The sequence below is a fragment of the Nodosilinea sp. E11 genome, from assembly GCF_032813545.1.
Classification (GTDB): domain Bacteria; phylum Cyanobacteriota; class Cyanobacteriia; order Phormidesmidales; family Phormidesmidaceae; genus Nodosilinea.
The window spans coordinates 3,798,932-3,855,496 of sequence record NZ_CP136520.1 but is presented as its reverse complement, the minus strand read 5'-3'; the positions used below and the strand labels follow the sequence as shown (position 1 = coordinate 3,855,496).

Genomic DNA, 56,565 nt, shown 5'->3' with positions numbered 1-56,565 from the left:
CAGGCGGCCTTGACCCTGTTGTTGGCATCCGCCCTGAGCTTTTTCGTGATTCAGCTGGCACCGGGAAATTTTCTCGACCAATATCGTCAAAGTCCCCAGTTCTCACCCGAGACCCTGGCCCAGCTTGAGGCGCAGTTTGGGCTCGACCAACCGGTGTGGCGGCAGTACCTGAACTGGCTCTACCAAGCTCTGTTTCGGGGAAACTTCGGCCTGAGTTTTGCCTACCAGCGCCCGGTGGTCGACCTGCTATGGGAGCGAGTGCCCAACACGCTGCTCCTCTCCTTTGCCGCGATCGTCGTAACCTGGGTCATTGCGCTACCCATGGGTGTGATCGGAGCCGTCAATCAAAATCGCTTTCTCGACAAAGCCCTGCGGGTGATGAGCTACATGGGCCAGGGCATGCCTACCATTGTTACCGGCCTGTTGCTGCTGTTTTTTGCCCAGAGCGTTGCCCCGCTGTTCCCCATCGGCGGACGTACCAGCATCATCCACGATGACCTCAACTGGTTTGGCCGCATTCTCGATGTGGGCTGGCACCTAATTTTGCCAACCTTGGCCCTGAGCATTACTAGCTTTGCCGGGCTTCAGCGCATTACCCGAGGTCAGCTACTGGATGTGCTGCGGCAAAATTACATTCAAACCGCCCGTGCTAAAGGGCTGTCTGAGAATCGAGTGGTGTACATTCACGCCCTGAGAAACGCCGTCAACCCCCTCATTACTCTGCTGGGGTTTGAGTTTGCCAGCCTGCTGGGGGGCGCGTTTATCACCGAGACTTACTTCAACTGGCCTGGCCTAGGAAAGCTAATTCTTGAAGCGGTGCAGGCCCAAGACTTGTATCTGGTCATGGCCAGCCTGATGATGGGGGCGGTGATGCTAATTATTGGCAATTTGCTGGCCGATTTGGCCCTCAGTTTTGTCGATCCTCGCATTCGTCTATCTGATATGAACTAGCACCATGGTGTCTCAGCTCTACTATTTACTGCGATCTCGCGCCGACGGCAGCTACCTGGTAGCCCGCCCCCAAAGTCAGGGCAATCCTGACCAGCCGCCACCCACCGGGTTTCTGCTGGTGTTTACTGCCGATTACGATGCCCTTAGCTACCTCAATGCCCATGCCCCTGATCTGAGCGACAAGTTTGCCACCGAAACCATCACCGCCTCTAGTCTCAAACCCCTCATCAACCGCTGGGGTTTTCAGGGCTTGGGTATGGTCAATGACCCACGCCTGCCCCAGGTAGAGTTTTTTAACCGCAGCTAGTTGAGCATTTGAGTTCCACCACAATAGGTGACCCTAGCGCCTACGCAGGCCAGCCACAGGCTTAGGCTTGGGGGTGCCTTTAGGGGCGGCCACACCCGATCGCCATCAGTTCTGGCTAGAGCGAGTAAAGAGCCTGAAATAAATTCCCTGGCTCAGTTCTTTGATGGGAAAAGCTAGATAGGTCAGCGGGTTAATGGTGACAATGATATTGCGCACGTTGCGCTTAGCCAGTGCTACGACCGCCCAGGCGACCCAGTCAGCAGACATCACCCCAATTGGGTTGAGGTTGCTCTTAAACGGCCCCAAAATTACTTTGCGCACCACGCAGGGGGCATCCAGCCGCCGCAGGCTAACAATATCGCCCATCAGTCGCTTCGAGACCTCGTACAGCGGGCTAAAGGCCGGGCTGACCTCCGCCTCAGAAGTATTGACCCACACTTCTTTATTGGCCCGCTGAGGCGAAGTTTCTACCGTGCTAAAAAACACCTCCATCAGCCGGTAGCCGGAGAGAGCATTGGCGTCTAGGGAGATGTCAATGGCCGAGGCCGTGCGATCGCCGTGCACATTCAAGCCATGATTAATCACCAGAATGTCTACCTTTTTGAGGGCTTCGCGGAGGTCAGCCTCGGCTCCTGGCTGCCACTGCCAGCAGGGAACGCCGTCTTCAAAGGTGGCCTGGGAGGAGGTCGTTAGGGCGATCGGACGGGCCTTCTGACGGGTGAGTTCTTGCACCAGGGCTCGGCCCAGGGTGCCCGACGCACCTGTCACGGCTACGGTTTTACCCTTTAGCGAAACAGCTGTGCCCATGAGCTTGTCCAGTCCGGTAAAGTAGCCGGCAAAGTAGGCGTTGGTGTCGTCGAAATGGTGCCGCCAGTGGTAGGTGCGATTGACCCGCCAATTGCCAGGAATCGTGGTGAGTTCGCCAGGTTCGTGGGTGAGATCGGTAGCTAGCCACCAGCCTTGGGAACGAGCGATCGCCGCAGCCAAAAAACTTACGCTGTAAGCCACCCCCAGCCATAGACCATAGATGCCGGTAGCCAGGGCCAACCCCGCCAAGGCCGCAACCATGACGATGGCCTCTGGAGCATCATTATAAAGCTGAGCCTGGCGGTACAGGGTTGGGCTCACAGGGGTAAAGTCTTTTTTGTAAGCCCGGTGATGCCAGTTGTGCAGCCGCATTAGGGGCGTCCAGTAGTGGCTAACCACATGGTACACATCTCGTATAACCTCGGCGATCACAATGGCGATCGCACCCCACAACCCCTGCAAAACAAGCGTTTCAAGCGGCATACTATTCCTACACCAAGTCGAGCAACTCACATTCTGACACGACTTGATGCGGGGCGCAGGACTCTGGGTCATCCCGATCGCCTGAACAGAACGTGCAGAACTTTAAACCAACAGTAAGCCCAGAACCTGGGTTCTGGGCTTACTGTTTACGACTGGGATGATTTATCCGAACCCATCGCACTAAGCCGACGGCTGTTCGTCAGCGGTGACTGGTGGCCCCACGGGGCGAGATACTTCAATACCATTTTCTTCAAGGACTACCGTAGGCTCGCTGCCGCGCATGTCAATGCGTTTAACCAGCACCTGCCCGTTAGACACTCGCTGACCAGCCCTGACATATTGGCTGCCCGAGCCAGTTTGCACCACCGCAAAGTTTTCGCTGCCAATGGTCATTACCCCAGTCACCTGAACCGCTTGGGCCAGGGTGGGCTGAGGTAGCGCTGGTAGAGGGGCCAGTGGGGGTGGGGTACCGGCGGCGGGCTGCCCCGCCCCTGGAACCCCAGGGGTAGCTCCAGGAGAAGCTGCGCCGGGAGTACCGGGAGCCGTTGCCGTGGGTGGCAACCCGGTTCCACCAGGAGTAGTGGCCCCTGGGGCCACGCCAGGAGTGCCGGGGGCGACCGCCGTAGTCCCTGCTGCAGGAGCACCGGGGGTAGGGCTACCACCTGGGGGCGGGGGCGGAGCAATTATCTGAGGCGGCGGCGGAATGGGGACTGTAGCAAAGGGGTCGGTACGACCATCGCTAATTTGCTGTAGACGCTCGTTGGCATCGGTTGACTGAATCAGGTCGGCTCGGGCAATGGGGGATAGCTGAGGCGCAACGGGAACTAGAGGTTCGGCAAACTCTTGATCAGTGACTATCTGCTCGTCGGGAATCGGTACTGGCTCACCGGGCAATGCTTCCCCAGGCAGGGGCTCTACAACGGCCGCATCCATCTCTCCAGACCGCTGGGCCAGGAAGAGACCCATGAATGGAGTGGAGAGCAGCATCGTTCCTAGACCCCCTAGGCTCAGGATCAGGCTGTTACGAGCCCACTTTCGACCCCAAAATTTAATGCAGAAGACTAGCAGCGCAAAGGGAACCAATAGCGATAAAAGCCCCCATACAGGGCTAACCCGGAAGGCATCGACGATGCCAACAATGCTACCGGTGATAGCTAGCAAAAGGCCTAAGATAAACAGGACTAAAAATGCGATCGCCCCCATGCCCGAGTCTCCTTGCTTCCTGAGCCAATCTTCCTCAACGATAGCTCAATTCTGCCGAGGCAGAACGATCTAGGCCAGTTCGTCTTCACCAGAGGCCATGAGAGTCTTCAAGTGCTTGAGACCCTGCTTCACTCGGCGTGACACGGTAACGGCACTAATGCCCATACGTTCAGCGGTTTCTTTTTGGGTAAGGTCGTAGAGAAAGACAAACTCCAGCACTTCGCGGGTGCGCTGCTCTAACTGATGCAAAGACTGTTGAAGCCGGATTTGGTCTTCTTGAGCTAGCTGGAAACTCTTGTATTTTAAGTCGGGCAGCAAATCGCCCAGGCAAGTCGATTCTTCGTCTTGAACAGGGGCATCAAGACTGAGGAGCGATCGGTTGCGGTTGGCCAGCTTGACGTCTTGCCACTCGGCACAGGATATATCTAGAGCGGTAGCAATTTCGAGGTCGTTGGGCAGACGGCCCAACTCTAACTGGAGCTGGCGAATCACGCGGATCGACTGGCTCTGTAGCGCCTGCCACCGGCGCGGAATCCGCATGGAGGTGCTCTTGTCGCGGAGGTAGTGCTGAATCTCGCCGCGAATGTAGGGAATGGCGAAGGAGCTAAAGGCATAGCCCTTGCCCATGTCAAAGCGCTCAATGGCCCGAATTAGGCCGAGGCTACCGACCTGCATGAGGTCGTCAAAGGTTTCGGTAGACTGCTGTAGCCAACGATAAGCCTCGCGCCGCACCAGCCCGATATTGAGTTGTACTAGTTGATTCCGCAGGTCTAGATTGGGATGGCTCTGATACTGCCGCAGCAGCTCTAGGGTGTTGCCTTTGGCTTGAAATCGAGAGGTGGTAGCGACCATGGCGATGTCAGGAAACGTCAAATCCAGCGGGGCAAACCGATAACTATGCTTCCCAGAGGGGCAGCCAGGTCAGGCAGTTGCGATCGCAGTTCACAACAGCGGGGTAAACCCTACTGTTAAGGCCTGGTCGGTAGCTGTCAGACATAGGGCAACGCATAGAAGTAAAGGATCGTGTGCTCGTGATATCAGCCTAAGGTTGGAGGCAGAGAGTCACAATAGCGTATCTACGGAGACGCACCAACTCGTTTTACCAGTATAGAAGCAGACGATTCTGTTCTCGCGATGGCTGACACTAGGGCCGCCAAAGTAAGCTTAGAAGCGGTAAATCAAGTCAGATTTCTACATTTACTAAGCCAGGAAACCTTTGTTTCATAAGGGGTTTGGCCCAATTTACGCAACTACCATCGCTTTGTGAATTTTTGGCAAAGCCAGCCGATTTACACAGGACTAAATGGCTAAATCTAAGGTTTTGAGCGTGAAAATAACCAATATAACGGGGGTCAACCTTCAATATGCCTCAGTATTTTCCCTAGATGAAGGCTAGAAACGTTACACAAAATCTCAAGAATTGGACCCGGTCAAGATGCTTGGGGAGCCCATAGATGGATCGATTTTCTCACCCCCTGCTCATCTGGCCACCTGACAGCAATGGCAAGATCAAGCTGAGGCGGGCAATCGCTGGGATTGGGCTCTTCATGCCTTGCTTCTACAAACGCAATTAAATGGTAAACAAGCCGCATAACCAGTATGGTCTTCTTTCACACTCGCCCAGCCTGGCAACTCCCCGAGGGGAAAGCAACCCCAGAGCGGATCTTTTGGCAGCGACGGCGGTTTATGAAGTCGCTGATTGGCGCTGGAGTAGGGTTAGCGGCGGCCTCAGCGGGGGCATGCCAGCAGTCTCAAACTCTAGAGTCTGACCTAGAGCACACCTTAGGAAAACCACTCTCAGGGATAGCACGCAGTCCGGCTTTCGCCGATGCGGGTCGAGAGCCAACGGCCCAGCGGTATGCCAGTAGTTACAACAACTATTACGAGTTTGGCGGTAGCAAAGCTATCTGGGCTAACGCCCAGGCTCTGCCGACCGATCCCTGGACGCTGACCGTCACCGGCCTCGTGAAAAACCCGACCACCTACGATCTGGCTGATCTGACTCAGCGATTTACCCTCGAAGAACGCATTTATCGGTTTCGCTGCGTCGAAGCCTGGGCGATGGTGGTGCCTTGGATAGGCTTCCCCATGCGGGCCCTAATGGCGGCGGTAGAACCAACAGCAGCAGCGAAGTACGTGCGGTTTACCTCCTATTACGATCCGGCGGTTACCCCTGGCCCTAGTTTTGGTATGCCCCGCGATTTGCCCTGGCCCTACACAGAGGGTCTCACCGTTGAAGAAATGGCCAACGACCTAGCCTTTTTTGCCGTGGGGGTCTATGGCCGCACACTACCTAAGCAGCACGGTGCGCCTGTTCGCATGGTCGTGCCCTGGAAGTATGGGTTCAAGGGAGCCAAGGCTATTGTCAACATTGAGTTTGTAGCTGCGCAACCCGCCACCTACTGGAATACCCTGGCCCCTAAGGAGTATACCTTTGAGGCCAATGTTGACCCTGCTGTACCTCATCCTCGCTGGTCACAAGCAAAGGAACGACTAGTCGGTGAAAGCACGGCCCTATTTACCTGGGAGGAGCAGCCAACGGTGATTTACAACGGCTATGGGGAGTATGTAGCGGGTCTGTACGCCAGGTAAAAAAGGGGTGGGGAAATTAGGCCGCGATCGCGGCTTTGACGACCTCGGCATCTAGATCTTTGCCAATCACCACTAGACGGGTTTGGCGCAACTCGGCAGGCCGCCAGGGGCGGTCAAAGAACGCGTCGAACCGCTGACCAACGCCATGTACAACCAACCGCATCGCCTTGTCGGGCACGTTGACGAAACCCTTGATGCGATAGATTTCGTGGCTGGCGGCAAGCTGTTCTAACCGCTGCACGAGAGCTTTAGATTCAAAACCCTGATCAAGCACCACCGGAATAGCCACAATGTCGTCGTCATGGTCATGATCGTGCTCGTGGTCGTGGTGGCTAGGGCGGCAGTCTAGATCGTCTTCGACAGCGGCGTTAAAGCCAAGCAGCAGGTCAGGGCTGATGGCTTTGCCCTCGACACCCAATACTTTGACAGGCCGGGGGAGTTGAGTGGTCAACCATTGCTCAATACGGGTGCGATCGCCTTCACTGACCTTATCCACCTTGGTCAGCAGCACTAGGTCAGCGCAATTGAGCTGGTCCTCAAAGAGTTCTTCGAGAGGCGTTTCGTGGTCGAGGCTATCGTCGGCTTGGCGCTGGGCCTCTAGAGCAGGCAGATCGCCCACCAGATCGCCTGCGGCGAGCGCTTCGCAATCGACTAGCGTGATCACGCTGTCGACCGTGGCGGCAGTGCGAATCTCGGGCCAGCGGAAGGCCTGAACTAGAGGTTTGGGCAGAGCCAGGCCAGAGGTTTCAATCACAATGCAGTCAATCTGGTCGCGGCGCTCTATAAGCTGCTGCATGGTGGGCAAAAATTCTTCTTGCACGGTGCAGCAGAGGCAGCCGTTGGCGAGCTCCAAAATATTGATGGCAGGCGCGGCGGTATCCCCGTCTTCGTCGCACACTTGGCAGCTCCGCAGCAGGTCGCCATCAATGCCCACTTCGCCAAACTCATTGACGAGTACAGCAATGCGTCGCCCCTGGGGGTTTTGCAAAAGCTGACGAATCAGGGTAGTTTTGCCCGCCCCCAGAAAGCCAGTGATGATGGTAACTGGAATTTTATGCATAGCCTGCCAAAAGATCGCTGCCCCTCAACCTAGCACGAGGGCGAGAGGTAAACAGCGACAGTGTCAAGGCATGAATGAGCAATCAATTCTCCCGTGAGGAAAGAACGTCATGTTTGATGTGAAGCTGGCGTTGATTAAGTCCCATTGCAACGATCAAACGTCTTTGACAGTTAGGCGGCGATCGCCGCCTAAACTGAAACCATAGCGGCCCAACGTTGGCCTATACCAAGTTCAGCTCGGAATCTGTAGTTTTTCCACAGGCAGAACTCGACGTCTGGACTTGGATGAAGTTTACCTGTTGATCCAGATCCCAGGGCAACATCATCGTCAAGACCGCTGCCCTGTCCAATGGCATCGCCATGAAACCGTTACCATCGATCGACGCCAGCCAACTACTCGATTTCAGCACCGCAGCTATGGCTGTGCTCACCTATCTCCACGACCGTCTGGGGTTTGACCTGTGGATGGTGACCCGTACGGAAGGCAACGACTGGATCGTCCTACAGGCTAACGACCAAGGCTATGGAGTTAAAGCTGGTGACGTCTTTAGCTGGACCGATTCCTTTTGCTCCCGCATGATCGAAGGCGAAGGGCCGCGCATTGCTCCCTGCTCCGATGCTGTCGCCGCCTATGCCCAAGCGCCCATTGGGCAACAGGTTAAAATTGGGGCCTACGTCGGGGTACCTCTGGTCAACGAAGACGGCTCGCTATTCGGCACCCTCTGCGCCATAGACCCGGTTCCGCAGCCTGCTGTCATTCAGCACGAGCTACCCCTAATTGAGCTACTGGCGCAGCTGCTCAGCCGCATTCTTCACGCTGACATGAGAGCCGCCGAGCAAACTCGCTTGGCAGAGCACCTGCAAATCGAGGCCCTCACTGATGTGCTCACCGGGCTATACAACCGCCGTGGCTGGGATCAATTGCTTGATAAGGAAGAAGAGCGCTGCACCATCTATGGTTATCCCGCCTGTATCATCGTTGTGGATGTAGCAGGGCTCAGGGCTGCCAGCGAACCTGAGGGCCAGGCTGGGGCAGACCAGCTCTTGCAGCCAATCGTGGCGCTACTCAGGCAACTAACTCGCAAGCAAGATATTCTGGCTCGCATCAGCCGCAACGAATTTGCCATGCTCTGTGTAGATTGTGCCCTCGTCGAAGGAGAGCACATCAAACAGCGCCTAGAACAAGCTCTGGAGACCAGCCAGATTCAGGCCTCGGTTGGCATTGCCGGACGTCACCCGAGCCAGGGATTACGGTGGGCCTGGGCCAATGCAGATCGCGCCAGGTATACCGTTCAGCAGTCCTAGCCATCAAATTCTCTTTGAACCGCGTTCCCTTGAACCGGGCTTTGGAGGGGTAGAGTAAGCGGACGACAAACGGCCTCCCAAAAAAAAATCAGACTAGTTTGACAAGGATGTACCCTTTCCCTATACTGAGAAATGTCGAAAAAAACAGGCCCCCATCGTCTAGAGGCCTAGGACACCTCCCTTTCACGGAGGCGACGGGGATTCGAATTCCCCTGGGGGTATCGGTTACATTTCACTAAAACAAAAGCCTTGCAGGAGTCAAAACCTTGCAAGGCTTTTGTTTTAATAATCCTTTAAAAGGGTGTACCTTTTCCCTATACTGAGAAATGTCGAAAAAAACAGGCCCCCATCGTCTAGAGGCCTAGGACACCTCCCTTTCACGGAGGCGACGGGGATTCGAATTCCCCTGGGGGTATCGGTTACATTTCACTAAAACAAAAGCCCTGCAGGAGTCAAAACCTTGCAAGGCTTTTGTTTTAGTAACCGGTTAGACATCTGTATCAGACTGAATCCTGTTTGGTTACCCCCGGTTCGGCAGGGTACATGCCATGCGACCCTATAGCTTGGCCTTTTGGGACTCGGGGTTATGCAATTCAAATTTGGTATCAACCCTGATTGGCCTTAATCAACCTTAATTACCCTTTGTTTTTAGGCCAATTTTTAGGCATGGCTAGTTCGGCAAGCTGAGGCAGGTCAATGGAGGATGACAAGTCCGGGGACTGTCCAGTACTGTAGGGGTAGCGCTTGAGGGGTAGCGCTTGACGACCGTAATGAGCCTGTTTTAGGGGAACCCAATGGTTTTTATCGCCCTACTGGCAACCGCAGTTGGAATTTTCTCGGCCCTCGGATTAATCGTGGTTGGGCTAGTAGAAGCCCCCTGGCAACTGCTGTTGGTAGGGCTGCTAGCGGCGCTGTATGGCCTACAGCGGCAAATTTGGGCGCTCGAAGCCGCCAATCTGACCGATCGCCCCCTGCCACCCCTTGGAACAGATATCGCTATCACGACCCTAGAGACACCACAAAAGACAACAGGGTCAACACCACCAGCCGCCTCAGCTTTGGAGCCATCTTCTACGACCTCTTCTGACGCGCCCAGCAGCGCCGATGAACACGGCGACGAACTCACCTATCGAGGGATTCGCTATCGCTTAGCGAAGCCGACTACTAAGGCATCAGCTGATACGCCCAACCAGGTAGAGGGCATCTATCGAGGGCAGCGGTGGCAGCGCTAAGCAGTGGTTGCCTCTGTTATGACCCTCACCAACTCCTCTCTCTTCTATCTCTCCTGGGCTGGGGCAAAGATGCTCTCGTCATGGTCAAAGGCCTTAAACTCTAGGGCATTGCCGCTAGGGTCAACAATAAACAGCGTCGATTGCTCTCCTACCTGGCCCACAAAGCGCTGATAGGGTTCGATTAAAAACTTGACCTGGGCCTGGCGCAGACGATCGGCCAAAGTGTGCCACTCAGCAGGGGTCAGAATCACCCCCCAATGGCTAACCGGTACTCCACGACCATCGACTGCATTAGTGGGGACTGTGGACCGCAGCTCAGTCACCAGGTGGGCCGTAATTTGATGGCCAAATAGATTGAAATCAATCCAGGTGGGGGAGGTGCGCCCCACCGTACAGCCCAGCACCGTTTCATAGAAATGACGCGTGCTCGCTAGGTCGTACACTGGAAACGCCACATGAAAAGGGCGGAGCATAGTCATGTCCTCTGGGTTTACAACATTGGCTAAGGGCAAGAGTTCTGACCCCTGGGTGGATTCTAACCACCGTCTTTACGCACTCACCCACTGCACTCTTTACACCGGCAGCGAGGTGTTACACGACCACGCCCTGGTGATTGATGGTTCAGGCATTGTCGATGTGGTGCCCGAGATCCAGCTGACCACTGACCTGCCTCGGCTAGATGGGCAGGGCTGGGCAGCGGCCCCTGGGTTCATTGACCTACAGCTCAATGGCTGCGGTGGGGTCATGTTTAATGATGCCATTACCGCCGATACCCTGGACACGATGCATCGTACTAACCTCCAGAGTGGCACTACTAGCTTTTTGCCGACGCTGATTACAGCCCCCGATGAGGCCATGATCGAGGCGATCGCCCTCGTCACCGACTACCGCCGACACCATCCCCATCGGGTGCTGGGGTTGCATCTAGAAGGCCCCTACCTCAGCCCTAAGCGAGGCGGTATTCACAATCCAGCCTACATTCGCCCTGCAGACGCCGCCATGGTGCAGCGGATCGTGGCGGCGGGTCCAGACATCGTTAAGCTCATTACCCTAGCCCCAGAGGTGACGGCTGCCGAACAAATTCAGCAGCTAGCAGGGGCAGGCATTGTAGTATCTGCCGGGCACAGTGAGGCCAGTTTTGAAGCAGCTTTGGCCGGGTTTGACGCAGGCGTTAGCATGGTTACCCATCTCTTTAACGCTATGTCGCCCTGGCAAGGGCGCAGTCCAGGGCTAGTGGGAGCCGTTTTTAGCCGGGCCGATGTCTATGCGGGCATTATTGCCGATGGCCACCACGTCCACTACGGATCAGTTGGCCTGGCCCACCGCATCAAGCAAGATCGACTGTTTTTGGTGACCGATGCGACGCCTCCGGTGGGCACAACGCTAGAGTCGTTTATCATTGGCGGTCAGGAGGTGTTTTACCGCAATGGCAGGTGCGTGGCTGCCGACGGCACCCTGGGCGGAGCTGCCCTAACGTTGATTGAAGCGGTGGGCAACTGTGTGCGCCATGGGGGTATTTCTCTGGCAGAAGCCCTGCGGATGGCCACCTTATATCCCGCTCGGGCAGCTAGAATCGACCGTTATCTCGGCCAACTCGCCGCTGGCTACCAGGCAAACGTGACGCTCTTTGCCCCCCATAGCCTGACAATTAAGGGAGTGATCGACCAGGGAAGCCTGGCTTGGGTCAGTACAGCTTGATCGTCACGGCTTGATCGTTGGAGCAGATTGCTAGAGCCGGGGCCGAGGTAGCCCAGCAACTCGCTGTTGGAGCAGTTGAGCCGCCATCATTTGGCTGCGCAAGCTAATCCACAGACTGCATTGGTTATCGGCAACGGAAACTAGCGCCCCTGCCTGCTGTTCTGAAAATTTGCAGGCCAAGTGGTACAGCCGAGTGCGCTTGCCAGACTCCACCGTTAAGGCACGATAGTACAGCTCATTGTAGTGGTGAGTGCCATCTTGCAGAGCGCCATTAAACCAAAATTTAAACACCTGAATCTGACTTTCGAGCAGTACCTTGGGCAGCATGGAAGCTCTCTCTTGACCTATGTTTCAGCATACCCAGTTGGCCAATCAAAAGCTGATAGCGAGGTAGATTCAGCGATATCGCACTTTAGGTTGGACCTCTCATTGCACCGTTCTAGGAGATCTCTATTGGCAAATATGGCGGGCAAAAGCCGACTCGACCAGCGATCGCAAAATATCTATACTTAAGGGCTTCACCAGCAGTCCATCCAGCCCTGGCGTGTCTTCGCTATAGTCCCACTGGGGGCTAGCCGAGTCTGTCAGAGCCACAATAGTCATGTCAGGGGCCTGATCATGCTGACGGAGCTGGCTGACTAAGGGCTGCGACCAGTCTTGAAAGTTGTTGCCTACCAAAATTACTAAACTCGGAATCCCCTGGTTGACACGGCTAACAGCTTGCTCAGTAGACCTGGCTACAAATATGGGGTATTGAAGCCCAGTTTCCAAGGGATGAGCATCATTGCGGTGGAGACCCTCGGGGTCGAGCACTAGGATATAGCTACGGGTCAAGTTCATGGTTGGAAGCGACGCAGTTGCTTTCTATATTACCTAGGGCAAGAGTTGAGTTTTTGACGATTCAACCGTTTTTTCACCCTATTAACTAGGGTTTTGAGGTTATTTCAAAGGTTACGTCAAATCCAATTCTTCCATTTTTTTTAGCCTGTCTAAAGGCTTGTCGAAGTTCTTCCTTTGCGAAAGTCAAATTACATTGAAGTTATGCAAACTATTGATCTAAAGCCAGCCCATGGCTCAGCCTGTCAGTAACGTTTTGTGCCGAGCACGGCCCTGCCCCAGTCAATCCTAGACCAGGGTTGGGTAACCCTAGCTACAAAAACCCCTGGAGGGCTTTGCTATGGTTTAGCAAATAAAATTTGCTGTTTATAACGAAACCCAGTGGCCTCTGTATCAGTGCAGATTATTGAAGGCAACCCCCATCTGCGATCGCTTCTGGGCTGGCATCTTCAGCAAGCTGGCTACAGAGTCTTCCAGTCGGCAGATGTTGTTCGTACTCGCGATGTGTTTCAAAGTCGCCAGCCTGATCTGGTCATTCTTGATTCTCAACTGCCGGATGGCGACGGAGTAGAGCTTTGCAAGTGGCTCCATAGCCAGGGACAACCCTTGATTATGATTCTCTCAGCCTGCAATAGCGAAACTGACATCGTGACCGGCTTGCGGGCTGGAGCCGATGACTACATGACCAAGCCCTTTGGCATGCAGGAGTTTTTAGCCCGCGTAGAGGCGTTGACCCGGCGGGTGCGGTTAATGAGCGCGCCAGCCTCTCTCACCTACGGCGACCTAAACATCGATCTGGTGCAGCGACGGGTCAATTTTCGCGGCGACTACATCGACCTCACCCCCCAAGAATTTAGCCTGCTGTACGTGCTCACCCAGGCCGCTGGCGCACCCTTGAGCCGCACTGACCTACTGCGTCGGGCTTGGCCTGACGCCATTGACAACCCCAGAACCGTAGATACTCACATTTTGTCGCTGCGCAAAAAAATTGAGGTCGACCCCAGACAACCCAATATTATTCAGACCGTGCGCAACGTGGGCTATCGCTTTAATGTTGAGCGAGTCTCGGCTGAGGGCAATGGCCATAGCCCCAAAGCGAGCGTCAGTCTGGCATCATCCGCCTTGGGCTAACGCCTGGAGTTAGATGGCTGGGCATCGGGTTGGGAGGAAAGAACTCAGTTTCTCAGCCTCACCCAGACATGTAGCCGTAATTAAATTAGTCAAAACATTAATCAAGCCATCAACCGTTTGGGCGTTCCAACGGTATAGCCATAGCCGACATCATTAAGAGATTCTGCTTGCAACGATCCCTGTCTGTCATTCCCGTGGCAACGGGAATCCATTCGAGAGCAATTACGGGCTAGTGGATTCCCACCTACGCGGGAATGACGGCTTTGTCCTAACCTGATTGGCTATAGCTATCCATAGAGAAAACGACTCAATCTGAGCGGCCACAGCTTATAGATAGTTGCTTATAGATAGCTGCTGCTCAGACGTTTGATTTACTGGCCTGAGATTTATCTCCCTGGCCGGGGATAGGCGCGATCGCTCCTCTTGAGCCCCCCCGTCAATGGTTGCAGAATCAGCAATAGTCAATTTTGGTGAAATAGTCAATTTTGGTGAATTAGACTATAATTCAAACTACCCTATTCTCGGCAACCTCTCCCCATCGTGTTCACAACCCTTTCCCCTGCTGCTGCGCCCTTACCCTACGATCTGTTTGAGGCGATTGGAACCCTTAAAAAAGACCTCAACGCTGTTATTCTGGCCCACTACTATCAAGACCCTGACATTCAAGACGTCGCTGACTATATTGGTGATTCCCTAGGGCTATCCCGCCAGGCTGCGGACACCAACGCCGATGTGATTGTGTTTGCGGGGGTGCACTTTATGGCCGAAACCGCCAAAATTCTCAACCCCAACAAGCAGGTACTGCTACCTGACTTAGATGCAGGCTGTTCCCTAGCCGATAGCTGCCCGCCCAATGCCTTTGCTGCCTTTAAGGCGGCCCACCCCGATCACTTGGTGATCTCTTATATCAACTGCACAGCGGCCATTAAGGCCATGAGCGACATCATCTGCACTAGCTCTAACGCCGTCAGCATTGTCCAACAACTGCCCGCAGACCAAAAAATCATCTTTGCCCCAGACCAAAATTTGGGTCGCTACGTCATGCAACAGACCGGGCGCGATATGGTGCTTTGGCAAGGTAGCTGTATGGTTCACGAAACCTTTTCTGAGAAGAAGCTGGTACAGCTACAGATTAACCACCCTAAAGCCGAGATCATTGCCCACCCCGAGTGCGAGGCGGTAGTGCTGCGCCACGCCAACTTCATTGGCTCAACGACGGCCTTGCTCAAGTATGCCCAGCAGAGCAATCAGTCAGAGTTTATTGTGGTGACCGAACCAGGCATTATTCACCAAATGCAAAAGCAGGCACCAGGTAAAGTGTTTATTCCGGCTCCGCCCACAGCCGCCTGTGCCTGCAATGAGTGCCCTCACATGCGGCTCAACACCCTAGAAAAACTCTACTTAGCCATGAAAACCCGACAGCCGGAGATCACCCTCGACCCGGAGCTTCAGCGCCAAGCCCTTCAGCCTATTCAACGCATGTTAGAGATGAGCGCTTAGCACGGACTGGCAGTCTACTGGCCCTGGACAAAGCTCTTGAGTTCAGCAGCCATATGTTCAATCAGGTGATCATGATCTACTGCGGCCCGATCGCTTGCTTGCTCGACTCGCGTCACTACATCATCGGGTAGGTCGAGTAGAGCAACCAGCTTGCCGTAGGCCTCGGCCTCTTGCTGGTTAATCAGCTCTTCGCCGGGGGTACGAGCGCTGGCACTGATGACCTGGTGGCCCAGCTTGAGTACCAACTCGCGCTCGGCGGGGCTGGTCAGCCGGGGGACCAGCTCTTCGAGGGGCAGGTTTTGCATGAGGTAGTCACGCAGCTCATCGCGTAGAGTGGCCTGTTGGCTAGGCTCACTGGCAAACAGACGGCTAAACTGATCTAACATGACGCCAACTTCTTCGTCAGCCAGGTGACCATCGCTCCAAGCCATAGTTGACACAATGCGTAGCAACGTCATCTGGCTGGGGCTAATGGAGGGAGGAGAGGGTGGTTGTAATGGCATGGTAGGCTCCGAGGTAACTACGTCGGGTGGCTAATGTTGACAACCTAACACGGAGATTTCAAGGGGTTGGGTAACGTTAGCAATCTCTACATTTTTTGCCGGGGTAGGGGCGATCGCCTAGACGCGTCCTGCCAGATGGGCCAGCTGACGAGTGTTTTTGAGCCGCAGTACGCCCCGAGCCCGGTCTTCAACCAACCAGCCTTTCTCGGCCAGTTTAGTCATGATTTTTTGGGCTTCATCGGCAGTGATATCGGACAAATCAGCCAAATCTTTGCGCGGAATGTCAACCAACTCGACGCCGTCTTCCACCGATTCGCCATAGGCCTCTTGGATGGTGGTGAGAGTATTGGCAAGTTTAACGGCAGGGGGCTGATGACGCAGCTGAAAACGTAGATTAGTCTGACGCAATCGCTGCACCATAATTTGCAGCAGTCGGTGGTGCAGTTGAGGATCTTTAAACAGGGTTTGAATGAATCGCTGGGCCGAAATACTCATCAGCTTAACAGCGGTCATGGCGACGACATCGGTAGAGCGAGGCGACTCATCTAAAATGGCCATTTCGCCAAAAAAGTCGCCTTTGCCCAGTACGGCCAGGGTAATAGAGCTGTCTTCGGAATGGCGGCGGACCTTTACCCAGCCGGCCTCAATGAAGTACACAGCATTACCCCATGCGTCTTCCATCACCACAGCCCGGTTAGCGGGATAATCGTGGTGGGTGGCCACCGAAGTTAGCCAGTCTACGGTTTCGGGGCTAGCCGCCTGAAAGAGAGGATATAGTTCACTCAACGTATCAGCTTGCATAAAAAGCATAGATAGGAGATGAGACTCAGGGCTGGCTGGGCGAGGCCAAAGCTCATGGGGTACGATTTCCATGGTACCCAGAAACCTGAGCCAGGCCGAAACCTAGTCGCTATCTGGGCAGCCCAATCGCCGCTGCAATCTCACCTAGGGGCGATCGCAGCGCTTCTACATAGCGCGGCCAACCCACCACAATCGGCTGTCGGTGCATCAGCGTGTGGGGGTCAACGTCGGGTTCGGTAAAGCGAATGGGCTGCCCCGACAAATCGCAGCATATCAATCCCGCCGCCCGCGCTAGGGCTAAAGGACCTGTCGTATCCCACAGCTTGACGCGTCCATTGAGGTAAATGTAAAGACCTGCCTGGCCAGTAATCACCGCCAGCACCTTGAGGCCAAAGCTACCCAAGGACAAGAATTTGATTTGGGGAAAACGCTGGGCGATCGCATCTCCAAAGCGCCGCTCATCTTTATCACCAATTACCATCGACCACGCTTGATCGAGATCAAAGGGCACCTCCTGTGGTACCAAAACCGTTGGTTCGCCTTCCCCCGTTTGCTCAAATAAACCCCAGCCCGGACCACCCCAGACCAACTGCCGACCGACCGGCGCATAGATCCACCCGGCTTCGGGTACCCCGGCTACCACCCGCCCCACCATCACAGAGTAGTGATCTCGGCCCTGGATAAAATCATCGGTGCCATCAATAGGATCGACAAACCAGAGGGGACGTTGTCCCCCAGAAGCTAATCGTTGTCCCTCCCACTGGCGAAACTGTTGGGCCGTAGCTCGGTTTTCTTCAGTAATAATGCCGTCTTCAGGGAAAAGCACCTGCATGCCCGACAACAACTTTTGATCGAGGAGCTGATCGACCGTTGTGACATAGTCATCAACCCCTTTCTCAAATACCTGAAACGATCGCTGGGATTGCTGACTGGCATAATCACCACAGGCCATCAGCAGTTGGTGCAGGGCAGAGAGGTCAGAAGGACAAATGGGCGACATACCAGGCTAACCGCGAAACCCCAACAGCTGGGATAAGAAATCAGAGTGCAACCTTTACTCCCCACAGGGATAAAGGGCTTCTTCGTCAGTGTAGTCTGGCAGCGTTGCAGAGTACCACAAGAAATAGGTGCAAAAAATGGGTTGGCTAGCACAGGCTAGCCAACCCACCTAGGGAACGCGTGATGAATCTACTGAAGCACCAACTTAACGTTGGCGTTTTGTAGACCAGGACGCTTGACCTCAGCCAGGGTCTTATTGACCGCGTACTTTTGGTTAATAGAGTTGATTAGCTCAGTCTGGTTGTGCTTTTTAGCAACACCCCAGAGGTCAGCAATCAGATCAAAGGAGCCATCAGCATTACGAGACCAACCCAGATCGTACTCACCATCCAGAACGGCGACAAGGTCGGCGCGAACACGCTGGCCATTGTAACCGCGAACATCAGCTTCGGTCTTAGTGGCAATACCCAAGTCAGAGAGAGACTGCTTGAGAATCTCAGCATCGGTCACTTTGGTGCGAAGGGTGCTGAAGTGAGACATGGTGTTTCCTCCTGTAGGGAAAATGAGAGAGACAACGAGGTTTGAGAGAGACAAAACCAGCTAGCCACGGGCTATCTGATTACTAACTGCTAGCAAACGCTAGCCCTTCCCCCGGATACCGCCGGGAGGAAAGCCTTTAGAACTCCATCCGCTGATACTCAGCGACGGAGGCTGCCGCCGGACGGGCTCGCTGGCGAGCCCAGTCACGTAAAGCCGTAACCTGCTCACTCATCGTCTTCGACAGCGGCATCGTGGCGCGAATCGCCGCAATAATGTCGAGCTGAGTGAACTCACGTCCTTGGGCAAATGCTTCATACATGGCAGAAATCAGTCCTTGCTCAATTTCTGCACCTGAAAACCCATCGCAGACCTTCGTGAGCTGGTCAAGGTCAAAGCGCTCAATGTCGCGGCGGCGCTTCTGCAAATGGATTTGAAAAATATCTTTGCGCTCTTCGGAGTTGGGCAAGTCAACAAAGAAGATCTCGTCGAATCGTCCCTTACGCAAAAACTCGCTGGGTAGCTTCTCTACGCGGTTGGCAGTAGCCATGACGAACACCGGTGAGGTTTTCTCCTGCATCCAGGTGAGGAAGGTGCCGAAAATGCGGCTGGAAGTACCCCCGTCCGAATCCGATGACCCCACCCCGCCAGCAAAAGCCTTGTCAATCTCGTCAATAAACAAAATACAAGGAGAGATCGACTCAGCGGTGCGGAGTGCGTTGCGAAGATTGGCCTCAGAGCGCCCTACAGTAGAACCGTCGTATACGCGCCCTAGGTCAAGCCGCAGCAGAGGTAGCCCCCAAAGCCGAGACGTAGTCTTAGCAATTAACGACTTGCCACAACCCGGTACTCCCAAGATCAGCATGCCTTTGGGCTGGGGTAAACCATACTCTCGCGCCCGTTCGGTAAACGCATCAGAGCGCTGTTGAAGCCAGTGCTTGAGCTCTTCTAGCCCTCCCACAGAGTTCAGGGTTTCATCGACATCCATAAATTCGAGAATGCCATTGCGACGAATAAGCTGCTTTTTCTCCGAAAGCACAATGTCCACTTCTTCGGCGGTAAGGCGCTTGGCCATCACCCGAGCCTTACGATAAACCTTCTCCGCTTCGTCGCGGGTGAGCCCTAAGGCCGCTTTCAGCAGCTTTTCGCGCTCTTCGGTAGAAATGCTTTGACCCCGAGCCCGATTCATTTCAGTAGAGAGAACTTCGTCTAGCTCCGACATATCAGGCAGCGGGAAGTCGAGCAACACGACCTCTTTCTCAAGTTCGATCGGAATTTCTTGGACTGGAGACATGAGCACGATGGTTTTGCGAGTGCCCTTAAGCGCCACGATCGCATCGCGCAAACAGCGGGTAACCGCTGGGGAGTCTTTGAAGGGGTGCAGGTCTTTGAAGATGAAGATACCGGGTTCTCGCTGACGAATCACCCATTCCACAGCTGCTTCGGGAGAAACCGTATTGTTGTTTTGAGTGCCCGTCCCTGGATTCCCATACTCCACCATGCCCCGGGTCATAGTCCAGGTATAGACTCGCATAGGAGCTTTGATGTCTTGGTCTCTAGCGAGATGGCGAGCTACCACGGCAATGGTCTGCTCGGCGCGCTCTTCCTCGAAGGTGACCAGGTAGATCAGAGGATATTGAGCCTGTACCAGTACATTTAGATCCTCTCGCATGACCAAATCCCTTCTAAGACTTACGGGGCATTGAAACCGTTGTCTAAGCTAACTACAGCCCGACCAACCAAATCTGTACCTAGCAAACAACCAGTTCCCCTTCTTCACGGGAACCAGGGCTAGCGACGACGTCGGGGACGACGGCAGCACCCAGATCATCTCTGGTACTAGCACCAATCACTTGAGAAATTTCGACCAACTCACCCTCTCGGAGCACCACCGACGAGGCACAGCTTGGGCAACTGTGTACCCGATGGGTCTGACCGAAGGCAGATTCTAGACTTTCGTCGACGACCTCGCCATGGGTCAGATAGAAATCGATCGCACGCTTAGCAATGGAAGACATAGCCTCACCCTCAACGGCGGAGCGAATCTTTAACTGACGGTGCAGGTCGGGAGGTAAATACAACGTGACCTTAGTAGCTTTCTGCTCTTCCATAGCGCACTTCTAAATAGGGGTGACCCGGGTATGTAAACACCTTAATCGGCCTACCCGACGCCGTCAAGCCAGCATGCCGTCATGACAGCATTTTTGTAACATTGCTTTACACAGCGCAACGTTCCTTAGTTCTGCGGGCTTCCTGGGGCAGGGAGGCATCCCCCTCGGTTTACCCGATTGATACTGACCCGATTGATGGCCTTCAGGGAGCAAGGTGAGTTCCCTGTCATCACCGTAGCTGGGACAGGGCCGATTGGGGAGAGACGTAAACTTATACGACGCGCAGAGAATTCACGCCAGAGCGGCCGATATGCTTTGACTACAGGCTGATCTACAGGGCTAAACCCAACCTTTGAGCAAGCGAAGGGAATTGCCTGCAACGGCTGGTTAGATCCGGCGATCGGTGGTGCCCCTAGCGATCGCCCCCATAACCGGGGAATGCTGTGATTGTTCTTGATGGACGTTTAATCTAGGCGCTGGCCAGCTATGACATTTACCGTGTTCCAACGTGTGTCCTCGGCCCTGCGGCCCCTAGTGGCCCCGGTCACTCCATCTCCAGATCAAGCTGGGGTCGCTTCTGAGTTTGCCTCTGGAGTAGAGAGGTCGGTTCAAACTTTTCAGCAGTGGTATACCGAGGGAGAAACCCTAGCCAACGCGAGAGACTACGCGGGGGCATTGCGCTGTTTTGAGGCAGCGGCGATCGCGGCTCCTAGAGATGTGCCGACGTTGATTTATCAGGCGGTCTGCCTAATTCACCTAGAGCAATTTCAGTCGGCGCTGGCGATGGCCGATCGGGTCTTGGCGATCGCCCCCAACCATTCCCAAGGCTGGTTGTTTCGAGGCGTGGCCCTCCAGCGGCTGGGGCGCTATCCAGAAGCCTACGCGAGCTATGCCAACGTTGAGGCGTCTTGAGTTAGGGCTTCCTGATCACCAGTTTCTGATCACCAGGGGAGCGCCAAAAGTTGTCAAAAGAGTACACTTGAACGCACTAAGGTAGTTCTTTGAGCGGTAGTTATGGTTGGGGTTGCATCACCCACGGCAGCGTTTCCATCGTTAGAAACGGCCCTTAAACATCATTTTGGCTACGACCAGTTTCGGCCTGGGCAGCGATCGGTGATCGAGGCGGTGCTCAAAAACCAGGATGCCCTGGTGATCATGCCCACCGGGGGCGGCAAGTCGCTGTGCTACCAGCTGCCAGCCCTGCTCAAACTCGGGGTGATGGTGGTGATCTCACCGTTGATTGCCCTAATGCAAGACCAGGTCGATAGCCTGACCGACAATGGCATAGCCGCGACCTGCCTCAATAGCTCGCTAGCCTTTGATACCATTCGCCAGCGAGAGGCCGATCTGCTGGCGGGCAAGATTAAATTGCTCTATGTATCGCCCGAACGGCTAATGAGTCCCGGCTTTTTTGGCCTGCTGGGTCGGTTGATTCAAACGGTGGGGGTGAGCGGCTTTGCCATTGATGAGGCCCACTGCGTCTCAGAATGGGGCCATGACTTTCGCCCTGAGTACCGCCAGATGTCGGTGCTGCGGGAGACCTTTCCCCAAATTGCCGTGATGGGGTTGACCGCCACCGCTACAGAACGAGTGCGGGTCGATATTGCCCAGCAGCTCCGCCTCCGCGATCCCCTGGTGCAAGTGTCGAGCTTTAACCGGCCCAACCTGTTCTACGAAGTAAGACCCAAGAGCCGCGATGGGTATCAGGAGCTGCGGCAGCAGGTTAAACAGCACCGGGGTTCGGGCATTATTTACTGCCTCAGCCGCAAGCGGGTCAACGAGTTGGCCCAGCGCCTCACCGAAGATGGCGAATCGGTACTGCCCTACCATGCTGGCCTGGCGGACGATGTGCGGCAGGAGAACCAAACTCGGTTTATTCGTGATGACGTGCGGCTGATGGTAGCCACAGTGGCCTTTGGCATGGGCATCAACAAACCCGACGTGCGGTTTGTGATTCACTACGACATTCCCCGCAATATTGAGGGCTATTACCAGGAGAGCGGACGAGCCGGACGGGACGGAGAACCAGCCCACTGCACCCTGTATTTGGCCTACGGCGATGTGGCCACCGCCGACTATCTGATCAGCCAAAAACCCGACGAAGCGGAGCAGCGCATTGCCCGCCAGCAGCTCAGACAGATGGTTGACTATGCCGAAACCACGGTGTGCCGTCGCCGGGTGCAACTCAGCTATTTTGGTGAATCCTTAGAGGGGCTGTGCCACCAATGCGATAACTGCACCAACCCGTCGCCGGTAGAAGACTGGACCATTGAGGCGCAAAAGTTTCTCTCCTGCGTAGCCCGCTGTCAAGAGCGCTTTGGCATGGCCCACATTATCGATGTGCTGCGGGGCTCCAAAAAGCAAAAAATTCTCGATCTACGCCATGACCAGCTCTCGACCCACGGCATTGGCAAAGATCGATCGGTGGATGAGTGGCGGCTGTTGGGGCGATCGCTCCTGCACCAGCACCTGGTCGATGAGACCACCGACGGTTACCCAGTGCTCAAGCTCAATGCCGCTAGCTGGCAGGTGCTGCGCAAACAACTAACAGTCGAGGTTGCCGTCCCTCAAAACTTTGCCCCAGGCCCCAACGAAGCGCCCCCAGGCGAAGATACCCCAGAGGTGGCCCAGCTGTTAACCGTGCTCAAAGCCCTGCGGAAACAATTGGCTGACCAGCAGAGCGTGCCCCCCTACGTGGTCTTTCCAGAGTCGGCCCTGCGGCAGATGGCCCAAACTCGACCCCAGACAATTGAGGCCTTTGGTCAAGTGTCGGGGGTGGGCAGCCGCAAGTTGGCCCAGTATGGTGAAGTGTTTACCGATGCTATTCGTCAGTTTTGCGCTGACTACGGGCTAGAGTCGGCCCCAAGCGCCGCCAGAGGTCGATCTCGCCCTGCTAGAGAACGGCGCCAGAGCGTGGGCGACACCCACCGGCAAACCTTGGAACTGCATCGGCAGGGGCTATCGATCGAGGAGATTGCTGAGCAACGTGGGCTCAAAGCTACCACCATCGCCAGTCACCTGGAACAGTTGATCCGGCAAAGAGAAACGGTCGACATCAATCAGTTAGTCACCGTCGATTGCCAGCGCGCCATCGTAGAGGTGCTGACAGACGGGGAATATGGCTCACTGACCGAGATTCGCGATCGCCTTGGCCCCACCTTTAGCTACGAGGATATTCGCCTAGTACGCGCCGCCTGGCAGCTGGAACAACAGCCCTAGCCAGGGAAAGCCCCCAACGACAAAAATGACTAGCTCATTTAACCCTTCACCTAGGCGTTAGGCGGAGGGGTAGACAGATCTAAAACGCTCAATAGCTCTACTAGACGGCCTAAATCAGTCAAGTAAAGATAACCAACCAAAGCTTCAAACCCCGTGGACTGCTGATAAATTTGACTGTCCACTCGACGAGGCCCCCGCGACGAGGCATTGCGGCCCCGGCGCAGCAGGTCTTGCTCGGTGTCGGTTAGCAGCGGCAACAGCAATTGAACCTGGCGGGCCTGCTGCTCGGCCCGTACCTGGTTAACCACCTGCTGGTGAAAAGCCTGAATGCGTTTGGGAGGGAGCAAAAAACTCCCCCGCACAAACAGCTCGTACACCGCATCGCCAATATAGGCTAGGGCTACGGGCGATAAGGCGTTAACCTGCTCTGGGGTAAGGGCCGCAGTAGAGCTTTGGGCGCTGAACTGGAGCAGCCACTGCAGGCTGGTAGACGTCTTGGAGGGCAGTTCGGCCACAGCTACCTCTGGCTAGGCCAATGGCTGGCTAAGGCTATTCACTGGGCGGGGTTTCGAGGTTGGCGATCGCATCATCCACCGAGGGCTGTAGCGACAAAAACTTCTCTAACCGCACTAGCTTAACGGTCTGGGTCACCCGAGGGTTAGTTACCACTTGTACGGTACCGCCCTCAGTGGTGGCCTTTTTCACCAACTGCACCAGTGCACCAAGACCCGAACTATCGACAAAGTCAATAGTTGCTAAATCCAAGATGATATTTTTCGGCCCTGCTTCAACGTACTTAGACATCACCTTACGAAAGGCAGGTTCTGAGAACGCGTCTAGCAAACCCGTGAGGCGAAAAAGTTGATAGGTTCCCCTGACATCGCGGGTGCCTCGTAAGCTTACGGTCAGGGTTAGAGATTCAGCGATGGGAAACCTCCTCGGTGCTCCAATTTCGACGTTAAATATAGGTCAGGATACAGTCGTCTGCAAGGGGTGAAACCGTACCCCACCTGAGGCGGCCAGAGAGCCTAGACCCGAGCTAGACCTTAGACAGATCTAGAGTTGCCGCCCTGCCGTAGACAGATAGCATATAGCGGTTTGACCAAATTGTGCCAACCCGATGGCAGAACCTCAAAATCAGATCTGCAAAAATACTGAGATTAAACTGGCAAACGCTGCTGGCGGTGGGTTCGCATGGTATCTACGAACTTGGCAAACAGGTAGTCAGCGTCATGGGGGCCAGGGCTCGCCTCAGGGTGGTACTGCACCGAGAATAGCGGCAGCGTCTTGTGAGCTAACCCCGCTACGGTCTGATCATTCAAATTCAGATGGGTTACCGTCACCGCATCATTAGGAATAGAGGCGGCGTCGAGGGCAAAGCCGTGGTTTTGGCTAGTAATCTCAACCTGGCGTTCTAGACCGCAAGGCTGATTTAGGCCCCGGTGGCCAAACGGCAGCTTAAAGGTCGAGGCCCCCAGAGAGAGGCCTAAAATCTGGTGACCCATGCAAATGCCAAAGGTGGGCAGCGCGTAGTCTAACAATGCCTGCACCAGTTCGGGAGCCTTGGTCACCGCCGCCGGGTCGCCAGGACCATTAGAGAGAAAAATGCCGTCGGGTTGGTAGCTCATAATTTGCTCTGGCGTAGTACTGGCGGGCACCACCACCACGCGGCAACCATAGCTGGCCAAGCGGCGCAGAATATTGCGCTTTACCCCAAAGTCAACGGCCACCACCGTCAGAGGGGCTGCCTCACCCGGAGGCTGTGCTGTCGGGCCAAACTCCCAGGCCGCATCGGTAATCTCAGTCCACTCGTAGGCCTGGTCGGTGGTGACTTGATCAACCAAATTTAGACCCGCCATGGAAGGCGCATCCTGAAGCTGACGCAGCAGTTCTTCAGGATCGAGCACGGTAGTCGAAATGGCCCCGTTCATGGCTCCCACCGTACGCAGCTTACGGGTAAGGGAGCGGGTGTCAATACCAAAAATGCCGGGAATTTTGTGGGTCTTGAGGTAGTTGGGCAGCGACTGGGTAGAGCGCCAGTTGCTGGGGATTTCGCAAATATTACGGGCGATCGCACCGGTGATGTGAGGGCGACTCGACTCCTCATCATCGGGGTTTACACCGGTATTGCCCAGCTCTGGGTAGGTAAAGGTGACAATCTGGCCGCAGTAGCTGGGGTCAGTCATGACTTCTTGATATCCAGTCATGCCAGTATTGAAAACCACCTCGCCCATTACGGTGCCCGGTGCCCCAAACGACCAACCGCGAAACACCGAACCATCGGCTAAAACCAGCACGGCTGGAGGGGCATCAGGAAAAACCATGGCGATTTGCTCAGCGCTACGAATCGCTATTATCCTAAGGCCAAAGGTCAAATTTAAGCTATGAACCAGAGATTAAATCTCTTGGGTTTACAGCGGCTTGGTCTACCAGTAGTTGTGTGGGCATACTGGGATATGACCTGGCAGACAAATCAGCCAAAACCACAATTGCGATGGTCGAGGGAAGTCCGACGTTGAGTACAGCCGGTACAGCCTCTGCAAGTACAGCCTTTAGACGGTGAAATTAGGATTTTATGGGTAGACCCTGGGCCATCACACATTGGTTTATGCTCGGGAGTCTGGCCTGGAGTTTGGGGGGCTGTAGCCTCGCCCAGGGTCAGCGACCAACGACAACCGCCGATAGTCTGTCAGGGGAAGCTGGCGAGTCAGCTCTCTCAGTGCAAGCCGCCCCCCCGGCTAAAGTAGCCACCTCGCCCCCGTCAGCACCCGCTACCGATACGTTCCGCGAAGCCGTGAATCGGGCCACCAACGCCGTCGCCATCGGTCAGTCAGCCCAGTCAACAGCCGATTGGCAGCTAGCGGCTAGCCGGTGGCAACAGGCGATCGCCCTGATGGAGCAAGTTCCCAGCAGCAGCCCCAACTATGCCCAGGCCCGAACCAAGGTCCAAGAATACAAACAACACCTGGCCGCTGCCCAGCGTAGCGCCACCGACAACATCCTTGCAGCCCCGGCCCCGGACCTGGCCAGCCCAGCACTACCGGCTGGGCTGGCCGCTCAAATTCCCATTCAGCGCCGCCAGGGGGGCACGCCCGTAGTGGCCGTTACCCTCCGGGGCACAGGCGGTACTCAGACCTTCCCAATGCTGTTTGACACAGGCGCAACCGGTACTTTAATCACCCCGGAGATGGCCCAAGCAGTAGGCGTGGCCATAGTAGGCGAGACCCAGGCCAGAATTGCCGACGGCAGCGTGGTAAAGCTGCCCATTGGCTATGTAGACGCCCTAGAACTAGGCGGCCTGCGGCGCGAGAAGATTAGGGTAGCGATCGGCGGCAGCTATGGCCTACTCGGCCAAGACATCTACGGCCAGTACGGCATCGCTATCGGCTCTCACATGATTCACTTACATAAGTAATCCCACCTCAGGTTGCATTCCCAGTTCGGACTGGAACCTGAAACCCGAAACCCGAAACCCAACACCTACCACCGCTCCCACATACGTCCTCTTACAGTGAAAAATCTGTGAGAATATGCAGCAGGCTTTGATTGTGTTTGAACTGCTATGACTGTGTCTGTGCTGCCTGCCGCTGCCGCTGCCCTGAGCGAACCAACCTCCCTCGACCTAGCGACGAGAGTGCAGCTAGCGTCCGTCCAAACTCCATTGATTGAGACTCCCATTCCCACAGCCTACGTGGCCGCCGAGGATGCCGCCAGTTCACCACCGCTGCTGCTGATCCACGGGTTTGACAGCTCGCTGTTTGAGTTTCGCCGCCTGCTGCCCCTGCTCGCCCCCCGCGCTTGGGCATTGGATTTATTGGGATTTGGGTTTAGCGATCGCACCCTCAGCCCCGATCTCTCCCCTGGGGCAATCAAGCTTCACCTGCACAGCTTTTGGCAACAGCACATCAACCGCCCTGTGGTGCTGGTGGGGGCCTCCATGGGCGGGGCCGCCGCCATCGACTTTGCCCTCACCTATCCCGATGCCGTAGCTGGGCTGGTGCTGATCGACGCCGCCGGGTTTGCCGCTGGGCCAGCCATGGGCAACCTGATGGTGCCGCCGCTCGATAGCTGGGCCACGGCCTTTTTGCGCAACCCTAGGGTACGGCGCAGCATTAGCCGCCAGGCCTACTTCGACAAAGCCTTTGTCACCGCCGACGCCGAACTGTGCGCTGCCCTGCACCTACTGTGCCCCGGCTGGAAAGAATCGCTGATTGCCTTCACCAAAAGCGGGGGCTACAACTTTTTGACCGCCAAAATTTCGCAGATTGCCTGCCCTACCCTGGTGGTCTGGGGTGAGCAGGACAAGATCTTGGGCACTAAAGACGCGCGGCGGTTTGAACAGGCGATCGCCGACTGCGAGCTAGTCTGGGTAGCCCAGTGCGGCCACGTGCCCCACTTGGAAAAGCCTGAGGCAACGGCAGCGGCGATCGCCGCCTTTGTGGCTCGGCTAACCTAAAGCAGCCAACAATTTGCCTAGCTACCCCAGCAAATTTTCACCAGATGTTTCAAGATATGAAGGGTGGGTAGCCCAGTATGCTGGTCTACGACGGGTTCGAGCTATTGATTTTGGAGCTATCTGACGGGTATGACGCAACTTTTTCCCCAGACCAGCACCCCAAAGTCCGCTGACTCGGAGGCCGCCTCAGAGGCCGCCTCTAAGCACACAAGCCCCCCTAGCCAGCCTCCCCAAACTTCAGACTCGACGGATCCCCTCAGCCCCTTTGTCGCCCGCCACCTGGGGCCAACGGCAGAGGACACGAACGCCATGCTAGAGGCCCTTGGATACGCCTCCCTCGCCGATCTGATCAGTGCCACCGTTCCCGCTGCGATCCGCCTACCCCAGCCGCTAAATCTGCCCCAGGGGCTAGACGAAGCGGCGGCCTTAGCGGCGCTCCAGGCCCTAGCTACCCAAAATCAGGTGTGGCGATCGTACCTGGGCCTGGGCTACGCCAACACCCTGACCCCAGCGGTGATTCAGCGCAACGTCCTTGAGAACCCCGGCTGGTACACCCAATACACCCCCTACCAGCCCGAAATTGCCCAGGGGCGGCTAGAGGCCCTGCTGAACTATCAAACCCTGGTGACCGACTTAACCGGGATGGAAATTGCCAACGCGTCTCTGCTAGACGAAGGCACCGCCGCCGCCGAGGCCATGACCCTGGCCTTTAACGCCCGCAAACAGAAAGACGCTAACACCTTCTGGGTCTCTAGCGCCTGCCACCCCCAAACCATTGCCGTGGTCAAAACCCGCGCCCTGCCCCTGGGCATCGAGGTGATGGTTAGCGATCACCGTGCCTTTAGCTTTGATACCCCTGTCTTTGGGGTGCTACTGCAATACCCCGCCACCGATGGGGCGATCTATGACTACGAAGACTTTGTCGCCCAAGCCCACGCGGCCAACACCCTCGTTACCGTTGCCGCTGACCTGCTCAGCCTCACCCTGCTGCGACCTCCCGGCGAGTTTGGGGCCGATATTGTGGTGGGCAACACCCAGCGGTTTGGCGTGCCCCTGGGCTTTGGTGGCCCCCATGCGGCCTTCTTTGCCACGCGAAACAGCTTTGCCCGCAAGCTGCCCGGTCGGCTGGTGGGCGTCTCTAAAGACACCTACGGCAACCCCGCCCTGCGCCTCACCCTGCAAACCCGCGAGCAGCATATTCGCCGCGATGCGGCCACCAGCAATATCTGCACTGCCCAGGTGCTGCTGGCCATTATGGCGAGCATGTATGCGGTTTACCACGGGCCAGAGGGTCTGAGAGCGATCGCAGCCCGCCTTTACCACCACACCCAAACCCTGGCCACAGCCCTCTCTGAAGCTGGCTTTGAACTGGGCCAAGCCCCCACCTTCGACACGCTGCGGGTAACTGTGGGCGACGCCCAGGCCGCCATTCTCACCCGCGCCACCGACCACCGCATCAACCTGCGTGTACTGGATGCCGAAACCCTAATCGTCGCCCTCGACGAAACCGTCACCGAGCGCGATCTCCAAGACCTAATCACCGTCTTTACCGGCAACCCATCCACCCATCCACCCGCCCACGCTCCCACTCCCCCTCTCCCCCAGTCCCTCACCCGCACCACCCCCTACCTCACTCACCCCACCTTCCACCGCTACCACTCTGAAACCGAGATGCTGCGGTACCTGCATCGCCTGCAAACTAAAGATCTCTCCCTGGCCACAGCAATGATTCCGCTGGGCTCTTGCACCATGAAGCTCAACGCCACCGCCGAGATGGTGCCCGTCACCTGGCCAGAATTTGGGCAAATTCACCCCTTTGCCCCAGCCGAACAGGTTCAGGGCTATCGCCAGCTGTTTGCCGATCTAGAAGCCTGGTTGGCAGAAATCACCGGCTTTGACGGTGTATCGCTTCAGCCCAACGCCGGGGCGCAGGGAGAATACACCGGTCTCCTAGTCATCCGGGAATATCACCAGCAGCGGGGCGACCATCACCGCAACCTCTGTCTGATTCCTCAGTCGGCCCACGGCACTAACCCCGCCAGCGCCGTGATGGCAGGCATGAAGGTGATTCCCGTGGCTTGTGACGAGGATGGCAACATCGACCTAGCCGACCTCCAAGCCAAAGCTGAAAAACATAGCGCCAACCTGGCAGCGCTGATGGTCACCTACCCCTCTACCCACGGAGTGTTTGAGGCCGACATTACCGAAATCTGCGCCACGATTCACGCCCACGGTGGCCAGGTCTATATGGATGGAGCCAACATGAACGCCCAGGTGGGCCTCTGTCGCCCCGCCGACTTTGGAGCTGATGTCTGTCACCTCAACCTGCACAAGACCTTCTGTATTCCCCACGGTGGCGGCGGGCCAGGGGTGGGGCCCATTGGGGTGAAGGCGCACCTGGTGCCCTATCTGCCGGGGCATAGCCTGGTGGCGGGGGTTGGCGGCGACCAGGGCATTGGCGCGGTGACGTCGGCCCCCTGGGGTAGCGCCAGTATTCTGCCGATTTCATGGATGTATATCGCCATGATGGGGGGAGCGGGGCTAACCAAGGCGACTGAGGTCGCTATTCTCAACGCCAACTACATTGCCCAGCGTCTAGCGGGGCACTACGACATTCTTTACACCGGGCAAAATGGCCGGGTGGCCCACGAGTGTATTCTCGACCTGCGACCCTTTAAGAAATCGGCAGATATTGGCGTGGAGGACGTGGCGAAGCGACTCATCGACTACGGCTTTCACCCACCGACGATGTCGTGGCCAGTGGCGGGCACGCTGATGGTAGAACCAACAGAGAGTGAGTCTAAGGCAGAGCTCGATCGCTTCTGCGACGCCATGATTGCCATTCGCGATGAGATTCGCGCCATTGAGGCGGGTGAGAGCGATCGCACCCACAACCCACTCAAGCACGCTCCCCATACCGTCGCTGACCTAGTCGCCGACTGGAACCGGCCCTACAGCCGCGAGCAAGCTGTCTTTCCTACTCCGTTTACCCGCAGCGCTAAGTTTTGGCCCGCCGTCAACCGGATTGACCAGGCCTACGGCGATCGCAACCTCGTCTGCTCTTGCATCGGCATGGATGCCTATGGGGAAGCCTAGGGCTCTGCCCGCCATGGGTTCAACGGTGAGGCATTTTCAGGGCGCTTTAGCTCAGCCTTTAAATCGTTTCTGTAGATGCCGCAAAGGCTGCAACCGGTAGCTTTGCCTTTAAGCTAAAGCTGTTGATTTTTTTGCGACGGTATCCCCAATGGCCAATACACCTCAACCTAAGGTCATTTTTTTAGATGCGGTTGGCACACTGTTTGGGGTGGCGGGCAGCGTTGGTGAAATCTATGCTGACTTAGCCCAGCACTACGGCGTAATTGCCGACCCAACAACTCTCAACCAAGCCTTTTTTCGCACGTTTAAGGCTGCCCCAGAGATGGCCTTTCCCGGTAGTGACCCAGCCACGGTGCCCGAGCAGGAGTATCTGTGGTGGCGGGTGCTGGCCCAGCAGACCTTCAGCAGTGCTGGGGTGCTCGATCGCTTTGTCGACTTCGACAGTTTCTTTGCCGACCTCTACGCTCACTTTGCCACAGCCACACCCTGGGTACTGTACCCCGACGTTCCACCAGCCCTAGAGCGGTGGCGGCGGCGGGGCATTGCTCTAGGCGTTATTTCTAACTTCGACACCCGGCTATACGCCGTGCTCGAAGCCCTCGATTTGATCAACTATTTCAGCTCGATCACAATTTCCTCCGAGGCCGGAGCCGCCAAGCCCGACCCGCTGATTTTTGCCACAGCGCTACAAAAGCATGGCTGCGAGGCCAGTCAAGCCTGGCACGTGGGCGACAGCAAAGCCGACGATTTCGAAGGGGCCAAAGCCGCCGGACTACAGGGAATTTTAGTAAAACGCTAGAGCGCGAGAAACCGGGTTTCGGGTGTCAGGTTTCGGGTAACAGGCTATTTCCTGACACCTGACACCTGACACCCAACACCTGCCCCCATACGCCCGCTACCGACTCCCCTGAAACACCAGCTCTGCCGGGCCAGTCATATAGACGCGATTGTCGGCGGCAGACCATTCAATATGCAGGGGGCCACCGGGGAGCTCTACGGTAGCGGCGCGATCGCATACCCCACTCAGCACCCCGGCCACCAGCGACGCGCAGGCTCCAGTACCGCAGGCGAGCGTAATGCCAGCCCCCCGCTCCCAGACCCGCATCTTGAGATAGTCAGGCCGCACCACCTGAATGAACTCAGTGTTGATGCGTTGGGGAAACGCCTCATGGTGCTCAAATTGCGGCCCGATAGCTTCTAGGGAAATGGTCGCCACCTCATCGACAAAAGTGATGCAGTGGGGGTTGCCCATGCTGACGCAGGTGACCGACCAGGTTTGATCAGCCACGGTCAGAGGTACACCCACGACCTTTTCCTCAGCCGCCGCCAGGGTAGTCGGAATGTCTTTGGCCAACAGATGGGGCGGTCCCATGTCTACCGTGACTTGACCATCGGGCTGAAGGGTCGGTGAAATTAGCCCCGCCAGCGTGTGAATTCGGTAGGTGTGGGGGGCCTGGGGGGTGCTGCCGTCAGCCGTCTCTAGGGTTTCTAAGAATTTGGCCAGACAGCGAATACCATTGCCGCACATCTCCGGCTCTGAGCCATCAGAATTGTAGATGCGCATGGTGTAGTCGGTGCCTCCCTGCCCTGGCAGCGCAAAGATCACTCCGTCAGCACCAATGCCAAAGTGGCGATCGCACCAAGCCGCCGCCTGCTCAGGAGAGAGCACCGGCTCTGACTGATGGCGATTGTCCACCAAGATAAAGTCGTTGCCCAGACCGTGGTACTTGCTAAATTCCATAGTGCGCCGATGCTGAATGAGTAGACTTTAATTATCGACCAAATTGGGTAGATGGGCAGGCCCGGAGACATGACCATCGACTGATCACCATCCCCTGCCTCACCGATGCACTTTGCTCAACAAATTCTCCCCAACCTGTCGCCTAAGCCGAAAGAACAGGGTACCGTAAGACCAGCATGAGTTTACTGATCTAATGCCATGTCCCAAGAGTTTGCCACTGGTTTCCCGAGCGTTCGACAGGTTCAAACCCTGATTCGAGACAAATCTACCGTTGACGTCAAACTCATCACTGGCGACCTCATCTCTGGTCGGGTCGTTTGGCAAGATCCCCAATGCATCTGCGTAGAAACCGATGATCAGAGCAAGCACCAAATTTGGAAGCAGGCCATTGGCTTCCTCAAATATTCGTAGTTTGCCATGCTGCCCCTAAGCAGTCTTTACATCTTTGCCTGTCGTCTGCCTAGGTGATCGGGGCACACTAAACCCAGGTGGATACTTACCCCAGTTAATCTTCCAGCCCCCCAGATTTCAGTAAAGCCGTTAATCCGCCAGTTTTATGGAGCGTTTGGCCAAATGACTATCGAAAAAATTGTTGAACAAGCCCTGCAAGACGGCTACCTGACCCCTGCCATGGAAGCTGAAGTCGGCCGCATCTGCGACACCGCCGCTGAGCTTTCCATTGAAGAATACATGGCCCTCGATCGCCTCATGGGCGCGCTGCTAACTGGCGAAGTTGTGGCAGTACCCCGCAAACAGTTCATCAACGTCATGGAAGAACTGGTGCTCACCGAGGCCATCTCACGGGTAGCCGAAATTGAATCTAACTCGGACAAAACTTTAGATCTAGGCGACATTGCGGCCTATGCCCTCAACCGGCTACCGCCCCTGTACGCCACCACCGAAGAAGGGGCCAACTTCCAGCGCGAAAATGCCCGAGGTGAGCTATCTGATCTGATCGCGACCCAGGTGCAGCAGGCGATTTCCCGCAACCTTGACCAACCTGACTTCTACCCTGAGCGCCAGACCATTCAAAAGAAGGGTGGCGAGAATGTGCTCAGCCAGGTGAGCTCACTGCTGCAAGACCACGCCCACAAATTCGAGCCGGCATCCAAGGCGTAGATTTTGTCCAGGTGGGCACCGTAGCCCGGTGCAATACCGCTAAACCAGGGTCTCGATCTAGCCAGTTTGCTCGGCGCGATCGCGGCCCTGGTTAGTTTTAAAGGCGATAAATCGCCATCCCCTCTAAAAGCTTGGTCCCATACCAAATCCAATTCACAAAACCCCGCTTCTCAAAAGACCAACCCGCAGGAGCGCATGGCATGCGTCCTGCTGAACCGGGGGTAGCTAACCAGGCTTTGGTATGAGTAGTTTGGTGGTATCGGATGTAGGCGGGGGATCAGTGGCAAAAGCCGGTCGCTGATGGCTCCAGGGGCTAGCCTGCTCTAGCTGAGCCGCCAGGGCTAAGATTGTCGCCTCAGCGGCGGGGCGGCCCACCAGCTGCACCCCCACCGGTACGCCGTTGGGGTCAAAGCCAGTGGGTATGGCCAGAGCGGGTTGACCGCTGGCGTTGAAGGGTGGGCAGGGAGCCACCCAGTTGATCACATTGTCGAGAATTTTGGGCGATCGCAGTCCTTTCCAGGCACCGACTTTGATGACCGGATGCATATATACCGGCATTAGCAGCACGTCGTAGGGCTGGCAAAACTGCACAATCTGCCGCGCCACCCGCTGAAGCTTGGCCACCGCCCGCAGGTAAGCGCCACTATTAATGCGCCAGGCCCGCCAGTAGAGCCAGCGGTTCATCTTCTCTAGCACCACAAAGGGCACTCCCACCTCGGCAATGACACATTCCCACAGCACCGTGAAGGGCTCAATCAGATCTGCCAGGTTGGGAAAACTAACTTCCTCAGCCGTGTGGCCCAGGTCTTCGACCTTCTGCACCGTTTCGTAGATAGCCTGACGACAGACTGGGTGAATCTCGCCAATAGGGTCGAGGCGAGTGACATAGCCAATGCGCAGGGGCTTCAGCGGGGTGTGCAAGCCGTCCAGGAAGGAAGGGTCTGGGTCGGGCAGCCAGTAGGGGTCGCCCACTTCGTAGCCGCTGAGAACATCTAAGAGGGCCGCAGTGTCAGCCACAGTGCGCCCCAGGGGGCCATTGGCTGCCAGCCCGCTCAATCGCTCTCCCACCGGAGAAAAGCTAATTCGCCCGCGAGAGGCCTTCAGGCCCACCAACCCACAGCAAAAGGCTGGTCCGCGCAGCGAACCGCCGCCGTCAGACCCCTGGGATAGAGCACATAGCCCAGCGGCTAAAGCTGCCGCACCGCCGCCGCTAGAGCCGCCGGGCGTGTAGTCTAAATTCCAGGGGTTGCGGGCGGGGGGAAAGCCCGGTGGCTCGGTATAGGGCAGCGATCCCAGCTGGGAGGTGGCCGTTTTGCCCAAAATGACCATGCCGGCCTGGCGCAGCTTACTGACAATGTAGTCGTCTTGATCGGCAATGCGATCGCAGGCCGCCTTGATGCCATAGGCACAAGCTACCCCCTCGACGGGGTTTAGGTCCTTGACCGACACGGTGACCCCAAACAGGGGCGGCAGGTCATCGGGGTTGCTGACCAAATGCTCGGTTTTGGCCCTAGCATCGGCTAAGGCCTGGTCTGCCATCACCGTGACGTAGGCCCCGAGAGCTGGGTTAAGCCGCCCAATCCGCTCTAGATACACTTCTGTGAGTTCTAGCGGCGAGATTTCTTTACTGCGAATCAGCCGGGCTTGTTCGAGGGCGGGCAAGAAGGCCAGGTCGACTGAATTCATAGCTACAGGGTCAGCGACTGGGGATTGTTCTCAATCACGTTAGCTAGATCTTTCAGGAAGGCGGCAGCATCGGCTCCGTAGATGATGCGGTGATCACAGGTGATATTGACCTGCATCTGACGCTTCACGCCCATCAAGCCATCGGCGGTGGCGACCACCGTAGGGCGAGAGGCTCCGATCGCCAAAATTGACCCTTGACCTGGGGGCAAAATGGCATCAAAGCGATCGACGCCAAACATGCCCAGGTTCGACAGGGTAAAGGTGCCGGAATTGTACTCATCGGGCTGCAGCTGCTTGGAGCGCGATCGCGCCACCAGATCGGCCCAGGTCCGCGAGAGGGAATAAATATCGGACTGATCAGCATTTTTGAGCACAGGGGTGATCAGCCCGCCACCTTCCATCGCCACGGCTACAGCAATATTGATGCCCGAGCGGTACTGAATACCCTGGTCGGTGTAGCCCGCATTGAGTAGGGGGTGCTTTTGCAACGTGACAGCCACGGCCTTGGCCAAAAGCCCGGTCATGGTCACGCCCTTAGACTTGATTTGCTTATAGAGCCCATCTAGAGCATCGGTGGTAATGGTGTAGCCCACGTGGAAGGTAGGCACCGCCAGACTAGCCGCCATATTGCGTACAACAGCCTGCTGAAGGGTGTTGAAGGGCACCATCTGGCCCAGGGGTGCAGCACTGGGGGCTGGGGCAGCAGCGGCAGGGGTCGGGGCGACAGGCATTGAAGCAGCGGCAGGAGCGGGGGCGACGGGGGCCGAGCTAGCCGTTGGGGTCGGGGTTTTGCCTGCCGCCAGTTCAACATCTTGAGCGACAATGCGGCCGTGGGGGCCACTGCCTTGTAGGGTAGACAGGTCTACCTTGAGATCTTTGGCCAGCTTGCGGGCGCGGGGAGAGATAACCACCCGTCCGCTGGGACTGCCCGTAGAGGTTGAACCATTTTGGGTAGCGGGGGCAGGAGCTTCAGCTACCGCCACAGGGGCAGCAGCGGCAGGGGCAGCTTCCCCACCGGCATTACTAGCTTTAGCGGCGGCTTGCTGCTTCGCGGCCTCGACCTCGGCTTCGGTTTCAGCCAAAAGCGCGATCGCCTCACCCACCGGAGCTGTACCCCCGGCCTCCACCACAATGGCCGCCAAAATACCCTCGTGGAAGGACTCTACGTCCATGTCGGCCTTGTCCGATTCGACAATGACCACCGTCTCGCCCTTTTCAACCTTGTCACCGGGGGCTTTGACCCAAGACACAATCTTGCCTTCGGTCATAGTTGAACTCAGGGCAGGCATGAAGACTTCGCGAATCATGGAGGTGACTTCCGAAACGGGGTTAAAACGACAGATCAGTAGAGATACCAGGGAATTATTCTATCCCTAAGGCTGGAACCTTTAGGTCATCAGTGGTCAAATTGGAGGATGGCGGTGAGCGGGGTGAGCGCAGACCTGACCCCAGCCTGGCGCTAGAGTTCGCCGCGAATTTCTTGAATCACACCGTCTTTGATCAAGATCTCGACTTGAAGCTTGCGCACCAAGTTATCGCCCACCGCAACGTTAAAGAAGCTCTCGACCTTGCCCTGGTCAACCTCGGCATCCACCGCTAGGGTCTGCACTTCTTGCAGCTGCTGGAGACTTTGATTTTTTTGCTGAAGCAACTTGCTCTTGTCTTGGTTGAGCTGGTTTTGAATATTGCCCATCTGCTGCTGAATGGCCGCCCCGCTGTTGGGCTGGGTTTCAGCCTGCTTTTGCAGCTCAGCTACCATACGCTGTCCCTGCATTTCGAGCTGCTGCAACCGACCATCAATCTGGTTAATTTGGGCTTGCAGCTGCTTCTGGGCTTCCTCTTTCCACAGAGGGGTCACAATCGCCTTAATGTTGACTACCCGCTTGAGCAGCAACGATTGATTTTCATCCATAATCTTTGACTTTAGTAAAGAAATCACCAATATCGCCTACGACTCCCTGGCAGGGGCAGCCGGACTGTTCTGCCTGGCACAGCGGCAGGTTGGTGAAGTCTTTGCACCACCCGCAGCTACACAAACATCGCGTCAATCATATCGCGATACCGGTCGGTAACCACGGGACGACGCACTTTTAGGGTTTGAGTGAGCAGACCATTTTCGATCGAAAACGGCTCCAAGATTAGGCGGAAAGGTCCAACGCGATCGTCGGGGCGATAGCCAGGACGGTCTTTGACCTCGCGGCCCAGTTCGTTGCGAAACAGCTTCTGCACTCGGTCATCGTCGAGGGTGATGGCGATGCAGTCGGCGGGGGCGGGAGTGTCGTCGCCCGGCACGGCAAGAAAGAGCGATTGGGTAGCGGCCCAGCCTTGCAGGGCATCGACATTGGGCACGATCAGCGCGCCGAGCGATCGCTGGTCTTGGCCCACCAGCATAATCTGATCGATGTAAGGGCTACGAATGCAGGCGTCTTCGATCGGCTGCGGTTCAATATTCTCGCCGTTGGTGAGCACAATCGTATCTTTGGCCCGCCCGGTGAGCACCACATTGCCGTCGCGGCTAATCCAGCCCAGGTCGCCCGTGTCGAACCAGCCCTCGGGGTCGATCGCCTTTTGGGTGGCTTCGGGGTTGCGGTAGTAGCCCTCCATCACCTGCGGCCCTCGGGCCAGCACCAGCCCCTGGCCGCCCTGGGGCAGCTCTTGACGAGTCTCAGGGTCGACGATTTTGATTTCGGTGAAAGGAATCGGTTGCCCTGCCGCCCCGCGCAGATTACGCCAGGGCCGCCGGGCCGAGAGCACCGGGGCGGTTTCGGTGAGACCGTAGCCCACTATTAGCTGTACGCCAATAATTTCAAAGAAAATGTCGATATGCCGGGCCAGCGAACCGCCGCCGCTAATCAACTGCTTGACCTGACCACCCGTGGCCTCGCTCACCTTACCGTAGACTAGCTTCTTGCCCAACTGGTGCAGAGGCCAGAGCACCAGCGCCATCAGCCCTGATCCTAGCCGCTTCAGCGACGGTAGGCTAGGTTCGTCAATTTTCATGTCTTGCCAGCGCCAGAGGTTTTCGACGTAGCGCTGGCTGAGGCCAAAGAAGGTGAAGATCAGCTTTTGCTTACCGGGGCTTTGCTCGCGAAACTGCTTTTGTGCCCCTTCATAGATCGATTCCCAAAGGCGAGGTACGCCGACCATGTACTGGGGCTTAGTGGCCTTGAGGTCAGCCTTGAGATGGCGAATGCTGCTATAGGTCTGGGTGCAGCCCCGCGACAGCAAAAAATATTCGGCGGTGCGCTCAAAGCTGTGCCAGGAGGGCAAAATACCCACCACGCGATCGCCCGGCACCGGCTGCACCACCGACTCTAGGGTGTTGATCTGGTGCAGCAGGTTGCGGTGGCTGAGCATCACCCCCTTGGGCTGCCCCGTGGTGCCCGAGGTGTAGATCAGCGTCGCCAAGTCTTCAGGCTGAAGGGTAACCGGGGTGTAGGGACGCTCAGCCCCGAGGGTCATAAGCTGGCTAAAGTTGAGAATTTTTAGGCGATCGTCAGCGGGTGGGGTTTCGTCTGACAGCAAAATCACCAGGGGGATGGGAAGGCTGTCGAGGCGATCGCGCAGCTGCCCCAGTAGAGCTACCGTTTCTACCACTAACACCGTGCTTTCGCTGTGTTCGGCAATGTAAATCAGCTCTTCTTTGTCAGCGGTGGCGCTACGCACGGCGTTCATGCCCCCAGCGGTCATGATGCCCTGGTCGGCAATGAACCAACGGTGGCTGTTATCGGCAAAAAGAGCCACATGGGCGCGGTTTTCGATCCCTAGGGCCTGCAAACCGCTGGCAAAGGTGCGAATAGCTTCGGCTAGTTGGCGGTAGGTCAGCGTCGCCGCAGGCTTGCCGTGGGGATCGTTGAGCGCTACGGTATCGCCAAATCGTTCAGCCACAATCGGCCAAATTTCGTGCAGGGCCTGAAGCCGTTCGTAGGGGTTGTGGGCTTCTAGACAGGCGCGATCGCGCTGACGCACCTCTTGCAACGCAGTTGTGGATACAGACATAGCGACCCCCAAAAACTCACGAAAGGCTTGCGGCCATAGTACCGCAGCCTGGCTTTAGGCTAGCCCTAAAGCTTAAGGGCCTTAACATTGGCCGTTCCAGAATTCGAACTGGTTACCCCTGGGCGAGGCCGATACCATTCAGCGCTCTTGCCATCCGGCAAGCTTTAGAAAGTCTTCGGTTCGTGACGAACAGCTTTTCTTTTGGGCGAAGCAAACTATAGGAAAGTTAGTCATTCGCTCCTGCGTTCTCCCATCGCTTCCAGAGGCGATCTGTTCTGTTATCGAGTCGGCTAGACTCAACCACCGCCATGTTATGCACGTCTTGCCAAAACAAATCCCACTGTGTGGCCGCTCAACTAGCTCAGGGTGATGCGGCCTTAGCCCAACTCCTAGGGCAGCTCCAACACTGTAGCCTCAGATCTCGCCGCCGGACGATCGGGCAGCAGATCAAGACGTTCTGGCGGTCAAGCCAGCACCGTCGGTGGTCAAGGCTCAAGCTTTGGGGTTAGGGCTACGGCAGCCTAGGCCGGGTCAAAGACCGTTTCATCCTCCTGTCGCCAGGCTGGGTCGACCAGGCAGATAAATACCAGAGGGCGATCGCCAGTATTGCGAATATGCTGCCGCGCGTTGGGCGGAATATACACCGCATCCCCCGGCTCTACCAGGCTGGTTTCACCGTCAATATGCATCTCACCCTGACCAGCCAAAATGTAGTAGACCTCGGAGGTGGTTAGAGCGTGGGGGGTAGACACTTGCCCCACCGGCACCACCGCATGGGCGAGGCTATAGCGCAGATCAATCGATTGCTTATCAGGGTGCAGCAACTCCCGCAGTTGGGTACCGTCCCCTGCTATAAATTCGGGACAGTCAAGCAATTTGCGAATTAGCATAGGCAGACAAACAGGAGCCTAGATCGCCCTTTTCAACAGCCCCACTAGCTCTCTGAGTCTGTTGGGGTAGAGGGAAGGGATTGAGCAATTTTCTCCGTTATCATAACCTCTACCGCCTCAGGGGCAAGGGGGCGAGAAAACAGGTAGCCCTGCCCCAGCTCACACCGCAGAGCTTTGAGCTGAGCATGGTGACGAGAGGTTTCAATACCTTCAGCAACCACGTTAAGGCCCAAATTCCAAGCCAAACGCACCACCGATTGTAAGATCTCTAGTTTTTCAAAGTCTTGGTCGGCGTTTTCTATAAACGAACGGTCGATCTTCAGGCAGTCGAAGGGAAACCGGTGGAGGTAGCTCAAGGACGAATAGCCCGTACCAAAGTCATCCACCAGCAGCTCAATGCCCATAGCCTTAATCTGCTCAAGGATTTCGATGATCGTGTTTGAGTTTTCGATCAATACGCCCTCGGTAATTTCAATCTTGAGGCGATTGGCGGCAAACCCCGTTTCAGCCAGCAGTTGCTGAATTTCTTCGACCAAATGCGGCTGAGAAAACTGCTTGCTCGACATGTTAACGCTGACCGTAAAGTTGGCCATCACCGGGTACAGAGAAGTCCACCGCTGCATCTGACGGCAAGCCTCAGTCATCACCCATCGGCCCAGGGGAATGATTAGCCCTGTAGCCTCAGCAATATGAATAAACTCGCTGGGCATTAGCAGCCCGCGAGTAGGATGCTGCCAGCGCACCAGGGCCTCAAATCCACAAATTTCTTGATTACTAATGGTGACAATGGGCTGATAGTGTAGCCGCAGTTCACCCCGCTCTAAGGCCCGGCGGAGATCGATTTCGGTTTTTAGACGCAGGTCTTGCTGCATCCGTAGCGAACTATCGAATACATGCCAGTTTTGGTCAGAGCTATCCTTAATTTGGTGCATCGCGATCTTGGCATCGCGGAGCCAGGCATCCGCGTTTTGGTAGTCAGCTGGGCCGATGGCAATGCCGATGCGGGCATCCAGATAGATCTGCTGCGGCAAAAACGGCTGCTGAATAGCAACGTGGAACTGCTCAGCTAAATCGATCGCCTTGGAGCTGGTGTCAATATCTTCAAGCAAGACCGCAAACTCATCCCCCCCCAAACGGGCAATGGTGTGCTTTGGGAGAATCTGGGCTTGCAGCCGAGCCCCTAGCTCTACCAGGAGATGATCGCCGATTTGATGGCCCAGATCTTCGTTAATGGTCTTAAAGTCGTTGAGATTGATCACCAGCAGCGCCATTGCCTCTGGACTATGGTCACGGGTACGGGCCATGGCATGGCTGAGCCGATCCATAAACAGTTTATGGTTCGGCAACCCGGTTAGCCCATCATGGAACGGTTGCTGAAGCAGAGCAACCCCTTGCTGCTTGGCCGCCGAAATCTCTCGCAGAGTAAGCAGAGCAGCGCCAGCGCCTGATCCAGGGTAAGGCCCTCCTGTGACCGCCACCCAGCAGGGGTAAGGCGGCGACCCTACTACCAGCAGCAGTTCTTCATCGTGGAAACTCTGGCCTGCTAACACTCGCGTCACAGGCAGTTCAGCAGGGGGCAGCGGGCGATGGTGACCGTCAAGCAGCTGGTAGTTAGAGGTGTTGCCCAGGCCACCTAGGCCAGCGATGCCCCCTGGCAGCATTGCCAAAGCGGCAGTGTTACAGAATAGGGGTGCGCCGCCTTGATCAACTACAATGATTGCCTCTGGCAAATGGTTGATCAAAGCCAAGTACATCTCGGTGTCTAGGCAGGCGGGCTGTAGCATAGGGCAGCGGTACAAGGGTTAGAACAGCGGCACGGGCAATAGCCTCAAACTCACTCTCAACGAGGTTGGTCTGAGGCTGATGCGAAAACAGCGATCGCGGTGGGGTTAAGTTTAGTTTGCCCAAAAGGCAGCGGGCCTGCCCTTAGCCCAAGCTGATTTAGCGCAGCTGGCCCCACACCCGGACACAATCTGTCTAGGTCAAGATTTGACGTCGCTTTGACCACCCATTTGTAAAACTTAGGATAAAGTGCTGTGAAGGACTCGTAATCCCTCCTGGGGTTACCCAGATAGCCCAATGCAGTTGTGCCCCTAAGTCCTAAACTAAAACGGGTGCATTGCCAAAGCGGACCTTACTTGTCACAAAATCTATTGCAACGATAAGCGCACACATTCAGCCAAATTCGAGATGGGTAGCCGTAATTACCGTAATCAATGCCAGCCTTGGGGTAGTCACTGTTTGACAAGCACCAATCGCCCTCAGACTACGGATGTGCCACATCTAGGAGAAGGGGCCGATCGGTGAATCTGTAGTTCAATCACCGAGCTGACGACGCAATGCTGGGCAGCATGGAGCAAACATTACTGGGTGGTCGGTACCAAGTTGTCCGGCGGCTGGGGTCTGGAGGATTCAGCCGCACCTTTTTAGTGAGCGATTTGCACCTCCCGAATCACCCTCGGTGCGTGATCAAACAGCTGAAGGTGCAAGACAAGGACACCGGCACCCTCGATATGGCTCGCCGCCTCTTCGATACTGAGGCTAGAGTGCTCTATCAGCTGGGCAATCACCCTCAAATTCCAGCCCTGCTGGCTCACTTCGAAGAAGATCAAGAATTTTATTTGGCCCAGGAGTATATCGAGGGTAGCCGACTCAACCGCCAGGTAGAAGAGGGTAAACCCTGGTCAGAAACGCGAGTGGTGCTGCTGCTGCAAGAAGTGCTGGAAATTCTCTCTTTTGTGCACCGCCAGCAGGTGATTCACCGCGACATTAAGCCCTCTAACTTGATTCGCCGCCACCGCGACGGCAAACTGGTACTGATCGACTTTGGGGCGGTCAAACAGGTGACCTCGTCTCCCTTACTCGATGCCGAAACCGGAGCGACCAACATCACCGTGGCCATTGGCACCCACGGCTATATGCCCAATGAGCAGTATGCGGGCAAGCCCCGTTTTAGTAGCGATGTCTACGCAGTGGGCATGCTGGGCATTCGGGCGCTGACTGGCCTACACCCGCAAAAAATTGACGAAGACCCGGTCACCAGCGAACTAGCTTGGCGGCACCATGCCCCAGAGACCTCTTCAGCGCTGACGGCAGTGCTCGACAAGATGGTGCGCTACGACTTTCGCGATCGCTACCCCACGGCCCAAGAGGCCCTAGAAGCGCTGCAAAACTTGCCTAATCCGTTGCACGGACTAGTAGGCACCCAAATCTACCAAACCTGGATGAGGGGAAGCCAGGGGCGAGGGCCAACGTTTCCTGGAGATGACTACGACAGCACCCTTGGCCCGACTGAAACCTCAGAACCCACGGCTTTCGCTGACGACCAAGACTCGACCTCTTTGTTTCCGGTCGATCTGGCCTACAGTAACGGCAGTACCTCTGGAGCGCTGCCGCTAGTGGTTCCAGACGTCCTTGAGGAAGAGTTCAAGCTACCGGTTCGCCTCGGCTCGCTATTGGCCGTTGGCCTGCTCAGCACCTTTGGCTTTGGTTTGGTGATCTGGCGTAGTGGACTGACTATCGCCTTTGAACCCTCTAATCAGACTGTGACTATCCCCTTTCAGCGGGCTGGCACACCGTCTTTGGCCACTGACCTCAGTATGCTGCTGCCCCCCGAAGAAAAGGCTACCTACCTGAGTCGTCAGGGCGATCGCCTGTGGGACCAGGGCAGCTATCCCGATGCCCTAGACATCTATAACGAAGCGGTAGAAGTCCAAATTGATTACGCCCCCGCCTATCTAGGTCGTTGCAAGACATTGATTAGCCTTAAACGCCCGGTCGAGGCCATCGCGGCCTGCGACGATGCCCTGGCCTATAGCACCTACTATCCCGAAGCCGTACGCAGTAAAGGCAATGCCGAAGAACAGCAAGGCCATCTCCTAGCTGCGCTAGAACTCTACGAAAGTGCAAACCGTCTCATGCCCGCTATGGCTGAGGCCTGGCTCGATCGGGGACGGGTGCTGCAAAAGCTCGGCCGCTCGGCAGAGGCTCTGGCTGCAATTGACCAGGCGATCGCCCGCGATCGCGAGTCGGCAGAGGCCTGGACGGTGCGCGGCGAAGCTGCCCTGGCCCTAAAGCGCTACGACCACGCCATCATCGCCCTAGAAAAGGCATTACAAATCGACCCCGACTATGGCCCCGCCCAAGACCTACGCCAGCGGGCGCGAAGACTGTTGGGCCGGTGAACCAAGCCGAGCTATGGCCGACTTCAGCTTCCCGAGCCCAGCCCGAGCCCAAACAATCCCAGCCCCCAAAAGACAGCGGCTCGATTCAATCGTCGAGGACCGTTACCCGGATCTCGGCCTCTAGGGTAGAGCCCACTCGGCTACCCTCCTGGATTGCACCACTAATCGGCAGGGTTTGGGCCGGAAAGGGACTAGCCACGAGAGCAATGTGGCGATCGCTCACCGCCAGCCCATGGGTGGGGTCAAAGCCACGCCAACCGCCGCCGGGCACATAGACCTCGGCCCAGGCGTGCAGGTCGCGATCGAGACTCGTCGCATCGCCTTCCTCATAGCCACTGACAAACCGAGCCGCCAACCCCACAGCTCGACAGGCTTCCATAAATACCACCGCAAAATCGCGGCAACTCCCCCGTCTCCGGCCCCAGGTCACCCCCGCTGGCCAAGGGTTACCCGTAGGCCGGACGGTATAGTCACAGGCTTGATAGATTTTGGTGGTCAGGGTAGTTAAAAAGACACCCACATTGCCCTCTACCTCAGCCGCAATGGTCTGAGCTAGATCAACCACGCCAGGAGACAGCGCCTCGCCAGGGTCTAAATAGGGGGCCAAAACCGTTTTTAGGGTGGTTGGATAGTCGATAGGCAGCGTAGCGGCCCAGGGTTCGGCCAGATAGTCAAAGGGATTGGTTCGGCAGGTTACCACCTCGGCGGTAGCGACAATTTCTAGCTGATCCCCAGGGTCTGAAGCAAACCACAGGCCCGTGGTGGCGTTACCGTCGGTATCGGTAATGGTGCTTTGCTGACGCGGAGTAGGAGTCACCGCTAGGTCAAAGCTCAGCAACTGCTGGGCACCGTCGCTGCGGGGCCGCAGGCGGAGCGTATGGGGCCGTAGGGTTACTGGCTGCTGATACCGGTAGCGAGTCAGGTGGCGAATTTGGTAACGCATAAACAGTAATAGTTTGAACCGGGCGGTTATTGGCCATCAAATCGGCCTACATCTTTACAAAATAAAACATGGGTGAACGGATACTCCTCCCCTAGAGCTTAGCTGCGATCGCAGCAATAAGTGAGTGAGATACTGATCAGTCATTACTGCTAGGATCCCAACCAAAATGGTAAAGAACGACACAATATTAAGACACTCTTAGCCAACTTTGGCGTTCAAACCTCAAAAACAACCATTCCCTTAATTGCTCTATCTAAAGGCGGGGATCATTGCCCAGAGGTTGATCCCAAGATTAAGCCTTTATAAAATAAAGTTGCATCCTCGAAAAATCAGAGACATAATAAAGGATAAGGAACCCAGTCTTTTGGCTTGCGATTTTTCAATAGCATTCAAACAACTCTCGCAATGAGTGATACCATTGCGAGTTTATTTTTGATTAAAACTAGTTTCCAAATAATATCTCTGATTTATCTCGTCAAAGCACTGCTGGAGTTATAAAAATGATTGGCCATTTTCAACAGGTACATTGCCCTAATTGTGGAAACTTAGCCGAAAGGCACCACATTAATCCTGATCAGCTAGTGCGCACCCAGTGTGCGGCCTGCGACTATCTCATGATTACCTGTGCCCGCACTGGCAAAGTCATTGAGGCCCATGCTCCAGGGCTATTTGCTGCCTCCGCGCGATAGGGCTAAACCCTATCGGCACCCACCTCAAATCTATATAGATGACGATCCCCAGTTTTGTCCTTGCGGCAAAGCTGGGGATTTGAGCTGAAGGGGGTCTTGGTCTACCCTGCCCCATGGGCAGACTTGATATAGTCAAGGCCGTAGATAGCATCAGACCGAATTGTTGGGGATACTCTAAACCTATGGAACTCATCTTGCGGGATGGTCGGTTGCCGAACGGTGAGTCGATAGACATCGGCCTAGATCATGGCAGTATTTGTGCCTTAGAGCCTCACCTGGCGGCCTCAGCGGCAGCAGAAATTACGCTGGGCGGCAAGCTGGTGAGTCCTCCGTTTGTCGAGTCACACATTCACCTCGACTCAGCCCTCACCGTAGGCCAACCCCGCTGGAACCAGAGCGGCACGCTGTTTGAGGGGATTGAGATTTGGCGCGATCGCAAACAATCGCTTACCTTAGACGATGTCAAAGCCCGGGCGATCGCCACCCTCAAGCTTCAGGCCCAGCAGGGAGTGCTGTTTGTGCGTAGCCACGCCGACGTCAGCGAAGCTAATCTAATCGCGCTCAAAGCATTGCTTGAGGTACGCGATATTGTCAAAGACTGGATCACCGTGCAGGTGGTGGCCTTTCCCCAGGACGGCCTCTACGGCAGCCCTGGCAACCTTGAGCTGATGGAAGAAGCCCTGAAGCTAGGGGCCGATGCCGTGGGCGGCATTCCCCACTACGAAATGACCCGCGAAGACGGCGTCGAATCGGTGCACCACATTTTTGAGCTAGCCCAGCGCTACGATCGCCTGATCGACATCCACTGTGACGAAATCGACGACGACCAGTCGCGCTTTCTAGAAGTAGTTGCTGCCTGCGCCGTGCGATCGGGCTTAGGATCTCGAACCACGGCCAGTCACACCACCGCCTTTGCCAGCTACAACAACGCCTACGCCTTCAAGCTCATGGGCCTGCTGGCGCGATCGCAGATTAATTTCATCGCCAACCCGCTGATCAACATCACCCTTCAGGGACGTACCGATACTTACCCCAAACGGCGCGGCGTCACCCGAGTTAAAGAGCTCTGGCAGCAGGGTTTAAACGTCAGCCTAGGCCACGACTGCGTTCAAGATCCCTGGTATAGCCTCGGCTCTGGCAACATGCTCGATGTCGCCTCCATGGCCGTTCACGTCTGCCAAATGACCGGCCAAGCCGAAATCGCCGCCTGCTTCGACATGATTACCACCAACGGCGCTAAAACCCTGGCCCTAGGCGAATCCTACGGCCTAGCCGTCGGCAAACCCGCCAATCTCATCGTCCTCGACGCCGACAGCCCCTACGACGCCATTCGCCGCCGCGCCACAGTCACCCATGTTTTCTCGCACGGCAAATTGCTGGTGCAGACAAAGCCCCCAGAGGTGAAGTGGGAGTAGGGGGTGGATGGGTGGATGGGTGGATGGGTGGATGGGTGGATGGGTGGATGAGGAAGTTGAAGGGTTGAGGGGAAATTAAAGTCGGGGTCGTGAACCGCCCAGTTGAATATTCCCTACAAGTTCATTGGCAAAACAGAGGTTTAAACCGATGAGCAGCCAGTCCTTTCCGTCGGGTCCAGGGCGGCGGAACGTCCCTGGTCGATGGGGGTCTGGGGCCAGCGAAATGGCCCCAGCAGCAGATCTGGCTTTCAATCCCTATTGTGCGCCGCCAGCCAAGCTTTTGAGCTGAGAAGGTCTGACCAACCCTCAATGAAAATACGACGCCCCATTCACATCAAACGTCGCCCCCGTCGCGTGGGGCGCTAACCCCGCCACCAAAAACGCCACCAGGTTAGCAATATCCTGCGGCTCCGCCGGTGCCCCCATCGGGATATCGCGGGTGACATAATCAGCTCCTCGCTCAGCCATCACCTGCTCAATGCGATCGGTACGTACAAACCCAGGGGCGATCGCATAGGCCCGCACCCCATCGGCGGCAAACCCCTTGGCGATCGTGCGGGTCAGCCCAATCACTCCCCCCTTTGAGGCGGCGTAGGCCATAAACTCTGGCCCATCGCCCCGAAAAGCCGCTCGACTGGCCAGGTTGATCAGCGTGCCACCCCCGTTGGCTTGAAAATGCGGGATAGCCTCTCGACACAGGTCAGCCATCGCCACCAGATTGACCTGTAAGGTCTCTTGCCAGGCGCTAGACCACGGCTCCCAGGCCCCCTCGATCGGGGCGGCGGGCATAGTGGCGGCATTATTCACAACCGCGCTAATGCTGCCGCGCCAGTCTAACGCCTGCTGCCACAGCGATCGCGCCGCCCCCGGCACCGACAGATCAGCCTGCACCAGATGCGTGCGATCGCTCCCCAACTCAGCCGCAATCTGCCTAGCCTCGGCCTGCCCCTGGCTGTAGTGCAGCACCACCGCCGCCCCGGCCCCATGGAGCGACTGGGCGATCGCTGCGCCAATGCCCCGCGAAGCCCCTGTGACTAAAACAGTGCGGTTGCGTAAATCAATCAAGGTCATACCTGTGTCCTCATCGGCGGCCCTTAGGTCAGAATTTGGAGTTACCCGCTCCCGCGACCTGCGGCCCTTTACTCCAGCCCATCCTAGGGGATGGTAGGGCTTAAAGCCGCTATCTCACAGTGGCGATCGCGCGCCAAATCATCACAAGTTTTGCAACATTTGTTTACACTGCGTTACAATTCACCCAGAAACACACCGGAGGCTCTCACCATGACCACTAGCGGATACACCACCGAAGATGGCGGTCGCTTAAATAACTACGCCGTCGAGCCCAAGGTTTATGTCGATGACAGTCAGCAATTTGGTTTCAACGAGTATGCCGAAAAGTTGAATGGTCGGCTGGCTATGATTGGCTTTGTATCGGCGGTGCTGTTTGAAGCGCTCACGGGTCATGGCGTCGTCACCTGGCTAACCAACCTATAGTCCATCACCTTTTTAGAGCCCGAGATCTTTTCCTAAAGCCTCATTGAGCGATTCAATCGTCAACCTTAGATAAAGTCATCATTCTCAGACCCAAGGCTCGAAAAACCTGTGTTACGTTAAGTAACAGGATATTGATTTCCGTCCTTTCATCAACTAGGAGATATCCACCATGGAAACCAACGAAACCAAGTTTGGCTTTGTTAACTTTGCGGAAACCTGGAATGGTCGTCTAGCCATGCTGGGCTTTGTGATTGGTGTCGCTACCGAGTTTGTGACCGGTCAGGGTATTCTGTCTCAGATTGGCTTGATGTAAGTCATCTGTGCCTTAGTTAGCAAATCAATCACAATTGAATAGAAAAAAGGGGAGTGAACGTTCACTCCCCTTTTTTGTGTAGGTTTCAACAGTTATCGCGGCCGCATCGGCCCACCCACTCACATCATGCGGGTTAGGGCCGTTATTTTCGATAGCTTTAAGGCATCAAGGCCCTCTAAATCGGCAAAACTGAGCCAATTTTCTTTAACCAGATCAGCCAGCACAAATAACAAGGCCGACTCGCGATCATCATACTTGCCGTCGAGTTCGTGGCGTCGGGCGCTGAGAAAATCGTGGAGATGCCAGATATCGTCCGTGCCAGCAATCGTGCTGGCCTGTTGTCGCACTAGCTGCACTAGGGCCTGAATCTCTCGCTGGTAGGCCTTAGCAAAGGCGGCTTTAGCAATAGACTGCTCCTGAGCCGTCCATTGGAGTTCGCTAGTCTGCATGGTTAGAGGGGTGAAATAAAAGGGTTTAAAACCGCTACAGAGGGCTACGCAGATCATTACCCGGCATTGCCGCCGCCATCAATGCCACAACGGCGACGATAGAAGACCCAGGGTAACCCCTCAGCGATCGTCAGCCCCTGGCTTTTTTCTGGCTAGTAACCATGTATACCTATCTATATTAAGGATATATTACAGAATTTTGCAAATTCTCATAATCAAACAGCCACCCCCGGTTGGGGGTGGCTGTTGACTAGAGATCAGGGAACCTGTCTAGCGGACTAAGTTCAGCAGTTCCTTCGGTGATGCCAGCAGATCGATCGCGACAAAGAAAATTTTGCCGTCGGGGTTAATTAAGAACCGCCAGGCAATGTTCATGCCCACTCCGGCCCCAAACCAGGGCGTTTGCACCTTACCGGTCACTTTAATTTGGGTAAAGCCATCAGCGGCGGGCTCGGTAACCCCGCGCTCAGGAATTAAATTGAGGTTCTGACAGTCTTCTTGAAAGAACCGCAGCACGTTGGGTTTGCCCACAATGGGCCGCTGGAAGGGGGGCTGGAGGGCACCGTCATCGGTAAACAGCTCAATCAGCGCGTCGAAATCGTTGGCGTTGAGGTTGTTCATATAGGCCAACACCGTCGGGTCTGTGACACCCTCAATGGTGACCTGACGGCGCTTGTCGGTGTCTTGGGGCGGCACCACCGGCTCGGCAACTCGGGTGTAAGAGCCCATCTGTTTGGGGTCAAAGCCCATATCGACTACGGCATTGCGCAACACTGTAATCTGCTGCCCCGACTCTAGGTTGCGAATGGATTGCAGCACCGCTGAGGCATTGGCTGACAGCTGATACCCTTCAGGAATAGGGGCGACGAAACCTTCTTCCATCCACTGACCCAGTTTGTACCAGAAGCCTAGCTTGATGTTGGGCGACCACGTAGAGTAGGTGCGGCCAATGGGGGTGTCGGCCCGGTTGGCCAAGTCGCACATCGCCTGCGACTGCTCCTGAAACGACATAGCTCGAATCTCGTTCATGGTAGCTTCAGCAAACTGCATGCTGGCTGCCCCAGGAGCCGCAATGGTGATGCCTTTACCCATATCGAGGTAGGCGAACCAAATTAACGCCAGCTGGTCTTCTGCACTGAGTTGAGTGAAGCGGGCAATAGTGGCGGGTACCGCATCGGCAGTGAGGGTGCTGGGAAAAATATTGCGGGCTGAATCGAGAGTGAACGGCATAGGTGACTTCCTTGGGAGCTGATAGGAGCGTAATGAATAGGTACCAATAAAGCTGAGATATTTTTTGTGATCAAAGCTTGACCGTCCAAAGCTTAGTTTAAGCAAGAAGGGAACAACTTCCCGTGAAGAAATGAGAAGCGCGATCGCCCAAATGCCTAAATTTCGGCCCTATCCCGGGGGGAGGGATAGGAAAATGACGGCGGCGATCGCCACCAAATAACTAGTCATAAATCTGTGCAAGTGAGGGTTAAAAATTGAAGTATTCTCTCCTCAAAACCTGCCCAAACCGTAGCGGCTTGAGTTATAGCCACCGACCACGCAGTAGGGGCCACAGATTTAGCAATGACGGTTTTCCCTAGTACTAGTTGCTAGACAGAAGACAAGCCCTAGGGAGGGTTTCCGGTACTAGTTTTCCGGTACTAGGTTTCAGGTTTCAGGAACGGTTGGCCCATTTATGCCGCAGGGTACTAGCCGGCTTCTCCCACCTCAACTTCCTGGCTTATTCCCCACCCCTCTATCGAAACGATTCGATCTAATGCTTTGATTTGGGGGCAAAATCTCTAGAATAGAAATAGTTCACAATCGCGTTAGGCAGATATATCTCTATGGAAACCCTCGCCCTTACTCCTCCCAATGTGGAGCAGGTATTAGACGAACTGCGCCCCTACCTGCTTGCTGACGGTGGCAACGTAGAGCTCGTTGAAATTGATGGCCCCGTCGTGAAGCTCCGCCTGCAAGGGGCCTGCGGCTCTTGCCCCAGCTCTGCGATGACCCTGCGCATGGGCATTGAGCGTCGACTGCGCGAATTTATTCCTGAAATCGCTGAGATTGAACAGGTGTTTTAGGGCAAGAGTAGGTATCGGGTATCGGGTACCTGATACCTGACAGCCGCCCCCCGATACCCAACACCTACTGTATTTGCTGATATCCTAGTCTCTTGGCGTTGTTGCCCAAGGGCCAAGTTGTAGAGGGTTGTTGTGCTGGATCTAAAGCAAATACGAGAACATCCAGAGCAGGTGCAAGCTGTTTTGAGCAAGCGGGGTGAGTATGACCTGGCCCCCCTGATAGACCTAGACCAGCAGCAGAGAAAGCTGGAGACGGTGCGATCGCAGCTCCAGGCCCGCAGCAACGAAATCGGTAAGCAGGTGGGCCAGACCATCAAAGCGGGAGCTGCCCCTAACGGCCCTGAGGTCACTGCCCTCAAAGAGGAAGGCAACCAGGTGAAGGCCGAGCTGCAAACCCTCGAACCCCAAGAGCGAGAGATCAAAGCGCAGATCGAAGCGATTTTGCTGGGCCTGCCAAACCTACCCAGCGACACTACCCCTGTCGGCAAAGACGAAACCGAAAATGTAGAAGTGCGCCGCTGGGGCGACGAGTACCTGCCCAAGGCCCCTGCCAAACCCCACTGGGAAATTGGCGAAACTCTAGGTATTCTCGACTTTAAGCGCGCCGCCGAAAAGATTGCCCAAAGCCGCTTTGTGGTGCTCAAAGGGGCAGGGGCCGCGCTGGAGCGAGCCTTGATCTCCTTTATGCTCGATCGCCACACTCAGGCGGGCTACGACGAAGTGATTCCCCCGTACCTGGTTAACTCGGCTGCACTCACCGCCTCGGGCCAGCTACCCAAGTTTGCCGAAGAAAGCTTCCAGTGTCGCAACGACGACCTGTGGCTCACTCCCACCGCCGAGGTGCCCCTCACCAACCTGCACCGCGACGACATTCTCGCTGCCGACCAGCTTCCCATTCACTATTGCGCCTACACCCCCTGCTTTCGCCGCGAGGCGGGCAGCTATGGCAAAGATACGCGAGGGCTGATCCGCCTGCACCAGTTCAACAAGGTGGAGATGTACAAGTTCGTCCACCCCGACCATTCTTTCGAGGAGCTAGAGGCGCTGGTGGGCGATGCCGAAGACATTCTGCAACAGCTCAAGCTGCCCTACCGGGTGCTGGCGCTGTGCACGGGCGACCTGGGCTTCTCTAGCTGCAAAACTTACGACCTTGAGGTGTGGATGCCGTCATCAGACAGCTACCGCGAGATCTCTAGCTGCTCTAACTGCCTAGACTTTCAGGCCCGCCGCGCTAACGTGCGATTTAAATCGGCGGGCCAAAAGGGCACCCAGTATGTGCACACCCTCAACGGGTCGGGGCTGGCGATTGGCCGCACTATGGCCGCCATTCTCGAAAACTATCAGGAGGCCAACGGCTCGGTGCGCGTGCCTGAGGTGCTGCAACCCTACCTCAACCGCGAGTATCTGTAGACCGCTACAGCGGAAAGCGATAGACCATTGCGCCGGTATCTTTGACCTCAAAGGAAGCGTTGAGCACCTGGGCCTTTTGATCGAGAAAGGCCTTGGCCTGCTCCACCGGTATCTGGGCCGCTGCCGCAAACTGGACGATGGTGAGATCGCCCGCCTGGCTCTGAAGCAGCTGTAAAAAAAGCTGCTCCTGCTGGAGCGCCAGCATTTGGGATGATTGCTCATGGTTGTGGCGCAAATTCCAGGCTAGCCAGGTGCCCAGCACTGTAGGGGCTATGCCAAACACGACTAACGCGACCCCCGTCTCGGCTCGGTCTTCCCAATCGTCATCGTCGGAGTCTAGCAGTTGGGTGGTCGCTAGCAGTGCGATCGATAGCCCAAATAGCAAACAAGCCCCAGCCAGTGCCTTTTGTAGCCTTCGCATAGCCTTATCCTCTACCGATCGGTCTCAACTTTGATAGTCATTGCGGCGATCGCCGCAGGCAACCCTGCCCCAGCACCTGTGATACCAAATCCGACTTGGCTAGTCCCGGTTAGGCTGGGCAAACACCGTTTACCCCTACGCCAATCCACCTGTTTAGAATCGGGTTCATTCGATTCGGATTTGACATGAGAGCTAGGCGTTGACCCCGACTCAATTTAGCCATTGCGCGAAAACAATTGCCCTACTACCGAGAGGCGAGAGCAATCCCAATAGTCGATGTGGGAGATGACTTTGCCGTCTTCACTTAGCCCCAGCTCGCTGCGACCGGGAATGCTCATGGGCGGCTGCCAAGGCACAGGGGCCACCCAACTCAGAGTCCAACGGCTGTTGATTTGGCTGGGGCTGGCGTATTGAATGTCGTGCAGTTGCAAATCAACATCTTTAAACCACTGGCTGATAAAGCCAATCATGCGCCGGTAGCGATCGACGCCGCGAAACTCGTTGAGCGGGTCTTTGAAGTACACATCGTCGGCGTACAGGTGATAGCTCTGATCTTGAGGAAACCGTTCGTAGTCGAGCCGAATCTGTTCCAGGATATCCACGCAGCTACCTTCCTAGACGAGTACCGTCTCTATTATGACTACGGTAACTGGGGTCTAAGCCTAATTCTGCAGGAACTGATCGGATCACCAGCTGCCTACAAAATCTGGGAAAGGAACTTTTGGGTGCGGTCTTCGCGAGGGTTGCTGAAGAACTCTTGGGGGGTATTTTCTTCGACCAGGTAGCCCCCATCCATCAGTACGACGCGATCGGCCACCTCGCGGGCAAAGCCGACCTCGTGGGTGACGCACACCATGGTCATACCAGAATTGGCTAGGCCCCTCATTACATCAAGCACCTCTCGCACCATCTCGGGGTCAAGGGCGGAGGTGGGTTCGTCAAACAACATCACCTTGGGCTGCATGGCCAGGGATCGCGCGATCGCAACTCGCTGCTGTTGCCCCCCCGACAGCTGCCCCGGAAACTTGTGGGCCTGTTCTAAAATGCCGACGCGCTCTAGCAGCTGCATCGCCACCTCTTGGGCCTTGGCCTTGGGCCAGCGGCGCACCCAAATCGGGGCTAGGGTCACATTTTGTAGCACTGTTAGGTGAGGGAACAGGTTGAACTGCTGAAACACCATGCCCACCTCGCGGCGGATGGCCTCAATATTTTTGAGGTCATGGGAAATGGTAATGCCATCAACCTCAATGGTGCCTTTTTGGTAGGGTTCTAAAGCATTAAACGTACGGATAAAGGTGGACTTGCCTGATCCAGACGGCCCCATCACTACCAGCACTTCGCCCTTATAGACCGTCATGCTGACACCCTTGAGCACGTGAAAGCCATTGTCGTACCACTTCTCGACGTCACGGGCTACGATGACCGGCTCAGTACCCGTATGTTGGGCAGAGGGTTGCTCCGTCTGAAACTGTGTCATGAAAGGTTTCCTCTTAACTTCAGGCCCGAAGGGGGCCATTAACAACGCCGCATAAACCACACATCAAGGTGTTAAGCACCGTCACTGTCGGCTGATAGTGCTATTTTGCCTTAACCCTAGGGGGTTTCCAGATTCCAGACTGTTAACTGTTACACGGAGAGACAGTCGGCCATCAGCATAGGCAGACTGTCTGTTAATGATCGGTATTGAGCTTTTCCTCTAGCTTGCGGCTAGCTAACGACATCGCATAGCAAAATAGCCAGTAGATCACCGCCAAGAACAGGTAAACCTCAGCATAGCGCCCTAGGTAAGTCGGGTTGGCCAAGATCGATCTACCAATGCCCAGCAGCTCAGCCAGCCCCACAATCGACAGCAGCGTAGTGTCTTGAAACAGACTAATGAACTGGCCTACGATCGCCGGAATGGCAATCTTTAACGCTTGAGGCAGCACAATCAACCCCAGGGTGGTCGGCGTGTTAAGCCCTAAAGACGCCGCCGCCTCATTCTGGCCTCGGGGCACCGCCTGCAAACCTGCCCGCACGTTTTCGGCTAAGTAGGCCGCGCTAAACAGCGCCAGAGCAATGATGGCTCGCAAAATGCGATCGGGCCGCGACCCCAGGGGCAAAAACAGCGGAATCATCACCTGGCCCATAAACAACAGGGCCACCAGGGGCACACCCCGCACTAGCTCAATGTAAATGGTGGACAACCAGCGCACCACCGGCAGCGCACTGCGTCGCCCCAGGGCCAGCAGCAGCCCCAGAGGAAAGCACAGAACAATGCCACTCACTGCTGTAAATAGGGTGAGCACTAGGCCACCCCAGTCATTGGTCGATACGCGGGTTAGACCGAGGCCACCGCCAATCAGCCACAGGGCTACAAAGTAGGACAAAAACCAGGCCAAAGACAGCAGGCTACCTATTCCGGGAAACCGTCGGCCCAGTTGCCGCCCGCCTGCGGCTGCCCCGGCCACCAGCGCCACCATTGGCAGCAGCTTAAGCGAACTGGGTCGAGTCGGCGGAAATAGCACGATAAACGCGCACACCACTCCTAGGCCAATCAGCACATTGCGGCTAAACAGGGTCGAGATATTGCGCCCCAGCACCCCCCACGACAGCCCGGCTAGGCCGCAAACAATAGCCAGCAGCGCCCAAATACGCGGGTACAGCCGGGCGGGATAGGTACCGGTCATAAACAGACCAAAGTTGTTGGGAATCACCTGCCATTGGGCGGTGGTCAACGCCCAAAACCCCAACCGAAAGATCCCCCAGCCAAAGATCAGCACAAGCACAATGGTCAACAGGCTGTTGAACCAATCGCTAAACAGGTTCTTTTTGGCCCAGGCTACCGGCCCAAGCGCCACAATATCGGGAGGTGCAGAGAAAGAATCGGGGGTAACGGAGGTCATAGCTTAGCGCTCCTTAAACTGCACA

Annotated in this window: 55 protein-coding genes and 2 tRNA genes (2 of these 57 only partly in view); 25 read left to right on the top strand and 32 right to left on the bottom strand. The window is 56.1% G+C overall.

Annotated features, from left to right (window positions below; translation table 11 throughout):
* Both RRF56_RS19305 and RRF56_RS19300 read left to right on the top strand, forming a co-directional pair.
* On the top strand, positions 1–951 hold the 3' portion of the coding sequence (locus tag RRF56_RS19305; protein ID WP_317034787.1) for an ABC transporter permease. It extends 105 nt beyond the left edge of the window; the window shows 951 of its 1,056 coding nt (coding positions 106–1,056); its start codon lies beyond the left edge, outside the window; it ends in the stop codon at positions 949–951.
* A 4-nt stretch (positions 952–955) separates the two neighbouring features.
* Positions 956–1,258 carry a hypothetical protein gene (locus RRF56_RS19300; protein WP_317034786.1) on the top strand — a complete coding sequence of 101 codons (303 nt, stop codon included), beginning with the start codon at positions 956–958 and terminating at the stop codon, positions 1,256–1,258.
* 105 nt (positions 1,259–1,363) lie between these two features.
* On the opposite strand, the gene RRF56_RS19295 is transcribed toward RRF56_RS19300, so the two are convergent.
* The 3 genes from RRF56_RS19295 to RRF56_RS19285 form a co-directional block, all read right to left on the bottom strand.
* A complete protein-coding gene (locus RRF56_RS19295) occupies positions 1,364–2,548 on the bottom strand; it encodes a bifunctional sterol desaturase/short chain dehydrogenase (protein ID WP_317034785.1) in 1,185 nt (394 codons plus the stop codon).
* A gap of 180 nt (positions 2,549–2,728) precedes the next feature.
* Positions 2,729–3,535, bottom strand: coding sequence for a hypothetical protein (locus RRF56_RS19290; RefSeq protein ID WP_317034784.1), 807 nt, complete (start codon positions 3,533–3,535; stop codon positions 2,729–2,731).
* A gap of 285 nt (positions 3,536–3,820) precedes the next feature.
* Entirely contained in the window at positions 3,821–4,603 is a 783-nt protein-coding gene (locus RRF56_RS19285) for an RNA polymerase sigma factor SigF (RefSeq protein WP_317034783.1), read from the bottom strand.
* Between the two features lie 747 nt (positions 4,604–5,350).
* Between RRF56_RS19285 and msrP the strand changes: the two genes are divergently transcribed.
* Positions 5,351–6,343 (top strand): protein-methionine-sulfoxide reductase catalytic subunit MsrP, encoded by a 993-nt coding sequence (msrP, locus tag RRF56_RS19280; RefSeq protein ID WP_317034782.1) that lies wholly within the window; start codon positions 5,351–5,353, stop codon positions 6,341–6,343.
* A gap of 16 nt (positions 6,344–6,359) precedes the next feature.
* Here msrP and cobW read toward each other — a convergent pair whose 3' ends face one another.
* Positions 6,360–7,403 (bottom strand): cobalamin biosynthesis protein CobW, encoded by a 1,044-nt coding sequence (gene cobW, locus RRF56_RS19275; RefSeq protein ID WP_317034781.1) that lies wholly within the window; start codon positions 7,401–7,403, stop codon positions 6,360–6,362.
* A 359-nt stretch (positions 7,404–7,762) separates the two neighbouring features.
* Between cobW and RRF56_RS19270 the strand changes: the two genes are divergently transcribed.
* From RRF56_RS19270 to RRF56_RS19255, 4 genes are all read left to right on the top strand, one after another.
* On the top strand, positions 7,763–8,707 hold the full coding sequence (locus RRF56_RS19270) for a diguanylate cyclase domain-containing protein (RefSeq protein WP_317034780.1): 945 nt from the start codon (positions 7,763–7,765) through the stop codon (positions 8,705–8,707).
* A gap of 148 nt (positions 8,708–8,855) precedes the next feature.
* Positions 8,856–8,928 (top strand) — tRNA-Glu (locus tag RRF56_RS19265).
* 121 nt (positions 8,929–9,049) lie between these two features.
* Positions 9,050–9,122 (top strand) — tRNA-Glu (locus RRF56_RS19260).
* Positions 9,123–9,501: 379 nt separating this feature from the next.
* Complete coding sequence (locus RRF56_RS19255; protein WP_317034779.1) at positions 9,502–9,939, top strand: hypothetical protein; 438 nt, start codon at positions 9,502–9,504, stop codon at positions 9,937–9,939.
* Between the two features lie 44 nt (positions 9,940–9,983).
* On the opposite strand, the gene RRF56_RS19250 is transcribed toward RRF56_RS19255, so the two are convergent.
* Positions 9,984–10,418: a VOC family protein gene (locus tag RRF56_RS19250; RefSeq protein ID WP_410510497.1), complete on the bottom strand. Its 435-nt coding sequence runs from the start codon at positions 10,416–10,418 to the stop codon at positions 9,984–9,986.
* Between RRF56_RS19250 and nagA the strand changes: the two genes are divergently transcribed.
* Positions 10,417–11,637: an N-acetylglucosamine-6-phosphate deacetylase gene (gene nagA / locus RRF56_RS19245; protein ID WP_317034777.1), complete on the top strand. Its 1,221-nt coding sequence runs from the start codon at positions 10,417–10,419 to the stop codon at positions 11,635–11,637. The two genes, RRF56_RS19250 and nagA, sit on opposite strands and share 2 nt — an antisense overlap.
* Positions 11,638–11,667: 30 nt before the next feature.
* On the opposite strand, the gene RRF56_RS19240 is transcribed toward nagA, so the two are convergent.
* Both RRF56_RS19240 and RRF56_RS19235 read right to left on the bottom strand, forming a co-directional pair.
* Positions 11,668–11,964: a hypothetical protein gene (locus RRF56_RS19240; protein ID WP_317034776.1), complete on the bottom strand. Its 297-nt coding sequence runs from the start codon at positions 11,962–11,964 to the stop codon at positions 11,668–11,670.
* 123 nt (positions 11,965–12,087) lie between these two features.
* Entirely contained in the window at positions 12,088–12,477 is a 390-nt protein-coding gene (locus RRF56_RS19235) for a hypothetical protein (RefSeq protein WP_317034775.1), read from the bottom strand.
* A 378-nt stretch (positions 12,478–12,855) separates the two neighbouring features.
* Between RRF56_RS19235 and RRF56_RS19230 the strand changes: the two genes are divergently transcribed.
* Both RRF56_RS19230 and nadA read left to right on the top strand, forming a co-directional pair.
* The gene (locus RRF56_RS19230; RefSeq protein WP_317034774.1) at positions 12,856–13,605 is read left to right on the top strand and encodes a response regulator transcription factor; all 750 of its coding nucleotides are present in this window, start codon (positions 12,856–12,858) and stop codon (positions 13,603–13,605) included.
* 540 nt (positions 13,606–14,145) lie between these two features.
* Positions 14,146–15,105, top strand: a complete 960-nt coding sequence (gene nadA, locus RRF56_RS19225) for a quinolinate synthase NadA (RefSeq protein WP_317034773.1) — start codon at positions 14,146–14,148, stop codon at positions 15,103–15,105.
* A gap of 14 nt (positions 15,106–15,119) precedes the next feature.
* Here the strand turns inward: nadA and RRF56_RS19220 are convergent, their stop codons facing one another.
* The 6 genes from RRF56_RS19220 to RRF56_RS19195 all read right to left on the bottom strand — a co-directional run bounded on the left by RRF56_RS19220 (position 15,120) and on the right by RRF56_RS19195 (position 20,056).
* Entirely contained in the window at positions 15,120–15,608 is a 489-nt protein-coding gene (locus RRF56_RS19220; RefSeq protein WP_317034772.1) for a TerB family tellurite resistance protein, read from the bottom strand.
* A gap of 117 nt (positions 15,609–15,725) precedes the next feature.
* A complete protein-coding gene (locus RRF56_RS19215; RefSeq protein WP_317034771.1) occupies positions 15,726–16,409 on the bottom strand; it encodes a Crp/Fnr family transcriptional regulator in 684 nt (227 codons plus the stop codon).
* Positions 16,410–16,518: 109 nt separating this feature from the next.
* On the bottom strand, positions 16,519–17,409 hold the full coding sequence (locus RRF56_RS19210) for an inositol monophosphatase family protein (RefSeq protein WP_317034770.1): 891 nt from the start codon (positions 17,407–17,409) through the stop codon (positions 16,519–16,521).
* Between the two features lie 188 nt (positions 17,410–17,597).
* The gene (locus tag RRF56_RS19205; protein ID WP_073606628.1) at positions 17,598–17,948 is read right to left on the bottom strand and encodes a DUF1257 domain-containing protein; all 351 of its coding nucleotides are present in this window, start codon (positions 17,946–17,948) and stop codon (positions 17,598–17,600) included.
* 136 nt (positions 17,949–18,084) lie between these two features.
* Positions 18,085–19,617, bottom strand: coding sequence for an AAA family ATPase (locus RRF56_RS19200; RefSeq protein WP_317034769.1), 1,533 nt, complete (start codon positions 19,615–19,617; stop codon positions 18,085–18,087).
* Between the two features lie 79 nt (positions 19,618–19,696).
* A complete protein-coding gene (locus RRF56_RS19195) occupies positions 19,697–20,056 on the bottom strand; it encodes a hypothetical protein (RefSeq protein WP_317034768.1) in 360 nt (119 codons plus the stop codon).
* 486 nt (positions 20,057–20,542) lie between these two features.
* Between RRF56_RS19195 and RRF56_RS19190 the strand changes: the two genes are divergently transcribed.
* Positions 20,543–20,968 carry a tetratricopeptide repeat protein gene (locus RRF56_RS19190; RefSeq protein ID WP_317034767.1) on the top strand — a complete coding sequence of 142 codons (426 nt, stop codon included), beginning with the start codon at positions 20,543–20,545 and terminating at the stop codon, positions 20,966–20,968.
* 102 nt (positions 20,969–21,070) lie between these two features.
* Entirely contained in the window at positions 21,071–23,275 is a 2,205-nt protein-coding gene (gene recQ / locus RRF56_RS19185; protein WP_317034766.1) for a DNA helicase RecQ, read from the top strand.
* A 50-nt stretch (positions 23,276–23,325) separates the two neighbouring features.
* Here the strand turns inward: recQ and RRF56_RS19180 are convergent, their stop codons facing one another.
* From RRF56_RS19180 to carA, 3 genes are all read right to left on the bottom strand, one after another.
* Positions 23,326–23,790: a Mini-ribonuclease 3 gene (locus tag RRF56_RS19180; RefSeq protein ID WP_317034765.1), complete on the bottom strand. Its 465-nt coding sequence runs from the start codon at positions 23,788–23,790 to the stop codon at positions 23,326–23,328.
* A gap of 34 nt (positions 23,791–23,824) precedes the next feature.
* A complete protein-coding gene (locus RRF56_RS19175) occupies positions 23,825–24,202 on the bottom strand; it encodes an STAS domain-containing protein (RefSeq protein ID WP_410510642.1) in 378 nt (125 codons plus the stop codon).
* 233 nt (positions 24,203–24,435) lie between these two features.
* Positions 24,436–25,599 (bottom strand): glutamine-hydrolyzing carbamoyl-phosphate synthase small subunit, encoded by a 1,164-nt coding sequence (gene carA, locus RRF56_RS19170; RefSeq protein WP_317034764.1) that lies wholly within the window; start codon positions 25,597–25,599, stop codon positions 24,436–24,438.
* A gap of 284 nt (positions 25,600–25,883) precedes the next feature.
* Between carA and RRF56_RS19165 the strand changes: the two genes are divergently transcribed.
* From RRF56_RS19165 to RRF56_RS19150, 4 genes are all read left to right on the top strand, one after another.
* Complete coding sequence (locus tag RRF56_RS19165) at positions 25,884–26,690, top strand: TIGR02281 family clan AA aspartic protease (RefSeq protein ID WP_317034763.1); 807 nt, start codon at positions 25,884–25,886, stop codon at positions 26,688–26,690.
* A 147-nt stretch (positions 26,691–26,837) separates the two neighbouring features.
* Entirely contained in the window at positions 26,838–27,731 is an 894-nt protein-coding gene (locus RRF56_RS19160) for an alpha/beta fold hydrolase (protein WP_317034762.1), read from the top strand.
* A 129-nt stretch (positions 27,732–27,860) separates the two neighbouring features.
* The gene (gcvP, locus tag RRF56_RS19155; RefSeq protein ID WP_317034761.1) at positions 27,861–30,827 is read left to right on the top strand and encodes an aminomethyl-transferring glycine dehydrogenase; all 2,967 of its coding nucleotides are present in this window, start codon (positions 27,861–27,863) and stop codon (positions 30,825–30,827) included.
* A 148-nt stretch (positions 30,828–30,975) separates the two neighbouring features.
* Complete coding sequence (locus tag RRF56_RS19150) at positions 30,976–31,626, top strand: HAD family hydrolase (RefSeq protein WP_317034760.1); 651 nt, start codon at positions 30,976–30,978, stop codon at positions 31,624–31,626.
* Between the two features lie 96 nt (positions 31,627–31,722).
* Here RRF56_RS19150 and dapF read toward each other — a convergent pair whose 3' ends face one another.
* Complete coding sequence (gene dapF, locus RRF56_RS19145; RefSeq protein WP_317034759.1) at positions 31,723–32,568, bottom strand: diaminopimelate epimerase; 846 nt, start codon at positions 32,566–32,568, stop codon at positions 31,723–31,725.
* 198 nt (positions 32,569–32,766) lie between these two features.
* On the opposite strand from dapF, the gene RRF56_RS19140 reads away from it, so the two are divergent.
* Positions 32,767–32,979: an Hfq-related RNA-binding protein gene (locus RRF56_RS19140; RefSeq protein WP_317034758.1), complete on the top strand. Its 213-nt coding sequence runs from the start codon at positions 32,767–32,769 to the stop codon at positions 32,977–32,979.
* Between the two features lie 162 nt (positions 32,980–33,141).
* Entirely contained in the window at positions 33,142–33,687 is a 546-nt protein-coding gene (locus RRF56_RS19135; RefSeq protein WP_317034757.1) for a late competence development ComFB family protein, read from the top strand.
* A 225-nt stretch (positions 33,688–33,912) separates the two neighbouring features.
* Here RRF56_RS19135 and RRF56_RS19130 read toward each other — a convergent pair whose 3' ends face one another.
* The 6 genes from RRF56_RS19130 to RRF56_RS19105 form a co-directional block, all read right to left on the bottom strand.
* On the bottom strand, positions 33,913–35,373 hold the full coding sequence (locus RRF56_RS19130; RefSeq protein ID WP_317034756.1) for an amidase: 1,461 nt from the start codon (positions 35,371–35,373) through the stop codon (positions 33,913–33,915).
* Positions 35,374–35,375: 2 nt separating this feature from the next.
* Positions 35,376–36,680 (bottom strand): dihydrolipoamide acetyltransferase family protein, encoded by a 1,305-nt coding sequence (locus tag RRF56_RS19125; protein WP_410510496.1) that lies wholly within the window; start codon positions 36,678–36,680, stop codon positions 35,376–35,378.
* A gap of 152 nt (positions 36,681–36,832) precedes the next feature.
* Positions 36,833–37,285 (bottom strand): YlqD family protein, encoded by a 453-nt coding sequence (locus tag RRF56_RS19120; RefSeq protein ID WP_317034755.1) that lies wholly within the window; start codon positions 37,283–37,285, stop codon positions 36,833–36,835.
* 116 nt (positions 37,286–37,401) lie between these two features.
* Positions 37,402–39,372: a long-chain fatty acid--CoA ligase gene (locus RRF56_RS19115; RefSeq protein ID WP_317034754.1), complete on the bottom strand. Its 1,971-nt coding sequence runs from the start codon at positions 39,370–39,372 to the stop codon at positions 37,402–37,404.
* A gap of 521 nt (positions 39,373–39,893) precedes the next feature.
* On the bottom strand, positions 39,894–40,262 hold the full coding sequence (locus RRF56_RS19110; RefSeq protein WP_317034753.1) for a cupin domain-containing protein: 369 nt from the start codon (positions 40,260–40,262) through the stop codon (positions 39,894–39,896).
* 44 nt (positions 40,263–40,306) lie between these two features.
* A complete protein-coding gene (locus RRF56_RS19105) occupies positions 40,307–42,046 on the bottom strand; it encodes a GGDEF domain-containing protein (RefSeq protein ID WP_317034752.1) in 1,740 nt (579 codons plus the stop codon).
* A 555-nt stretch (positions 42,047–42,601) separates the two neighbouring features.
* Between RRF56_RS19105 and RRF56_RS19100 the strand changes: the two genes are divergently transcribed.
* Complete coding sequence (locus RRF56_RS19100) at positions 42,602–44,446, top strand: serine/threonine-protein kinase (protein WP_317034751.1); 1,845 nt, start codon at positions 42,602–42,604, stop codon at positions 44,444–44,446.
* A gap of 85 nt (positions 44,447–44,531) precedes the next feature.
* Here the strand turns inward: RRF56_RS19100 and RRF56_RS19095 are convergent, their stop codons facing one another.
* Positions 44,532–45,389 carry a transglutaminase family protein gene (locus tag RRF56_RS19095; protein ID WP_317034750.1) on the bottom strand — a complete coding sequence of 286 codons (858 nt, stop codon included), beginning with the start codon at positions 45,387–45,389 and terminating at the stop codon, positions 44,532–44,534.
* Positions 45,390–45,889: 500 nt separating this feature from the next.
* Here RRF56_RS19095 and RRF56_RS26460 point away from each other — a divergent pair, with 500 nt between their 5' ends.
* Positions 45,890–46,078: a replication restart DNA helicase PriA gene (locus tag RRF56_RS26460; RefSeq protein ID WP_410510495.1), complete on the top strand. Its 189-nt coding sequence runs from the start codon at positions 45,890–45,892 to the stop codon at positions 46,076–46,078.
* Between the two features lie 182 nt (positions 46,079–46,260).
* Complete coding sequence (codA, locus tag RRF56_RS19090; protein WP_317034749.1) at positions 46,261–47,493, top strand: cytosine deaminase; 1,233 nt, start codon at positions 46,261–46,263, stop codon at positions 47,491–47,493.
* 306 nt (positions 47,494–47,799) lie between these two features.
* Here codA and RRF56_RS19085 read toward each other — a convergent pair whose 3' ends face one another.
* Positions 47,800–48,564 (bottom strand): SDR family oxidoreductase, encoded by a 765-nt coding sequence (locus tag RRF56_RS19085; RefSeq protein ID WP_317034748.1) that lies wholly within the window; start codon positions 48,562–48,564, stop codon positions 47,800–47,802.
* Positions 48,565–48,774: 210 nt separating this feature from the next.
* Here RRF56_RS19085 and RRF56_RS19080 point away from each other — a divergent pair, with 210 nt between their 5' ends.
* Positions 48,775–48,987, top strand: a complete 213-nt coding sequence (locus tag RRF56_RS19080; protein WP_317034747.1) for a chlorophyll a/b-binding protein — start codon at positions 48,775–48,777, stop codon at positions 48,985–48,987.
* Positions 48,988–49,156: 169 nt separating this feature from the next.
* On the top strand, positions 49,157–49,300 hold the full coding sequence (locus tag RRF56_RS19075) for a chlorophyll a/b-binding protein (RefSeq protein WP_317034746.1): 144 nt from the start codon (positions 49,157–49,159) through the stop codon (positions 49,298–49,300).
* Between the two features lie 119 nt (positions 49,301–49,419).
* Here RRF56_RS19075 and RRF56_RS19070 read toward each other — a convergent pair whose 3' ends face one another.
* Together RRF56_RS19070 and RRF56_RS19065 are read right to left on the bottom strand one after the other, a co-directional pair.
* Positions 49,420–49,749 (bottom strand): hypothetical protein, encoded by a 330-nt coding sequence (locus RRF56_RS19070; RefSeq protein ID WP_317034745.1) that lies wholly within the window; start codon positions 49,747–49,749, stop codon positions 49,420–49,422.
* A 270-nt stretch (positions 49,750–50,019) separates the two neighbouring features.
* Positions 50,020–50,979: an orange carotenoid-binding protein gene (locus RRF56_RS19065; protein ID WP_317034744.1), complete on the bottom strand. Its 960-nt coding sequence runs from the start codon at positions 50,977–50,979 to the stop codon at positions 50,020–50,022.
* A gap of 605 nt (positions 50,980–51,584) precedes the next feature.
* Between RRF56_RS19065 and RRF56_RS19060 the strand changes: the two genes are divergently transcribed.
* Together RRF56_RS19060 and serS are read left to right on the top strand one after the other, a co-directional pair.
* Positions 51,585–51,824, top strand: coding sequence for a NifU family protein (locus RRF56_RS19060; RefSeq protein ID WP_017299982.1), 240 nt, complete (start codon positions 51,585–51,587; stop codon positions 51,822–51,824).
* A gap of 132 nt (positions 51,825–51,956) precedes the next feature.
* Entirely contained in the window at positions 51,957–53,234 is a 1,278-nt protein-coding gene (gene serS / locus RRF56_RS19055; protein WP_317034743.1) for a serine--tRNA ligase, read from the top strand.
* A gap of 4 nt (positions 53,235–53,238) precedes the next feature.
* Here the strand turns inward: serS and RRF56_RS19050 are convergent, their stop codons facing one another.
* The 5 genes from RRF56_RS19050 to RRF56_RS19030 form a co-directional block, all read right to left on the bottom strand.
* A complete protein-coding gene (locus RRF56_RS19050) occupies positions 53,239–53,655 on the bottom strand; it encodes a hypothetical protein (RefSeq protein WP_317034742.1) in 417 nt (138 codons plus the stop codon).
* 215 nt (positions 53,656–53,870) lie between these two features.
* On the bottom strand, positions 53,871–54,257 hold the full coding sequence (locus tag RRF56_RS19045) for a DUF2358 domain-containing protein (protein WP_317034741.1): 387 nt from the start codon (positions 54,255–54,257) through the stop codon (positions 53,871–53,873).
* A gap of 95 nt (positions 54,258–54,352) precedes the next feature.
* The gene (locus RRF56_RS19040) at positions 54,353–55,132 is read right to left on the bottom strand and encodes an amino acid ABC transporter ATP-binding protein (RefSeq protein WP_317034740.1); all 780 of its coding nucleotides are present in this window, start codon (positions 55,130–55,132) and stop codon (positions 54,353–54,355) included.
* A 193-nt stretch (positions 55,133–55,325) separates the two neighbouring features.
* On the bottom strand, positions 55,326–56,540 hold the full coding sequence (locus RRF56_RS19035) for an amino acid ABC transporter permease (protein WP_317034739.1): 1,215 nt from the start codon (positions 56,538–56,540) through the stop codon (positions 55,326–55,328).
* Positions 56,541–56,543: 3 nt separating this feature from the next.
* Positions 56,544–56,565, bottom strand: the 3' portion of a protein-coding gene (locus tag RRF56_RS19030; RefSeq protein ID WP_317034738.1) for an ABC transporter permease subunit. It continues 1,157 nt past the right edge of the window; the window shows 22 of its 1,179 coding nt (coding positions 1,158–1,179); its start codon lies off the right edge, out of view; the stop codon is at positions 56,544–56,546.

Bases quoted from the DNA above. Each gene is read 5' to 3' on its own strand.
- RRF56_RS19300 (WP_317034786.1), top strand. From the start codon at position 956: ATGGTGTCTCAGCTCTACTATTTACTGCGATCTCGCGCCGACGGCAGC.
- RRF56_RS19295 (WP_317034785.1), bottom strand. From the start codon at position 2,548: ATGCCGCTTGAAACGCTTGTTTTGCAGGGGTTGTGGGGTGCGATCGCC.
- RRF56_RS19290 (WP_317034784.1), bottom strand. From the start codon at position 3,535: ATGCTGCTCTCCACTCCATTCATGGGTCTCTTCCTGGCCCAGCGGTCT.
- RRF56_RS19285 (WP_317034783.1), bottom strand. From the start codon at position 4,603: ATGGTCGCTACCACCTCTCGATTTCAAGCCAAAGGCAACACCCTAGAG.
- msrP (WP_317034782.1), top strand. From the start codon at position 5,351: ATGGTCTTCTTTCACACTCGCCCAGCCTGGCAACTCCCCGAGGGGAAA.
- cobW (WP_317034781.1), bottom strand. From the start codon at position 7,403: ATGCATAAAATTCCAGTTACCATCATCACTGGCTTTCTGGGGGCGGGC.
- RRF56_RS19270 (WP_317034780.1), top strand. From the start codon at position 7,763: ATGAAACCGTTACCATCGATCGACGCCAGCCAACTACTCGATTTCAGC.
- RRF56_RS19255 (WP_317034779.1), top strand. From the start codon at position 9,502: ATGGTTTTTATCGCCCTACTGGCAACCGCAGTTGGAATTTTCTCGGCC.
- nagA (WP_317034777.1), top strand. From the start codon at position 10,417: ATGTCCTCTGGGTTTACAACATTGGCTAAGGGCAAGAGTTCTGACCCC.
- RRF56_RS19250 (WP_410510497.1), bottom strand. From the start codon at position 10,418: ATGACTATGCTCCGCCCTTTTCATGTGGCGTTTCCAGTGTACGACCTA.
- RRF56_RS19240 (WP_317034776.1), bottom strand. From the start codon at position 11,964: ATGCTGCCCAAGGTACTGCTCGAAAGTCAGATTCAGGTGTTTAAATTT.
- RRF56_RS19235 (WP_317034775.1), bottom strand. From the start codon at position 12,477: ATGAACTTGACCCGTAGCTATATCCTAGTGCTCGACCCCGAGGGTCTC.
- RRF56_RS19220 (WP_317034772.1), bottom strand. From the start codon at position 15,608: ATGCCATTACAACCACCCTCTCCTCCCTCCATTAGCCCCAGCCAGATG.
- RRF56_RS19215 (WP_317034771.1), bottom strand. From the start codon at position 16,409: ATGCAAGCTGATACGTTGAGTGAACTATATCCTCTCTTTCAGGCGGCT.
- RRF56_RS19210 (WP_317034770.1), bottom strand. From the start codon at position 17,409: ATGTCGCCCATTTGTCCTTCTGACCTCTCTGCCCTGCACCAACTGCTG.
- RRF56_RS19205 (WP_073606628.1), bottom strand. From the start codon at position 17,948: ATGTCTCACTTCAGCACCCTTCGCACCAAAGTGACCGATGCTGAGATT.
- RRF56_RS19200 (WP_317034769.1), bottom strand. From the start codon at position 19,617: ATGCGAGAGGATCTAAATGTACTGGTACAGGCTCAATATCCTCTGATC.
- RRF56_RS19195 (WP_317034768.1), bottom strand. From the start codon at position 20,056: ATGGAAGAGCAGAAAGCTACTAAGGTCACGTTGTATTTACCTCCCGAC.
- RRF56_RS19190 (WP_317034767.1), top strand. From the start codon at position 20,543: ATGACATTTACCGTGTTCCAACGTGTGTCCTCGGCCCTGCGGCCCCTA.
- recQ (WP_317034766.1), top strand. From the start codon at position 21,071: ATGGTTGGGGTTGCATCACCCACGGCAGCGTTTCCATCGTTAGAAACG.
- carA (WP_317034764.1), bottom strand. From the start codon at position 25,599: ATGGTTTTTCCTGATGCCCCTCCAGCCGTGCTGGTTTTAGCCGATGGT.
- RRF56_RS19165 (WP_317034763.1), top strand. From the start codon at position 25,884: ATGCTCGGGAGTCTGGCCTGGAGTTTGGGGGGCTGTAGCCTCGCCCAG.
- RRF56_RS19160 (WP_317034762.1), top strand. From the start codon at position 26,838: ATGACTGTGTCTGTGCTGCCTGCCGCTGCCGCTGCCCTGAGCGAACCA.
- gcvP (WP_317034761.1), top strand. From the start codon at position 27,861: ATGACGCAACTTTTTCCCCAGACCAGCACCCCAAAGTCCGCTGACTCG.
- RRF56_RS19150 (WP_317034760.1), top strand. From the start codon at position 30,976: ATGGCCAATACACCTCAACCTAAGGTCATTTTTTTAGATGCGGTTGGC.
- dapF (WP_317034759.1), bottom strand. From the start codon at position 32,568: ATGGAATTTAGCAAGTACCACGGTCTGGGCAACGACTTTATCTTGGTG.
- RRF56_RS19140 (WP_317034758.1), top strand. From the start codon at position 32,767: ATGTCCCAAGAGTTTGCCACTGGTTTCCCGAGCGTTCGACAGGTTCAA.
- RRF56_RS19135 (WP_317034757.1), top strand. From the start codon at position 33,142: ATGACTATCGAAAAAATTGTTGAACAAGCCCTGCAAGACGGCTACCTG.
- RRF56_RS19130 (WP_317034756.1), bottom strand. From the start codon at position 35,373: ATGAATTCAGTCGACCTGGCCTTCTTGCCCGCCCTCGAACAAGCCCGG.
- RRF56_RS19125 (WP_410510496.1), bottom strand. From the start codon at position 36,680: ATGATTCGCGAAGTCTTCATGCCTGCCCTGAGTTCAACTATGACCGAA.
- RRF56_RS19120 (WP_317034755.1), bottom strand. From the start codon at position 37,285: ATGGATGAAAATCAATCGTTGCTGCTCAAGCGGGTAGTCAACATTAAG.
- RRF56_RS19115 (WP_317034754.1), bottom strand. From the start codon at position 39,372: ATGTCTGTATCCACAACTGCGTTGCAAGAGGTGCGTCAGCGCGATCGC.
- RRF56_RS19110 (WP_317034753.1), bottom strand. From the start codon at position 40,262: ATGCTAATTCGCAAATTGCTTGACTGTCCCGAATTTATAGCAGGGGAC.
- RRF56_RS19105 (WP_317034752.1), bottom strand. From the start codon at position 42,046: ATGCTACAGCCCGCCTGCCTAGACACCGAGATGTACTTGGCTTTGATC.
- RRF56_RS19100 (WP_317034751.1), top strand. From the start codon at position 42,602: ATGCTGGGCAGCATGGAGCAAACATTACTGGGTGGTCGGTACCAAGTT.
- RRF56_RS19095 (WP_317034750.1), bottom strand. From the start codon at position 45,389: ATGCGTTACCAAATTCGCCACCTGACTCGCTACCGGTATCAGCAGCCA.
- RRF56_RS26460 (WP_410510495.1), top strand. From the start codon at position 45,890: ATGATTGGCCATTTTCAACAGGTACATTGCCCTAATTGTGGAAACTTA.
- codA (WP_317034749.1), top strand. From the start codon at position 46,261: ATGGAACTCATCTTGCGGGATGGTCGGTTGCCGAACGGTGAGTCGATA.
- RRF56_RS19085 (WP_317034748.1), bottom strand. From the start codon at position 48,564: ATGACCTTGATTGATTTACGCAACCGCACTGTTTTAGTCACAGGGGCT.
- RRF56_RS19080 (WP_317034747.1), top strand. From the start codon at position 48,775: ATGACCACTAGCGGATACACCACCGAAGATGGCGGTCGCTTAAATAAC.
- RRF56_RS19075 (WP_317034746.1), top strand. From the start codon at position 49,157: ATGGAAACCAACGAAACCAAGTTTGGCTTTGTTAACTTTGCGGAAACC.
- RRF56_RS19070 (WP_317034745.1), bottom strand. From the start codon at position 49,749: ATGCAGACTAGCGAACTCCAATGGACGGCTCAGGAGCAGTCTATTGCT.
- RRF56_RS19065 (WP_317034744.1), bottom strand. From the start codon at position 50,979: ATGCCGTTCACTCTCGATTCAGCCCGCAATATTTTTCCCAGCACCCTC.
- RRF56_RS19060 (WP_017299982.1), top strand. From the start codon at position 51,585: ATGGAAACCCTCGCCCTTACTCCTCCCAATGTGGAGCAGGTATTAGAC.
- RRF56_RS19050 (WP_317034742.1), bottom strand. From the start codon at position 53,655: ATGCGAAGGCTACAAAAGGCACTGGCTGGGGCTTGTTTGCTATTTGGG.
- RRF56_RS19040 (WP_317034740.1), bottom strand. From the start codon at position 55,132: ATGACACAGTTTCAGACGGAGCAACCCTCTGCCCAACATACGGGTACT.
- RRF56_RS19035 (WP_317034739.1), bottom strand. From the start codon at position 56,540: ATGACCTCCGTTACCCCCGATTCTTTCTCTGCACCTCCCGATATTGTG.